52 protein-coding genes, 2 tRNA genes and 2 pseudogenes (1 of these 56 running past the window's edge) are annotated in these 57,671 nt (G+C 31.0%); 32 read left to right on the forward strand and 24 right to left on the reverse strand.

The window, feature by feature from the left end; genetic code table 11:
* Positions 1-449: 449 nt before the first annotated feature.
* Together ES044_RS09575 and rocD are read right to left on the reverse strand one after the other, a co-directional pair.
* On the reverse strand, positions 450-899 hold the full coding sequence (locus tag ES044_RS09575) for a DUF5362 family protein (protein ID WP_147120590.1): 450 nt from the start codon (positions 897-899) through the stop codon (positions 450-452).
* Between the two features lie 101 nt (positions 900-1,000).
* Positions 1,001-2,281 carry an ornithine--oxo-acid transaminase gene (rocD, locus tag ES044_RS09580; protein ID WP_147120591.1) on the reverse strand — a complete coding sequence of 427 codons (1,281 nt, stop codon included), beginning with the start codon at positions 2,279-2,281 and terminating at the stop codon, positions 1,001-1,003.
* Between the two features lie 745 nt (positions 2,282-3,026).
* Between rocD and ES044_RS09585 the strand changes: the two genes are divergently transcribed.
* From ES044_RS09585 to rlmD, 3 genes are all read left to right on the forward strand, one after another.
* Positions 3,027-3,503, forward strand: a complete 477-nt coding sequence (locus tag ES044_RS09585; protein WP_147120592.1) for a lipocalin family protein — start codon at positions 3,027-3,029, stop codon at positions 3,501-3,503.
* Positions 3,504-3,520: 17 nt separating this feature from the next.
* A complete protein-coding gene (locus ES044_RS09590) occupies positions 3,521-4,216 on the forward strand; it encodes an OmpA family protein (RefSeq protein ID WP_147120593.1) in 696 nt (231 codons plus the stop codon).
* A gap of 303 nt (positions 4,217-4,519) precedes the next feature.
* Positions 4,520-5,974 carry a 23S rRNA (uracil(1939)-C(5))-methyltransferase RlmD gene (gene rlmD / locus ES044_RS09595; RefSeq protein ID WP_147120594.1) on the forward strand — a complete coding sequence of 485 codons (1,455 nt, stop codon included), beginning with the start codon at positions 4,520-4,522 and terminating at the stop codon, positions 5,972-5,974.
* A gap of 88 nt (positions 5,975-6,062) precedes the next feature.
* On the opposite strand, the gene ES044_RS09600 is transcribed toward rlmD, so the two are convergent.
* Both ES044_RS09600 and ES044_RS09605 read right to left on the reverse strand, forming a co-directional pair.
* Positions 6,063-6,494, reverse strand: coding sequence for a type II toxin-antitoxin system VapC family toxin (locus ES044_RS09600; protein WP_147120595.1), 432 nt, complete (start codon positions 6,492-6,494; stop codon positions 6,063-6,065).
* On the reverse strand, positions 6,484-6,738 hold the full coding sequence (locus ES044_RS09605) for a DUF6364 family protein (protein ID WP_147120596.1): 255 nt from the start codon (positions 6,736-6,738) through the stop codon (positions 6,484-6,486). The genes ES044_RS09600 and ES044_RS09605 overlap by 11 nt, the downstream gene beginning before the upstream one ends.
* Before the next feature lie 48 nt (positions 6,739-6,786).
* Between ES044_RS09605 and ES044_RS09610 the strand changes: the two are divergent.
* Positions 6,787-6,960 (forward strand): annotated as a pseudogene (locus ES044_RS09610) (23S rRNA (uracil(1939)-C(5))-methyltransferase RlmD); the annotation flags it as partial.
* 53 nt (positions 6,961-7,013) lie between these two features.
* Here ES044_RS09610 and ES044_RS09615 read toward each other — a convergent pair.
* The gene (locus ES044_RS09615; RefSeq protein ID WP_147187063.1) at positions 7,014-10,514 is read right to left on the reverse strand and encodes a VWA domain-containing protein; all 3,501 of its coding nucleotides are present in this window, start codon (positions 10,512-10,514) and stop codon (positions 7,014-7,016) included.
* Between the two features lie 157 nt (positions 10,515-10,671).
* Here ES044_RS09615 and ES044_RS09620 point away from each other — a divergent pair, with 157 nt between their 5' ends.
* The 10 genes from ES044_RS09620 to ES044_RS18535 all read left to right on the forward strand — a co-directional run bounded on the left by ES044_RS09620 (position 10,672) and on the right by ES044_RS18535 (position 17,110).
* Positions 10,672-10,968 carry a 4a-hydroxytetrahydrobiopterin dehydratase gene (locus ES044_RS09620; RefSeq protein ID WP_147119411.1) on the forward strand — a complete coding sequence of 99 codons (297 nt, stop codon included), beginning with the start codon at positions 10,672-10,674 and terminating at the stop codon, positions 10,966-10,968.
* Between the two features lie 4 nt (positions 10,969-10,972).
* The gene (locus ES044_RS09625; RefSeq protein WP_147119410.1) at positions 10,973-11,428 is read left to right on the forward strand and encodes a DUF6452 family protein; all 456 of its coding nucleotides are present in this window, start codon (positions 10,973-10,975) and stop codon (positions 11,426-11,428) included.
* Positions 11,409-12,110, forward strand: coding sequence for a DUF6048 family protein (locus ES044_RS09630; RefSeq protein ID WP_147119409.1), 702 nt, complete (start codon positions 11,409-11,411; stop codon positions 12,108-12,110). The genes ES044_RS09625 and ES044_RS09630 overlap by 20 nt, the downstream gene beginning before the upstream one ends.
* Positions 12,111-12,237: 127 nt before the next feature.
* A complete protein-coding gene (locus ES044_RS09635) occupies positions 12,238-13,188 on the forward strand; it encodes an isopenicillin N synthase family dioxygenase (protein ID WP_147119408.1) in 951 nt (316 codons plus the stop codon).
* 117 nt (positions 13,189-13,305) lie between these two features.
* Complete coding sequence (locus ES044_RS09640) at positions 13,306-13,629, forward strand: translation initiation factor (protein ID WP_147119407.1); 324 nt, start codon at positions 13,306-13,308, stop codon at positions 13,627-13,629.
* A 49-nt stretch (positions 13,630-13,678) separates the two neighbouring features.
* Entirely contained in the window at positions 13,679-14,623 is a 945-nt protein-coding gene (locus ES044_RS09645; RefSeq protein ID WP_147119406.1) for a DUF1835 domain-containing protein, read from the forward strand.
* Positions 14,624-15,493: a nucleoside phosphorylase gene (locus ES044_RS09650; RefSeq protein ID WP_147187065.1), complete on the forward strand. Its 870-nt coding sequence runs from the start codon at positions 14,624-14,626 to the stop codon at positions 15,491-15,493.
* A complete protein-coding gene (locus ES044_RS09655) occupies positions 15,494-16,354 on the forward strand; it encodes a substrate-binding domain-containing protein (RefSeq protein WP_147187068.1) in 861 nt (286 codons plus the stop codon).
* Positions 16,355-16,374: 20 nt separating this feature from the next.
* Positions 16,375-16,857, forward strand: a complete 483-nt coding sequence (locus tag ES044_RS09660) for a DUF2147 domain-containing protein (protein WP_147119403.1) — start codon at positions 16,375-16,377, stop codon at positions 16,855-16,857.
* 115 nt (positions 16,858-16,972) lie between these two features.
* A complete protein-coding gene (locus ES044_RS18535; protein WP_189663274.1) occupies positions 16,973-17,110 on the forward strand; it encodes a hypothetical protein in 138 nt (45 codons plus the stop codon).
* Between the two features lie 132 nt (positions 17,111-17,242).
* On the opposite strand, the gene ES044_RS09665 is transcribed toward ES044_RS18535, so the two are convergent.
* Both ES044_RS09665 and ES044_RS09670 read right to left on the reverse strand, forming a co-directional pair.
* A complete protein-coding gene (locus ES044_RS09665; RefSeq protein WP_147187070.1) occupies positions 17,243-18,133 on the reverse strand; it encodes a carboxypeptidase-like regulatory domain-containing protein in 891 nt (296 codons plus the stop codon).
* A 93-nt stretch (positions 18,134-18,226) separates the two neighbouring features.
* Positions 18,227-18,892 (reverse strand): uracil-DNA glycosylase, encoded by a 666-nt coding sequence (locus ES044_RS09670; RefSeq protein WP_147187072.1) that lies wholly within the window; start codon positions 18,890-18,892, stop codon positions 18,227-18,229.
* A 37-nt stretch (positions 18,893-18,929) separates the two neighbouring features.
* On the opposite strand from ES044_RS09670, the gene ES044_RS09675 reads away from it, so the two are divergent.
* Positions 18,930-21,137 (forward strand): endonuclease MutS2, encoded by a 2,208-nt coding sequence (locus ES044_RS09675; RefSeq protein ID WP_147119400.1) that lies wholly within the window; start codon positions 18,930-18,932, stop codon positions 21,135-21,137.
* Between the two features lie 445 nt (positions 21,138-21,582).
* Here ES044_RS09675 and ES044_RS09680 read toward each other — a convergent pair whose 3' ends face one another.
* The 11 genes and pseudogenes from ES044_RS09680 to ES044_RS09730 form a co-directional block, all read right to left on the reverse strand.
* Positions 21,583-21,774: a cold-shock protein gene (locus tag ES044_RS09680; RefSeq protein ID WP_018943662.1), complete on the reverse strand. Its 192-nt coding sequence runs from the start codon at positions 21,772-21,774 to the stop codon at positions 21,583-21,585.
* Positions 21,775-22,421: 647 nt separating this feature from the next.
* Positions 22,422-22,562 (reverse strand): annotated as a pseudogene (locus ES044_RS09685) (cold-shock protein); the annotation flags it as partial.
* Between the two features lie 143 nt (positions 22,563-22,705).
* The gene (locus ES044_RS09690; protein WP_147187075.1) at positions 22,706-23,641 is read right to left on the reverse strand and encodes an NAD(P)H-dependent flavin oxidoreductase; all 936 of its coding nucleotides are present in this window, start codon (positions 23,639-23,641) and stop codon (positions 22,706-22,708) included.
* Positions 23,642-23,643: 2 nt separating this feature from the next.
* Positions 23,644-25,266: a S8 family serine peptidase gene (locus ES044_RS09695; protein WP_147187078.1), complete on the reverse strand. Its 1,623-nt coding sequence runs from the start codon at positions 25,264-25,266 to the stop codon at positions 23,644-23,646.
* A 237-nt stretch (positions 25,267-25,503) separates the two neighbouring features.
* Entirely contained in the window at positions 25,504-26,691 is a 1,188-nt protein-coding gene (gene mnmA / locus ES044_RS09700) for a tRNA 2-thiouridine(34) synthase MnmA (RefSeq protein WP_410524696.1), read from the reverse strand.
* Between the two features lie 291 nt (positions 26,692-26,982).
* Positions 26,983-27,690: a toxin-antitoxin system YwqK family antitoxin gene (locus ES044_RS09705; RefSeq protein WP_147119397.1), complete on the reverse strand. Its 708-nt coding sequence runs from the start codon at positions 27,688-27,690 to the stop codon at positions 26,983-26,985.
* Between the two features lie 478 nt (positions 27,691-28,168).
* On the reverse strand, positions 28,169-31,246 hold the full coding sequence (locus ES044_RS09710; RefSeq protein ID WP_147119396.1) for an efflux RND transporter permease subunit: 3,078 nt from the start codon (positions 31,244-31,246) through the stop codon (positions 28,169-28,171).
* 12 nt (positions 31,247-31,258) lie between these two features.
* Entirely contained in the window at positions 31,259-32,707 is a 1,449-nt protein-coding gene (locus ES044_RS09715) for an efflux RND transporter periplasmic adaptor subunit (protein WP_223269188.1), read from the reverse strand.
* A gap of 45 nt (positions 32,708-32,752) precedes the next feature.
* The gene (locus ES044_RS09720; protein WP_147119394.1) at positions 32,753-33,280 is read right to left on the reverse strand and encodes a hypothetical protein; all 528 of its coding nucleotides are present in this window, start codon (positions 33,278-33,280) and stop codon (positions 32,753-32,755) included.
* A gap of 17 nt (positions 33,281-33,297) precedes the next feature.
* The gene (locus ES044_RS09725; RefSeq protein ID WP_147119393.1) at positions 33,298-34,482 is read right to left on the reverse strand and encodes a TolC family protein; all 1,185 of its coding nucleotides are present in this window, start codon (positions 34,480-34,482) and stop codon (positions 33,298-33,300) included.
* A 73-nt stretch (positions 34,483-34,555) separates the two neighbouring features.
* The gene (locus ES044_RS09730; protein WP_147187081.1) at positions 34,556-34,993 is read right to left on the reverse strand and encodes a hypothetical protein; all 438 of its coding nucleotides are present in this window, start codon (positions 34,991-34,993) and stop codon (positions 34,556-34,558) included.
* A 488-nt stretch (positions 34,994-35,481) separates the two neighbouring features.
* Here ES044_RS09730 and purB point away from each other — a divergent pair, with 488 nt between their 5' ends.
* The 7 genes from purB (at position 35,482) to ES044_RS09765 (ending at position 42,419) form a co-directional block, all read left to right on the forward strand.
* Entirely contained in the window at positions 35,482-36,825 is a 1,344-nt protein-coding gene (gene purB, locus ES044_RS09735) for an adenylosuccinate lyase (RefSeq protein WP_147119415.1), read from the forward strand.
* A gap of 39 nt (positions 36,826-36,864) precedes the next feature.
* Positions 36,865-37,275, forward strand: coding sequence for a hypothetical protein (locus tag ES044_RS09740; RefSeq protein ID WP_223269187.1), 411 nt, complete (start codon positions 36,865-36,867; stop codon positions 37,273-37,275).
* A 1-nt stretch (position 37,276) separates the two neighbouring features.
* Entirely contained in the window at positions 37,277-38,044 is a 768-nt protein-coding gene (locus ES044_RS09745; protein WP_147119391.1) for a TerC family protein, read from the forward strand.
* Positions 38,045-38,117: 73 nt separating this feature from the next.
* A complete protein-coding gene (locus ES044_RS09750) occupies positions 38,118-38,360 on the forward strand; it encodes a hypothetical protein (RefSeq protein ID WP_147119390.1) in 243 nt (80 codons plus the stop codon).
* A gap of 33 nt (positions 38,361-38,393) precedes the next feature.
* Positions 38,394-40,823 carry a TonB-dependent receptor gene (locus ES044_RS09755; protein WP_147187083.1) on the forward strand — a complete coding sequence of 810 codons (2,430 nt, stop codon included), beginning with the start codon at positions 38,394-38,396 and terminating at the stop codon, positions 40,821-40,823.
* Between the two features lie 11 nt (positions 40,824-40,834).
* Positions 40,835-41,392, forward strand: a complete 558-nt coding sequence (locus ES044_RS09760; RefSeq protein WP_147187085.1) for a type 1 periplasmic binding fold superfamily protein — start codon at positions 40,835-40,837, stop codon at positions 41,390-41,392.
* A 292-nt stretch (positions 41,393-41,684) separates the two neighbouring features.
* Positions 41,685-42,419 (forward strand): hypothetical protein, encoded by a 735-nt coding sequence (locus ES044_RS09765; RefSeq protein ID WP_147119387.1) that lies wholly within the window; start codon positions 41,685-41,687, stop codon positions 42,417-42,419.
* 1 nt (position 42,420) lies between these two features.
* Here ES044_RS09765 and ES044_RS09770 read toward each other — a convergent pair whose 3' ends face one another.
* Both ES044_RS09770 and ES044_RS09775 read right to left on the reverse strand, forming a co-directional pair.
* On the reverse strand, positions 42,421-43,728 hold the full coding sequence (locus tag ES044_RS09770; protein WP_147119386.1) for an MFS transporter: 1,308 nt from the start codon (positions 43,726-43,728) through the stop codon (positions 42,421-42,423).
* A gap of 180 nt (positions 43,729-43,908) precedes the next feature.
* Positions 43,909-44,733 carry a M48 family metallopeptidase gene (locus ES044_RS09775; RefSeq protein ID WP_147119385.1) on the reverse strand — a complete coding sequence of 275 codons (825 nt, stop codon included), beginning with the start codon at positions 44,731-44,733 and terminating at the stop codon, positions 43,909-43,911.
* 112 nt (positions 44,734-44,845) lie between these two features.
* On the opposite strand from ES044_RS09775, the gene ES044_RS09780 reads away from it, so the two are divergent.
* From ES044_RS09780 to ES044_RS09805, 6 genes are all read left to right on the forward strand, one after another.
* Positions 44,846-45,721: an alpha/beta hydrolase family protein gene (locus tag ES044_RS09780; protein WP_147187087.1), complete on the forward strand. Its 876-nt coding sequence runs from the start codon at positions 44,846-44,848 to the stop codon at positions 45,719-45,721.
* Entirely contained in the window at positions 45,718-46,194 is a 477-nt protein-coding gene (gene msrB / locus ES044_RS09785) for a peptide-methionine (R)-S-oxide reductase MsrB (RefSeq protein ID WP_147119383.1), read from the forward strand. Before ES044_RS09780 ends, msrB begins: the two co-directional genes overlap by 4 nt.
* Before the next feature lie 58 nt (positions 46,195-46,252).
* Complete coding sequence (locus tag ES044_RS09790; protein WP_147187088.1) at positions 46,253-47,749, forward strand: YfcC family protein; 1,497 nt, start codon at positions 46,253-46,255, stop codon at positions 47,747-47,749.
* Between the two features lie 1,105 nt (positions 47,750-48,854).
* Positions 48,855-50,183, forward strand: a complete 1,329-nt coding sequence (gene ffh, locus ES044_RS09795; protein ID WP_147119381.1) for a signal recognition particle protein — start codon at positions 48,855-48,857, stop codon at positions 50,181-50,183.
* Between the two features lie 130 nt (positions 50,184-50,313).
* Entirely contained in the window at positions 50,314-51,210 is an 897-nt protein-coding gene (folD, locus tag ES044_RS19495) for a bifunctional methylenetetrahydrofolate dehydrogenase/methenyltetrahydrofolate cyclohydrolase FolD (protein WP_147119380.1), read from the forward strand.
* Positions 51,191-52,114 carry a YitT family protein gene (locus tag ES044_RS09805; protein ID WP_147119379.1) on the forward strand — a complete coding sequence of 308 codons (924 nt, stop codon included), beginning with the start codon at positions 51,191-51,193 and terminating at the stop codon, positions 52,112-52,114. The genes folD and ES044_RS09805 overlap by 20 nt, the downstream gene beginning before the upstream one ends.
* An 80-nt stretch (positions 52,115-52,194) precedes the next feature.
* Here the strand turns inward: ES044_RS09805 and ES044_RS09810 are convergent, their stop codons facing one another.
* On the reverse strand, positions 52,195-53,115 hold the full coding sequence (locus tag ES044_RS09810; protein ID WP_147119378.1) for an FKBP-type peptidyl-prolyl cis-trans isomerase: 921 nt from the start codon (positions 53,113-53,115) through the stop codon (positions 52,195-52,197).
* Between the two features lie 79 nt (positions 53,116-53,194).
* Between ES044_RS09810 and ES044_RS09815 the strand changes: the two genes are divergently transcribed.
* On the forward strand, positions 53,195-53,575 hold the full coding sequence (locus ES044_RS09815) for an RNA-binding S4 domain-containing protein (protein WP_147119377.1): 381 nt from the start codon (positions 53,195-53,197) through the stop codon (positions 53,573-53,575).
* Positions 53,572-54,075 carry a phosphoribosyltransferase family protein gene (locus ES044_RS09820; protein WP_147119376.1) on the forward strand — a complete coding sequence of 168 codons (504 nt, stop codon included), beginning with the start codon at positions 53,572-53,574 and terminating at the stop codon, positions 54,073-54,075. The genes ES044_RS09815 and ES044_RS09820 overlap by 4 nt, the downstream gene beginning before the upstream one ends.
* A gap of 113 nt (positions 54,076-54,188) precedes the next feature.
* Here ES044_RS09820 and ES044_RS09825 read toward each other — a convergent pair whose 3' ends face one another.
* A complete protein-coding gene (locus ES044_RS09825) occupies positions 54,189-54,704 on the reverse strand; it encodes a shikimate kinase (protein WP_147187090.1) in 516 nt (171 codons plus the stop codon).
* 94 nt (positions 54,705-54,798) lie between these two features.
* On the opposite strand from ES044_RS09825, the gene ES044_RS09830 reads away from it, so the two are divergent.
* Both ES044_RS09830 and ES044_RS09835 read left to right on the forward strand, forming a co-directional pair.
* Positions 54,799-54,871, forward strand: a tRNA-Lys gene (locus ES044_RS09830).
* Positions 54,872-54,922: 51 nt separating this feature from the next.
* Positions 54,923-55,006, forward strand: a tRNA-Leu gene (locus ES044_RS09835).
* Between the two features lie 132 nt (positions 55,007-55,138).
* Here the strand turns inward: ES044_RS09835 and ES044_RS09840 are convergent.
* Together ES044_RS09840 and ES044_RS09845 are read right to left on the reverse strand one after the other, a co-directional pair.
* A complete protein-coding gene (locus ES044_RS09840; protein WP_147119374.1) occupies positions 55,139-55,555 on the reverse strand; it encodes a hypothetical protein in 417 nt (138 codons plus the stop codon).
* Between the two features lie 258 nt (positions 55,556-55,813).
* On the reverse strand, positions 55,814-57,671 hold the 3' portion of the coding sequence (locus ES044_RS09845) for a hypothetical protein (RefSeq protein WP_147119373.1). It continues 74 nt past the right edge of the window; 1,858 of the gene's 1,932 nt are visible here — the last part of the coding sequence; its start codon lies beyond the right edge, outside the window; it ends in the stop codon at positions 55,814-55,816.

Consider the following 57,671-nt stretch of genomic DNA (forward strand, 5'->3'; position numbering starts at 1 on the left):
CGATAAATACATCTATAACTTTATTCTTGGGTTGAGTCTTAATATCCATTAAAACCCAGGGGTTACTAATTCCTAATAAGTCTGATAAACCGTTTAATTCCATCCTGAAATGTAATCATTTTTAACAAATCCATTGTTTTTAGCGAAGAGCCATTTTAAAGTACTTTATGAACTATTACTATTTTTAATCGGACACTAATGATTTTTAAACAAAAAAAACTTACCTACTAGTATACACATCCATTTGACTCATTCAAAAAATTAAAGTCCACGCAATTAGTAATTCCCCAAAAATCTCATGAATGTTCAGAGTGTACAATTTCTATAGTTTCCTTGCTGTCTATTCTGATACAAAAACAAACTATTTAAAACTTTTATATGCGTAATACTTGCCAGGTAGCTAACAATAGACAGCTTATTTTTTTTATAATTTCATACAATTATTCACTCTAAATCAAAGAACCGGCAACCAAAGAAAAAACAATTAATAGAAGGTATAAAGAAATTAAAATAATAGTCAAAACCCCTATAAATTTAAAGTGAGATTTTAGCATTTCAAAAGCCTCTGTTAAAGTTTCATCATTTTTTGTTGCCAACGCCAGTTTCATTTTTCTAGAAAATTTAAATAAATACCAAACTGGAAAAACATAAAGAAGTGCCGACATAAAATAAATAATTGCTAATGATAAACCTATAGAAGGTAAACCTTGTTGACCCGCAAACATATTTATCATTGGCGCATAAAGTGTTCCGATTAAAATGGCCCCGATCAATAAAAAAGCAATACTAATAAAACCTAAAATAGCAAAGAAAAAAGTCCATCTAGAAATTTCTTTTAAAAAGCTTTTTGATTTTGTGTTTAAAGTAATCTGCTCTAATTGTGTTATCGGATTTCCCATAATTGTGTACAATTTTTAACTTCAAAAATAATAAAAAAAAAGCCACAAACTTACTAATAACAAGCAAGTTTGTGGCTACATCATTTTTAAGTAAAATAACGTTATTTACTAAATTCAGTAATTGTATTGGTAATAATAGCAATACACTCTCTTAATTGCTCTTCGGTCATTACCAAAGGTGGTGCAAAACGAATAATGTTACCATGAGTAGGCTTCGCTAGTAAACCATTGTCGCGTAACTTCATACAAATATCCCAAGCCGTAGAACTGTCTTCAGAATCGTTAATTAAAATAGCATTTAATAAACCTTTACCTCTAACCGACTCAACTAAATGATTGTTTTTACAAAATTCCGATAATTCCTCTCTAAAGATAACACCTAATTTATCAGCATTAATTGCTAATTTTTCATCTGCAACAACCTCTAAAGCAGCAATGGCAACCGCCGCCGCAATAGGATTTCCGCCAAATGTAGAACCATGATTTCCAGGGCCAATTACATTCATGATAGCGTCATTGGCTAAAACTGCAGAAACAGGATATGCGCCCCCACTTAAAGCTTTTCCTAAAATTAAAATATCTGCTTTTACTTCTGGCGTACCAGAACAATTTTTTTCTGGACACGTACAGTTTCCACAAGTTGCTAATAGACGACCTGTTCTTGCAATTCCGGTTTGTACTTCATCTGCAATAAACAATACGTTATGATCTGCACACATTTTTTTAGCCGCAGCTAAATATCCTTCAGAAGGTACAAAAACACCCGCTTCACCCTGAATAGGTTCTACCAAGAATGCAGCAATATTATTGCTACTTTCTAATGTTTCTTGCAATGCTTGCAGGTTATCATATTCTATTTTAATAAATCCTTTTGTATACGGACCAAAGTTTTTTCTAGCAACAGCATCATTAGAAAACGAGATAATAGTGGTTGTTCTTCCGTGAAAGTTATTTTCACAAACAATTATGTCTGCTTTATTTTCAGGAATCCCTTTAACCTCATAAGCCCATTTTCTTGCAATTTTTAAAGCCGTCTCTACAGCTTCTGCACCCGTATTCATTGGTAATAACTTATCGAAACCAAAAAGTTCAGTTGCAAATTTCTCGTATTTACCCAGCATATCGTTATGAAATGCTCTTGAAGTTAAGCTTAATGTTTTTGCTTGATGCGTCATAGCATCTACAATTTTAGGATGGCAATGTCCTTGATTTACAGCAGAATACGCCGATAAAAAATCATAATATTGTTTTCCTTCTGCATCCCAAACATGCACGCCTTCTCCTCTACTCAACACCACAGGAAGTGGGTGGTAGTTGTGTGCACCGTGTTTATCTTCTAATGCAATAGCTTCTTTCGAAGTAAGTTTGTCTAAAACAGTCATTTTTTTTCGTTTTAAATGTTTATAATGAAATAACCATTCCTGTTCTACCTTTATCCTTTCGAAAGTTTCGAAAATTCAGCGTAGGAAAGAAATCATCCCCGAAGTTACACAAAAGTACTAAAATAATAACATGAAATAAAATAATTATGGCGTTCCTTTATACTGAAAGCATTCAGCATAAAGGCGCGCTTTCACTACTCGCTTTTTTTCGTTGATAAATCTTGTCTTAAAGCGCAAAAAAGCGCAACCTAAACGTATTCAACTAAAAAAGAGCTCAAACAGGCCGTTCAATCGCTAACGCAAATCGCGAAGCTAAAAACAATTATTAGTAAAACAAATTTAGTGCATTTTTAAAATAGTTGTTTTTATCACACTTTTAAAGATAAACGGAAAGCGGTTAAATTAAGCATCTAAAAAATATTTCTAAACTTTTAACCCAAATAGAAACGCTGTTCTACTTTTTTATCAATTAAAAAATAGTATTTGACATGATAATTCAAAATTAGAAGAAGTAAGACTCCAATTAAGCCTAACTAAAAATTAAAATTGATTAAATGAATGTAAAACTGAAAGTAAAGCGCTGTTCTTGGTAGTTTACACATCGTTAAAGAGCTGTATTACTGGAAATTAATTCTAAAAAAGTATCTCAAACAAAATAAGTGACTTTTTATAAAATAATGTGTCTTTATTTTATAATTAATCAAAAAATTAGTATCTTAAATCTCTAAAATTAAATAACTTCATTATGAAAAGAACTTTATGTGTTCTCCTTTTTTTTACTTTAATCGTTGGGTGTAAATCTAAAGCGATTGTTAATACTAAATTAGACAATAAAACCGAGCGAATGCTCAAAGGAAACTGGACACTTACTGCTGTAAACTTTGCTGGCTCTGACTATTTAAAAGTAAATTCTTTTAATTTAGAAGATTCTAAATGCTTTATTGGCAGTGATTGGAGCTTTGTCTCTAACAACAATCAAGGTGAAATAAAACTGAATAGCATGAGCAATAGCTGTAAAGAATTTAGTTCGCCCATTACTTGGTACATCAACAAAGACGGTAATTTTATTTTAAAAATAATAAACGATTACAAAGCTAAAAATGTAAACAATGGTTTTGTTTTAGCGGTTCAAAATGAAACGGCAACTAGTTTCGATTTAGTAGATACTATTAATGTTGCAGGCAGTACCAAAGATATTACTTATTCATTTCAAAGAAAATAACCAAAAAAAAATACACAATGAAAAAAACAATTATATATAGTTTAGCTGCTTTATTTTTATCAGTAAGCACACTTACCTCTTGTAAGGCAATTCAGAATGCAAATAATACTCAAAAAGGTGCTGCAATTGGCACAACCGCTGGCGCAATTATAGGCGGTATTATTGGAAATAATACAGGAAACAAAAAAAATTCTGAATTAGGTGCCATATTAGGTGGTGTTATTGGTGGTGTTACTGGTGGTGTTATTGGTAACAAAATGGACAAGCAAGCTCGAGAAATTAAAGAGGCTTTACCAGGAGCAGAAGTAGAGCGCGTTGGTGAAGGTATTATGTTAACGTTAGGTGAAGATGCCATTAGATTTGATACGAATAAAGCAACCTTATCAGAAACATCAAAAACCAACTTAAAAAAGCTGGTTCCTGTTTTTAACACCTATGAAAATACCAATATTGTAATCTACGGATATACAGATAGCACAGGTAGGGTTGAATACAACCAAACACTTTCAGCAAAAAGAGCAAATTCAGTAAGAGATTATTTAGCTGCAAACGGAGTTGATAATGCTAGATTTGAAACAAAAGGTTTAGGGATTAATGACCCTATTGCTTCTAATGAAACAGCAGAAGGAAGAAGTAAAAACAGACGTGTAGAATTTGCTATTGTAGCCAATGAAGAAATGGTAAAAGAAGCAGAAAAAGAAGTAAAACAATAAAACAAATCATTTTTGTTTGATAAAAGAACTAAATTAACTTCTTGCTACATGAACCAAGAACTAAAACTTGTTCTAACAGGCTTAAATTAGATGAAAAAAGGATGCATTTTTCATTTTAAGATGAATCTTAAGAAATCTTTGAAATTCGTTTAATCAAAACCATAGATGCATTTAAACTAGGTTTAATCTTACGGTATTTAAATAAAATATTTCTTTCACAAAAGAGGCTACTCAAATGAGTAGCCTTTTTTGTTTCTTACCGCCATATTTTCCTTAATTTTACCAGCATATAAATAACAGACAATGCCACGTAGAGAACGAAATAAATTTGTGAAAAAAAATCAAGTTTTAGAGTTAAAAATTGAGGATTATGCTTTTGGAGGAAAAGGAATTGCAAGAATAAAATCTGAAGAAGGTAGTTTCGTTATTTTTGTTCCGAATACATTACCCGGTCAATTGGTAAAAGCGCAGATAAACAAAACAAGTAAAAACTACGCCGAAGCTAAATTGATCGATGTTTTAGAGCCTTCTAAAGATGAAGTTGAAGTGCCTTTTCAAGATATTCCTGGTGCACCTTATATTCAATTGCCCATACATTTACAACATCAATATAAAAAAGAAAGCACTTTATCTCTATTTAAAAGAATTGGTAAAGTTGAAAATATCGAAGATTTATTTGATGAATTTATAACATCGCCTAACGTATTTCATTACAGAAATAAAATGGAATATGGTTTTTCTGCTATTGGTTATGACAGAGTTACAAAAAGAGATAAAGATGAGTTTACGCTTGGCTTTAAAAGACGTGGCGTTTGGTGGATGGGAGATAACCTAGACAAAGATTCTGGTTTGTTTGATAAGCAAATGGAAGATAATTTGATAAATATTAGAAAATATTGCCAAGAAACAGGTTTAGAACCTTGGCACGGACCACAAAAAACAGGTTTCTTTCGGTATTTTGTAGTGCGTAAGTCTTTTAAAACAGACGAATTGTTATGTAATTTGGTTACCACTTCAGGTGATTTAGATAAATTTGATTTACAGAAATTTGCTTCTTTTCTAAAAGATATTTTCGGAGTGCGTTTGGCAGGTTTGTTGCACACTATTAACGATGAAACTGGCGATAGAACTATTGCAACGTCTGGTAGTTTAGAACTTGTTTATGGTAAAGATAAAATTGTTGAAGAATTGTTAGGTTTAAATTTTGAAATCAGCATGAAAAGCTTTTTTCAAACCAATCCTAAATGTGCAGAAAAACTATACAACAAAGTGGTCGAATATGTTTTAGAAGATAAAACAAAGGTTGACAATACAGTGGTAATGGATTTGTTCTGCGGTACAGGAACTATCGGTCAAATTGTTGCTTCAAAAAGTGATAACGCAAAAATTGTTGGGGTAGATATTGTGGCTTCTGCCATTAACGATGCTAAAAAAAATGCCAAAAGAAATAAGATTGAAGGGTTAGAATTTTATGCTACCGATGTTGGTAAGTTCTTAACGGCACACCCAGAATATAAAGACAAAATAAAAACAATTATTTTAGATCCTGCTAGAGCAGGTATTGCGCCTAAAACACTGCAAAAAATTATCGCTTTAAATGCAGACAGAATGGTGTACGTTTCTTGCAACCCGGCAACGCAAGCAAGAGATACAGAATTGTTAAGAGAAGCTGGTTATCTAATTAAAAAAATAAGTTTAGTAGATCAGTTTCCACACACATCGCATATTGAGACAGTAGTTTTGTTTGAGAAAGGTTAGTTGTTATTTGCCAAATGTCAGTTCGAGTAATTTCGATTTTTCATCAAAATTGTATCGAGAACTCATTCAAAATATAAAATGAAGTTCATTAAATTTCACTTTTACCTTTCATTTTCAAAAAGTTAAGAGGTGTCATTACTGCAATTTTTGAATTTTTATAATCTTTAATATTTCTTGTAATTATAGCATCTAAATCTTTAATTGTTAATGCTGATGAATACTGAATAGAATCTTCAAAATCTTTAAAATTATTTTTTAACGCTTGTACTATTTCTTTTTTTGTAGTTCCTGTAATTTCAGTCATTTCTGCTAAAGTTTCTAAAACTTCAAGTGTTTTAGTATGTCCTAGATATCTTCTAACAATGTAATAAATATTATTAATACTAACTGCTGATATATATAGGACAACATTTCCTTTTTCATTCAATTCAAAAAGTTCACTAGCAGGATTTACGTGGGGTTCTCTATCCGTAAAAAAGTCGATAACAACATCTGAATCTATAAATAATTTATATACCATATTTTTTAGATAATTCTTCAGTTAAAACTTTTTTGTAATCAAAATCGGTCTCGGTCTTTATAATTCCTCTTAATTTTTTTACTTTATAAGAAAGTTCTTCTTCACTCACTTTGTCTCTATTATCAGTAACTAATTTAAAATAATTTTCAACCATTTTAGACAGACTTTGCCCTTTCTCTTTGGCATACTTTTTTGCTATTTCAATTACTTCTTTTTCAATGGTTAATGTTAATTTAGTATTCATCTTTTTTTACAAATATACGTGTTTATATTTAATAATTTAACACGTATTAAAATTATCGATTTAAATGCAGATAGAATGGTTTATGTTTCCTGTAATCCAGCAACACAAGCGAGAGATACAGAAATTCTAAATCCAGAGGGTTATCAATTGAAAAAGATTAGTTTGGTAGATCAATTTCAACATACTAGCCATATTGAAATTGTGGTTTTGTTTGAGAAATAAAAAAAAGCCATTAAAATTAAATTAATGGACTTTTAGTGGATTTACTTTATTAATTATTCGCTACAATTACCATCAATTATATCTTGTTTATCAGGATTAAACTTATTACTATAAATAGTTAAACTAAGGTGATCTTTTCTAGCAGTTATTTCTTTTTTTAATGCGCATAAATTAGAAAGTTTTTCATTATTTATGATTTTTAATTTATAATTATTAGCACTCCCAAAAGTAAAGTTTTCTAAGCCCTCTAAATTTTCTAATAATTTATTGTTGTAAATATCAATAGTTAAACTTGAGGTTAATCTATTTAGAGCGTTTATATTCTTTAAATTAGTAAAAGAATTTAAGTTTATTAAAGAGGTATTAATTATTTTTATAGCAGAATTTAAAGAGCCTGTATTACCACCATCTTGGTTATCGTAATCTCTTTCAATTGTTTCAAGAGAAGGTAAATTTAAAGAAGCTATTTTTTCTCCTTCAATAGATAAATTATTTACTTTTTTTAGATTTGGTAGACTAAGTGAAGTAATATTGTTTTCGCTAATACTTAATAAACCTAAATTCGTTAAATTTTCAATATTATTTATATCACCGAGTAGAGAGTTATCTCTCAAATATAAATCAATCAAATTATTTGTAACTATAAAGTTGGGTATTCTATTTAATTTTGGGTTTTGACGTATGTTAATAGAACCATCTTCAAGAACTCTTATTTTTTTCTTAAAAATCAAATTTTTTAACTCTGGGTTTCCCATGATACCAAATCTCTTAACTTCATTTAAACTATCAAATTCTATCTTAGTAAGAGAGTTCATATCTCTAATTAGAAAAAGTCCTCCTACGCTTTGAAGATTACTAAATTCGTTAATATTTATTATTAAATCACATTTTGTAATTATTAAGCTATTTCCAACCTTTTCAAGATTTGAAAGGGCATTGAAATTTTCTATATCGTTTAAGCCACCATTAATATTTAATTGACCTGTAATTTCTTTAATAGTCTTATATTTTTCTATATCTGATTGTTTTATTATTGAAACATTTCCATTATAAACTGCTTGAATAGTCTTAAAACTTTGTTGTCCACCATAAGAAATACCAAATTCATTTTTAGCATAAGCTTTTACGTAATACGTTGTATTTTCTTCTAAATTTTTAATCTCGGAATTAAATTTTCCAACTCCATTGCCATCTTCTGAGAAGTTGTCATTAACGGTTGGATTCTGTTTCTTACTAAAACAAACACCTCTTACAGTTACTTCTGAGCCTCCGTCATGTAAAACATTATTACCAACAAGCCTAACTGAAGTATACGTAACATCAACAATATTGCTATAACCTGTTGTATTTACATAAGGCAAACCGTTATCAGTTGTAAACCTTTTATCAGATAAACGAATATTAAAAGAGCTTCCCAAACTATTTACTCCATAAGAACTAATACTATACTCTGTGTTACTTATCAAATTATTTATTGTTCTAGTATGCGACCCTAATGTGTTAAAACTACCAAGATCTATTCTAGTTCTATAGTCATAATTACTATTATATATTAGATTTACAGAGGTTTTAGTATCATCTCCAAAAGAAGTAATTTCAAATTCAACTTTTGCTGAAGTTGGTGTTAATTCTAAAATGTTCAAAATGTTTACTTGGGGCAAACCTGTTGTTGTTTTTATAAAAATTTCTTTTTCATAATCGTTTTCTACATCTTTTAATATCAATTTAGTTTTTGCTTCAAATAAAGATTTTGGTAATAATGATATAGAGTTAAAATTATTATTTTCAACTATTTCTATAATTGAATCATGTTCAATACTCCATTTATAGTTTGGAGTTATCTCCGCCCAATAAGTTTGAGCCTTTACAATAATGGTATCTAATCCATTACTTTTACCTGTAAATATTAAGTTTCTTTTATCTTGACTTAAATCTCCCGTGCCAACATAATGAACTTTCAATGTATCAACTCCATATCTTAAACCTGCTTCTACATTTGCATAAACACCAGATAAAACAGAGACAAAACCTTGTGCAGAAAAATTACCTGTAATTTCTTTGTTACTTTCAGTATTTGTATTTTCTAATGCCTTTACGGTTAAAGAATGTGATCCATCTCGTTTAGGTGATAAATAATTTAAGAAATAAAAACTGTTTGAAAAACGGAGAATATCTAGTCTAATTTGAGTAAATCTTTCTTCTAAATCATTTACACTAGAAGCATTAATATAATTACCAGGAAAAGCAATTTGATTTAAACTATCTTCATTTAAATCGCTACCCAAACCAACTACAAAAACTTTTTTATTTCCTCTTGCTGTTATTACTTGCTCGAGCGTACTTGATGCTTGTGTATCGTCACCATCTGTTAATACTACTAAATAGCCCTCCTCTACACTATCTAAAGTATATTTATTTTCAATTTTACTTAAACCAGTGATAATAGAACCATATAAATTAGTAGAAGGAAAACCTACATCAATAGAATTAATTGCAGCTTCTAAAGTATTTTTATTAGAAGTAAAATCTGTTAATAGTTCTGTATTATCAGAGAAAGCAAAAATTGCAATTTCTTGATTGTCTGCCAAAGCATTTACCAATTGTATGGCAGAATATTTAATTTTATCTAAATTGTCTTTAACACTTAAACTATTATCTAACATAATAACAGTTGTTTGTTTACTTGGTACTTGATTTAATTTTTTAACATATCTAAAAGATTCACTTGGAGAAATTTTATTTCCGTTTTCTAAAACTTCAAAATCATTATTTTCTAAATAATCTACTCCTTTGTTATTTTTATCTGTTACAGAAAAAAGAATATTAACGAAACTTGGAAATTCTGATTCTACCAAATAAGAATCAAATTTATAAAACTCTTCTGTAAAATTAAAAGTGTAGGTTTTACTTTCTTTCGGAGAATCATAAATAGATGCTTTTAAAGTCCCCGAAGTTGCTGTATATCTTAAAACATCTCCTTCTGTAAAAAAATTATTTGCTGCTTTTTCTGCAACTTTACTTTTTACTGTTTTGTTTGATAAACCAACATATTCAAAAGATGCAACATTAGCTTCTGATTTTGTAGATAATATTTTAGAAAAATAGGTTTTGTTATTATCAATATATTTTACAAAATAAACCCCTTTTGCTTTCGGAGTTAATTTAATAGAATTTATGCCTTCCGTAAATTTTCTTGAAAATTTTACAATTTCAGAACATTTAATGTCATACATAATAAAATGACTTTTAGATTTACCTTCACTGTAAAAATCAATTGTAGCACTTAAAGAAATAGGATTTGGATAAATAGCACGAATCCCTTTGTTAGTGTCTGTAACTTGTGATCCAAAAACAAATAAAGCTGTATTAATATCAATAGAAAAATTGTCTTTTATTGTTATTGATTTCCCTGTAGTTAAATTATCTACAATAACTTCACTTAAAGTTATTTGATTAGATTGTTCATCTTTTGCCTCAAAAGTTAGTACTGAATTTTGAGCGAATATTCCGCAACTTCCGAAAAAGAACAGAATGTAAAGTAGTTTTAATTTCATGATATTTTTTTAATGATTAATTTTTATAAAAGTAATTGCAATGTTCATTAAAAACAATACCTACCATTAGGTATATTTCCATCTTAAAAAGTTCATTTCATAAGTACATTATTTGAAATTAAAATCCTTATTTTTGAAGATTAAAACAATACTAAACATGAAAAAACTAACAGAATTCGAAATACGTAAAAAACTAGAAACACTTATCGATTGGGATTATGAAGACAATGCTTTACACACAGATTTTGAGTTTGATAACTTTAAAGATTGTATGTCTGCTATGAATAGAATTGCTTTTGAATGCGAGGCTTTAAATCATCATCCAGAATGGACCAATGTTTACAACACGTTAGATATTACCCTAACAACCCACGACGCAAATGGTGTTACAGATTTAGATTTTAAATTAGCACAAGCAATTAACAAAATTGTGGAAGTTGAAGAGGAAGATTAATTTTATGAAAAAAATAATTGTATTTATTTTACTTTCTATGGTTATTTTTTCTGCTTGCGAAAAAGACGATTTTTGTATTCAAAACCCAGTTACACCTAAATTAATTTTACGTTTTTACGACACAAATAACAGAGAAACCTTAAAAGATGTAGCCTCTTTTTATGTTTGGGCAGAAGGAAAAGACAGTATTTTTAAAAACGTAAGTACAGATTCTTTAGTCATCCCTTTAAATCGCTTTGCAGAAGAAACCATTTATAATTTTTCTAAAAACAAGGTGGTAAACCAGTTTACCATACAATATACAACGCAAGATGAGTATGTTTCTCGTTCTTGCGGCTTTAGAGTACTTTTTAATGATGTAAATTTTATTTCTAACAATACTTGGATAAGTGATTTTACACCAAATACAGTAACAGTTATAGACAATCAAATTAAAGCTCATGTGCAAATATTTCATTAGTATTTTCTTGCTTTTTATGGTTGTTGATGCCTTTAGTCAAGATCAGAAAAAAGATACTTTACAACTTTCTAAAGATTCTATAGTGTACAAATCTCCTTACGGCATACGTTTAGGAATCGATATTAGTAAACCCATACTAGCAAGCGGCAACGATTCTTATAGTGGCTTTGAAATTGTGGGTGATTATAGAGTTTCTGATAAATTTTATATAGCAGGAGAGTTCGGTTATGAAGAAAAAACATCTGTTGAAGATTATACAAATTCAACAGCAAAAGGAAATTATATTCGTTTAGGATTTAATTATAATGCTTACGAAAATTGGTTAGATATGAATAACGAAATTTTTACGGGTTACCGATACGGGTTTAGTCTTTTTGATCAAACTTTAAATAATTACACACCAAATGTAAATACTTCTTATTTTCCTGCAACGGCAATTACAACACCAACAACAGCCAATTTAAATGCGCATTGGTCAGAGTTTATGGTAGGTCTTAAAGTAGAGACTTTAAATAATTTATTTGTGAGTTTTAGCGTTTCTTATAAAATTTTAATGAGCGCAAAAGAGCCCGAAGACTTTAAAACATTGTACTCACCTGGCTTTAATAGAATTTTTGAAAGCGGCACAGGCTTTGGCTTTAATTACACGATAAGCTATTTAATTCCGTTTACAAAAAAGTAATTGTTTAAAAATTTTAGTACTTCTTTAGTAGAAGAATCTAACAAAAAATAGGAATCTAATTTTTATAAATTTCAAAAGCCTTTTTTTTGTAACTTTATAAATTCAATCTAGAAAAATTTATACCAGAATGAACAAAATACCCAGCGTTAATTTGGCTGACTTTTTATCTGACGATAAAAGCAGAAAACAAAAATTTATAGATGAAATTGGCCAGGCTTATGAAACCATCGGATTTGTTGCCTTAAAAGGTCATTTTTTAAATAAAGAACTAGTAGATAGTTTATATTCAGAAATCAAGAGCTTTTTTGATTTACCAACTGAAATAAAAGAAAAATATGAAATTCCGGGCATTGGAGGTCAAAGAGGCTATGTTTCTTTTGGCAAAGAATCTGCAAAAGGAAAAAAAGAGGCCGATTTAAAAGAATTTTGGCATTTTGGTCAATATGTAGAAGCTGCTTCTAAATATGCAGAAGAATATCCTGACAATGTGCAGGTAGCAGAATTGGCTAAATTTAATGCGGTCGGTAAAGAAACTTATCAAATGTTAGAGAAAACGGCAAAGTTTGTGCTGCGTTCTTTAGCCTTACATTTAGGTTTAGAAGAAACTTATTTTGATCATTATATTAAAAACGGGAATAGTATTTTACGTCCTATTCATTATCCGCCTATAAAAACAGAACCAAAAGGAGCCGAAAGAGCTGCTGCTCACGGAGACATTAATTTAATTACTTTATTAATGGGTGCTCAAGGAAAAGGCTTGCAAGTTCAAAACCTCGATGGAGATTGGATAGATGCCATGGCTGAACCAGACGAACTAATGATTAATGTGGGCGATATGCTATCAAGACATAGTAATAACAAATTAAAATCTACAATTCATAGAGTTGTAAATCCGCCAAAAGAAATGTGGGGAACATCTCGATACTCCATTCCGTTTTTTTTACATCCAATTTCTGAAATGAAACTAGATGTTTTAGAAAATTGTATCGATGAAAAAAACCCAAAACAGTTTGATGCTATTACTGCTGGTGATTTTTTAGAAGAGCGCTTAAAAGAATTAGGATTACGCCCATCCTAACCTTCCCAAAAGGAAGGAATTAACAGGTTTAAGATAAACAAAGAAGGAATGCTCATTTAAGTATGGGTGAATATAAAGTATGAGTTTTCCCCCCAATAGGGAAATTAAAAGGATCTTATGGATTTTAAAGACCAATTAAAAAATTTATTTCCAGAACATAAAGAAACAGAAGAACCAAAGGTAGAGAAATCAACTATTTGGCTGCAAGACGATCCTATACTCTGTAAATATGAAAAACGGAAAGGAAAACCTATTACCATTTTAGAGGGCTATACAGGCGCAACCTCTGACTTTAAAATGTTGGCAAAGGAAATTAAAACAAGGCTTTCTGTAGGAGGAAGTTTTAAAGACGATAAAATTATTATTCAAGGTGATTTTAGAAATCAAATAATGACGATGCTAAAAGAAAAAGGGTTTAAAGTTAAACGTGTTGGTGGCTGATTATCAGTAGTACACAATAAAATAATGGTGAAATCGTTATATTAAGATTATGGGGGAACCAATTTTACACATTACAAATGGAGATAGTACTACGAATTATCTTCAAAAATTAAAATTTTCGGGAGAATTTATTACCTGGAGAGAGATGCTTTGCGAAGGTAAAACAACAGCAGATGTTGGTAGCGAAGCTTTTTGGAAAAATAGATTTGATTTTTTTAAAACTACCTATAAGGTTAGTAAGCGAAAATTTATAAATTATACTTTAAAAGAGTATAGAAATCTTTGTAAAAATAAAAATCAAAAAGAAATTGTATTGTGGTTTGAGCATGATTTGTTCTGTCAGATAAATATGCTAGCAGTAATTAGCTGGCTAAAACGCTATCGAAAAGGATACCATATTTCTTTAGTGTGCAGCGGTAAACTAGGGAACTCTAAAAAAATGTTTAGTTTACCTGAATTGAACGAAAAGCAACTAAATAGCCATTTTAAAAATAGAGTTGAACTTACCCAAGACGATATTGAATACGCAGATTATATTTGGCAATTATACTGTTCAGATTCTCCTTTGCGTTTAGAAACGATTTATAAATTTAACCCAATGTCGCCCTTTCAATATTTGGCAACAGCAATAGAGGCGCATTTACAACGTTTTCCGTCTATCAATAATGGACTAAATACTTTAGAAAACACCATTTTAAAAACTGCAAATACTCAAAAGATTACTTCAAAAAAACAATTAATCTCTATTTTAACAAAAAAAGAAGATATTTATGGTTTTGGTGATCTGCAGTATGAAAATAATATTAACACTTTAGGCAACCTCTTTTCTTCATTTAATCCTGTAAAGCTGTCAAAAAAAGGAAAAGAAGTTTTAGCAAATCAACTTAACTTTTATGGGCAAATAAGAAATGATATTTCATATCTTGGGGGTTCAAAAAAATACAGTTTTCTTTATCAAAATGATACTAAAAAGCTGCTACAAATTACAACCTAAATGTCCATAAAACAATCTGAATTAATTCTAAATCCTGATGGAAGTATTTATCATTTAAATATAAAACCAGAACATATTGCAACCACTATTATTTTTGTTGGTGATCAAGATCGAGTAGATAAAATTACACAATATTTTGACTCTGTTGAGTTTACAACGCAAAAAAGAGAATTTAAAACTTCTACAGGTATTTATAAAGGAAAAAGACTTTCTGTAATTTCTACAGGTATTGGTCCAGATAATATTGATATTGTTTTAAATGAATTAGATGCTTTGGTAAATATTAATCTAAAAACTAGAGAGGTTAAAGAAAAGCATACAAAATTAAATATTGTTAGAATCGGCACTTCTGGTTCGCTACAAAAAGATATTCCTGTAGATTCTTTTTTATTAAGTTCTCATGCTTTAGATTTAAATGGGATGCTTCACTCCTATCAAGTTGATGAAATTTCTCACCCAGAAATTGAAAATGCCTTTGTAAAACATACCAATTGGTGTGCTAAAAAATCATATCCTTTAGTAATTTCAAATTCGAAGGAATTAGCTACTAAAATTACTTCTGAAAAAGTAATTCAAGGAATTACAGCAACTGCAGGAGGATTTTATGGTCCGCAAGGAAGAATTTTACGATTAAATTTACAAGATGCAGATTTAAATACTAAAATTGATAGCTTTAATTTTAATGGAACAAGAATTACAAATTTAGAAATGGAAACTTCTGCGATTTATGGCTTGTCTAAATTATTAGGCCACAATGCAGTTTCCATGAATGCTATTATCGCTAATAGAGCAAATGGTACTTTTAGTGAAAATCCGAATAAAATTGTAGCTGATTTAATAGCATATACATTAAAAAAATTAGTGGAGTAGATGACTGACTTAAAAGTTGGCGGTGTACCAGAACATTTTAACTATCCGTGGTACATCACTTTGAAAAATAAAGAATATAACGAACACAATATCAACCTTCGTTGGAAAGATTATCCTGGCGGAACAGGGCAAATGTGTAAGGCTTTAAGAGACGGTTCTGTAGATATTGCCATTGTTTTAACCGAAGGAATTATCAAAGATATTGCAGATGGTAATCCTTCTAAAATTGTTCAAACGTTTGTAGAAACTCCGTTAATTTGGGGAATTCATGTAGGAGCAAAATCATCTTTTAATAAAATTGAAGATTTAGAACACGCCACCATTGCCATTAGCCGATTTGGCTCTGGCTCTCATTTAATGGCGATTGTAAATGCATACAATCAGGGTTGGAATGTACAAAAACTAAAATTTAAAGTAATCGGTAACCTGCAAGGCGGCATTGATGCCTTAACCACTGGCGAAGCCGATTATTTTATGTGGGAACATTTTACAACAAAACCTTTAGTTGATCATGGCACTTTTAGAAGAATTAATGACTGCCCTACACCTTGGCCCTGTTTTGTAATCGCTGTTAGAAATGAAGTTCTAGAAAATAATTTTGATGCCGTAAAAAAAGTATTAGCCATCATAAATGCCGAAACAAAAGACTTTAAGAAAATTGATAAAATTGACCAAACTTTAGCAAAAAGGTACGAACAACAATTAGAAGACATTCAAGAATGGTTAAAAATAACGGAATGGAATGATGGACAACCCATCACCAAAAATTTAATTACACGTATTCAAAATGAAATGATTCAGTTTAATGTGATTCAAGAATTGAAAAATTCTGAAGATTTTATTAAAAACATGAACATTTAAAAGATAAACTTCAATTTATAATGAAAATAAAAACTTTATCATTCAGTGGCTTACTTATAATCTGTTTTTTTATAACCACCGCTTTATCTGCTCAAACTTCTATAAACGGAAAAGATACGGTTGGTGTTTGGAAAACAATTGATGATGAAACTGGGGTCACTAAATCTCTTGTTGAAATCTACAAAAAAGGATCTAAATATAATGCCAAAATAGTAAAGCTTTTAGATAAGCAAACCTTAATCAATATGGGCGAAGAGCGTTTTGAAGATATTTTATGTAAAGAATGTCCTGAAAATCATGGTAAAAATGAAAAATTAGAGGGTCTAGAAATAATTTGGAATATGGAAAAAACATCTAAAAAATATAAAGGTGGTAAAATTATGGATCCAGCAGATGGTAAAACATATTCTTGTACCATGTGGATGGAAGACGAAAACACCATAAAAGTTCGAGGCTGGCTAACTATATTGTATCGCACGCAAACTTGGTATAGAGTTCAATAAAAATTTAATTGTACGTATTTAAAATAAAATACTACAGTTTAACGTTCTTGAAGAGAAGAGAAAACTCAAGTACTTTCATAAAAAATAAGTATCTTTAGATCGAAAATAAAATAGAATGAAAAAATCAGTATTTATTATAGTTTGTGTTTTAGGAATTATTTGTTTTTCATCTTGCAGAAGCACATCACAGTCTTGTGGTTTAGCAGATAACACCTCTAATCACGCAACATTACAACAGATAGATTTAACATAATTTATCTTTTCTCTTTATTTTTAAATTCCCTTTACTCCGTTATTTAACACCCTTTTTTTGGTTATTTAGTACACCTAGATTTTCTGTTGCACTTAAAAATAATAATTATACAAGATATTATGGACAGTATCTTTAATTTGTGAGTGTTAATTCTACAGCTATGAGATTATATTTATCCTCATATTTTTTACCCAATCCATTGTTTTGCCAAACCTTTCTCCATTTTCCTTGATTAAATATCCAACTATTTTCATCCGTTTGAGCAAGGATTGTTCCGATTGCAGGCTCATAAGATAGTCCTTTCAATTTTTTTATTGAACCTTCCATGTTGTATTTATATTCATATCTATTATTTTCGATTATTAGCCACTCAACAGCAATAAAAAAACCTTCTTTAGGGAATTCAATATTTAATTTAGAAAGATCAATTTCAGTTGTTTTCTTTCCTTTTTTTGCAACACCGATTATGTTTTTATCATACATATATTTCTCTGGTTCTCCATTTTTACTAACACTATAAAGTCGGATATTAAACTTCGAGTTTTTTACATCACTTTTTGTTAAAAGTCTAATTTTTTTCAGGTAAGGTGTTTTCTCGAAATTATCGCTATAATTAAAAAATCTTGCAGTAATCCAAGGTTTTAATCCACAACCATAATAATGGTTTATTTTAGATTTTTTAAATTTTCCGATTATTAGTTCTTGTGTTAATTTTTTATACCTAATAATGACTTCATCTAATGCAGTTGTTAGCGGTTTTAATTCAAGGATATTTTTTATGGAATCAGAATATATTTTTTTTGTTTCAAATCCTATGGCCGAAAAAAGTATAAATTTCGGGCTCTTAATTTCTAATTCAAATTCACCTTTTTCACTTGATGTTGTTCCAATACTTTCATTTTCTACCCAAATATTTACATACGGTATTTTATCTTTTGTTTTGCTGTCAATTATAACTGCTTTTAATTGACTAAAACAAATATTTGAAATTAGTACAAATATTAATACAAGTAGTTTTTTCATATGGTAAGCATCAGAAAACAAGGCTAAATCATGTCAGTATCAAATCCATAATTTATAGCTTTGCTGTTTTTAAGGAGCTAAATTCGATATTAATTACCAGTCAATTTCAGGTTTATTGATGGACTTTAAAAATAAATTAGTTTTAGAAAAATGTTCATTTCCAAACCAGTATCCTCTATTTGCACTTAATGGTGATGGATGCCCAGATTCTAAAATATGATGTTTATTTTTATCAATCAACTTTACTTTTTTTCTAGCAAAACCGCCCCAGAGTAAAAAAACAATTTGTTCTTTTTTATCCGAAATTTGTCTAATAATAGCATCTGTAAAAGTTTCCCAACCCTGTTTTTGGTGGCTTGCAGCCTCATGCGCTCTTACGGTTAAGGTTGCGTTCAATAGCAGAACTCCTTGTTTTGCCCATTTTTCTAAATTACCACTTTGTGGATATTCTTTCTTTACATCTGTAGAAATTTCTTTGAAGATATTTTTTAAAGAAGGTGGATGACCTATGCCGTCTTCAACAGAAAAACACAAACCATTTGCCTGATTTTCTCCATGATACGGATCTTGACCAATAATCACTACTTTTAAATTATCAAAAGAACAAAAATCAAAAGCTGCGAAAATATCCTTTTCTTTAGGAAAACAAATATGATGCTGATATTCTAATTCTACATAATCTGACAACTCTTTAAAGTAGGATGTATCCAATTCATTTTGTAAAATATTTTTCCAACTATCAGCTATTTTTACTTGCATTGTTCCTTATTTTTGCAGTCATAACAAAGATAGCATTTTGAACAAAAACATATCAGAAAAAACATTACAAGATTTAGAGTTTTCCACGGTTTTGCAGCACGTTTCAGAGTTCTGTATTTCTGGTTTAGGAAAAGAAAAAGTTTTTGAAATTGAACCTATTCAAAACAAAAGAGAATTATTTAAAGAACTTAATTTAGTAGATGAATACCTGTCTTCTTTTCAAAGTGAAAATAGAGTTCCTAATCATGGTTTTGATAATATTATAGCAAGCGTAAAACGTTTAGCTATAGAAAATAGCTTCATAGAAACAGACGCTTTTTTAAAAATTGCCAGCACATCACTAACGGTAAATGAACAAATTAAATTTTTTAAGAAATTTAAAATTCAGTTTCCTGCTTTTTTTGAACTTTCTCAAAAAATTGAATTTATTACCTATGTTGATGATGAAATTAAGAAGATAATTGATATTTCTGGCGAGGTAAAAAACAATGCTTCTTCTGCCTTAAAACAAATTAGAAGAGATATTAATAATATTCGCGGTAAAATCGGAGCGAGTTTTTCAAGTGCTTTGTCAAAAGCAATCGCTGCTGGTCATCTAGATGACATTAAAGAAACTGTAGTCGATAATCAGCGTGTTTTAGCCGTATCTGCAATGCACAGAAGAAAAATTACGGGAAGTTTGTTAGGGTCTTCAAAATCTGGAAATATCGTATATATTGCACCACAAGCAACGCTTGCTTATAGCAGAGAATATCAAAATTTAGTGTACGAAGAAAAACAAGAAGTTGTTAAAATTTTAAGAAATTTAGCAACTACAATACGCCCTTTAGTTTCTTTGCTAGAGGATTATATTACGTTCTTAATTCATATGGATGCTATTGGCGCAAAGGCAAAATATGCAAAAGAAATTAATGCTGTTTTGCCAAAAATATCCAAAGAAAAAAGAATCTTTTTTAAGGATGCCTATCATCCTGTTTTATGGAGAAAAAATAACAAACAAGATATACACACGGTTGCACAGTCTATTGAACTGAATGAAAAACAACAAATAATTGTTATTTCTGGTCCGAATGCTGGCGGAAAAAGTATCACTTTAAAAACGATTGGTTTGCTTCAAGTCATGTTGCAAAGCGGTATTTTAATTCCGGTTGATGAACGCAGTGAAACCCATATTTTTGATACTATTTTAACGGATATAGGTGATAACCAATCTATTGAAAATCAATTAAGTACTTACAGCTACCGTTTAAAAAATATGCGTTATTTTTTACGCAAATGCGATGAAAATACATTGTTTTTAATTGATGAATTTGGTACGGGTTCAGATCCTGAATTAGGAGGTGCTTTAGCCGAAATTTTCTTGGAAGAGTTTTATCATAAAAAATCTTTCGGAATTATTACGACTCACTACTCTAACTTAAAGGTATTGGCAAACGAATTAGACAATGTTACCAATGCCAACATGCAATTTGATGAGCGTACTTTAGAACCTTTGTACAGATTGTTTGTAGGTCAAGCAGGAAGCTCTTTTACTTTTGAAGTAGCACAAAAAAACGGAATTCCGTACAGCATTATCAACCAAGCTAAAAAACGTGTAGAAACTGAAAAAGTTCGATTGGATAAAACAATTTCGAAACTTCAGAAAGAAAGAAATAGACTTCAAAAAAATTCTGATAATTTAGAAAAGCAGAAAGTTCAAGGTCAAGAACATTTAGATAGTTTACAAGAAAAGGAGCAACGTATTCAAGATAAATTATCTGGTTTTCAAGAATTGTACGATAAAAATCAAAAAATGCTTTCTTTAGGAAGGAAAACCAATGAATTATTAAATAAATACTTTCAGACAAATAACAAGAAAGAGCTAAATACCAATTTTAACAAATGGGTATCTGATGAAAAAGTAAAGCATTTAAAGAAAACTCCGATAGAACCCACAACAAAATCACAAAAACAAAAAGCAAAAGTTGTTGAAAAGCAAATACAAGAAGTAATTAAAGAAGTTGAAAAAGAGGTTTTAGAAAAAGTTGTTGAAGTTAGAAAAGAGAAAAAAATAGAAGCTGCAAAAGTTGCTAAAGAAAAGTCTTTATACGTGTATGGCATTAATGATAAAGTTAGAATTATAGATTCTAATTCTGTGGGCACTATTGACAAGATTGATAAAAAGAGTGTAACGATTAACTACGGTTTTTTTACAACCAAAACAACTGCCGAAAAATTAGAGTTGGTAGAAAAAGCAAGAAAATAAATTATGTCAAGTTCAAAGTATCTTGACATTAGAATAAAATATAATTTTAGTAGTTTAAAGCAAATTGTAAAACAAGACAATTCCGCTATAAATGCGGAATTGTCTTATTTTAGAAGTTCCAACAAGCAATTGTAAGCTACTTTTACTATTTTAAACATTAAGAGCAATAGACAACTTGTAGAAACACCAATACGATAACTACTCTTAAGAGATTTAAAAAAAAATCTTCGCTATATTTCAACGCAAAATCTGTGTAGTATTCAAACCGATATGCTGGGCTTCATAAATACCTTCAATTCAAAAATAGATTTCGTTTAAATTAAAATTTGTAGCCTTGCCATTTAACAAAGTTAAATTTCATTAATTAAATAATGTAAGCACTAAAAAAGCCTATCAAATAAATGATAGGCTTCTAAATAAAAAATTAACTAGTAATAGATATATATTATAATACTCTTACGTTTACTGCGTTTAATCCTTTTTTTCCATCTTGTAAGTCAAATTCAACTTCATCGTTCTCACGAATTTCATCGATTAATCCTGACACATGCACAAAATGTTCTTTGTTTGATCCTTCTTCAGTGATAAATCCAAATCCTTTAGATTCATTGAAAAATTTTACGGTACCTTTATTCATTATAAAAAATTATTGTGTTGCTAATTTAATTATTAACAACGTTTATTGAGCTGCAAATATAATAACATTAATTGAATTTTAAAACAAATTATATGTTTTAATTTATATTTTTTTTTAATTTTAACTTTTTATTTTGAAAAAGGACCTATCAGCAATGCCACCCATACATTTTGCTGGTTTAATCTTCCGTAAAGTTGATAATAAACTTTAAAATGCTTGTCAAAACACAAGAATAAATAGTTTAAATTATTCTTGTTCATGAAAACAACAATGCTGCTTTGCTGTTAGAATCAAACCTTGACTAAAGTCAAACAGAAAAAAGATTAATTTTTTGTTTTAAAATTAATTAGAAAGAACAAAATATCATTTTAAAAAACAGATGAAATCTATTTACAAGAAAATAAATTTACGAATCCAAAAAACTTTTAATCACCCACTTCTATTTTTAAACATCTAAACTAATACAGCTAAACCTACCTTTAACAGAAATGGCAAATTCTGAAAAATCTAGTAAAAAACCGTAAAGAGTTATTTTCCATTAAAAAAGCCTATCAAAATTTGATAGACTTTTAAAGAAGAAATTAACTAGTGATCGCTCTCTATAATAATACGCTTACGTTTACTGCGTTTAATCCTTTTCTTTTATTTTACATATCGAATTTAATTTCATCGTTTTCAACAACTGCGTCAATTAATCCTGACGCATATACAAAATGTTCTGTGTTGTTTCCTTCTTATGTAATAAATCCAAATCCTTTAGATTCATCGAAAAATTTTACACTCCCTTTTTCTTCTAAAAATTAGGGTGTTGCCCATTTATTAGGGTGTTGCCCAATTATTTAGGAACAACGTTTCATTAAAATGCAAGGAGAGTGCCCCTAAAATTATTTACTTAAAAATTAGGGCTTTTTTACTTATCAACTCTTTTAAGCTAATGAATACTAACTTTAACTGTATTAAACTCTTCTATAATCTCTTCTAAAACCTCTTTGGCAGGTTTTATTTGGTGAATTAAACCCGCAATTTGCCCAATTTCTAACTCACCATCCTCTAAATCTCCTTCAAACATTCCTTTTTTAGCCCTTGCTCTTCCTAATAATTCTTTTAATTTTTCTTTTGTTGGGTTTTGTGAATATAATTCTTGAATTTGATGATAAAACTTATTTTTAACCAAACGCACAGGTGCTAATTCTTTTAAAGTTAAATGAGTGTCACCGTCTTTTACATCAACAATAGTTTCTTTAAAATTTTGATGTGCAGAAGATTCTTGAGTAGCTGCAAATCTACTCCCTATTTGAACGCCGTCTGCTCCCAAAACCATCGCTGCCAGCATTCCTCTGCCAGAACCAATACCGCCTGCAGCAATCACAGGGATTTTAACTTGCTCCTTTACCATCGGTATTAAAGTAAATGTTGTAGTTTCTTCGCGACCATTATGGCCACCAGCCTCAAAACCTTCACAAACAACAGCATCTACACCTGCTGCTTCTGCTTTTAGAGCAAATTTTACAGAACTCACTACATGAACCACTGTAATACCTTTTTCTTTTAAGAAAGAAGTCCAGGTTTTAGGATTACCTGCGGATGTAAAAACAATCTTTACGCCTTCTTCTATAATGATATCGATAATTTTTTCAATATCAGGATACAACATCGGCACATTTACGCCGAAAGGTTTGTCGGTTGCTTTTTTACATTTCTGAATGTGTTCTCGCAAAATATCTGGATACATAGAACCTGCACCAATTAAACCTAAACCACCTGCATTAGAAACTGCCGATGCCAATTTATAGCCAGAAACCCAAATCATTCCTCCTTGAATAACTGGATATTTTATACCGAATAATTCTGTAATTTTATGTGTCATGATTATTTGATCAACTTTATACTTATTTGCTGATTTCCTTTTTGAATTTTTAAGATATACATCCCTTTTTTCAGATTAGAAACATCAACTTTATGAGCACTTAATTCCTTTTTATCAAGCACTTTTTTTCCTAAAACAGTGAATATCTCTATTGAAACTTCTTTTAAATCGTTCTCTAGATTTAAAATTGTAAAAAAATCATTTACAGGATTTGGATACACTTTAAAATACAGTACATCCAACTTATTTAGAGACAAAACCGCGTTATATGCCGTCTCAAAATTAGGAACTCCATACCCTTCTTGATCCGTTGGATTCAAGAATAGATTTGATGCACCTCTAATTAAATCCATAATTTCAAAATTCGTTTTATTGGGAAAAGCTTGCCAAAGACAGGCAATTACGCCCGCCATCACAGGCGATGAAAAAGAGGTTCCGTTGGAAGTACTCGAGTTTCCAGAAGAAAAATCAATAATTGCCGTGCCTTGTCCTTGCGCTAAAACATCAGGTTTTATTCTACTATCTGCCGTAGGACCAAAAGAACTAAAAGAAGCAATTTTTTGAGCAGCATTTACTGCTCCGATAGAAAATACAGATTGAGCATCTGCGGGTGCTCCGATATATCTCCAAGAATCATTACCGCTGTTTCCTGCGGCATTTACCAAAATCATTCCTCTTGAAGCACCAATTTCTGCTCCTCTAGAAATAAAAGTAGTTTTACCGTCCATATCTGCATATGAATAACTGTGATTTGGATTGTCGAAAGTAGTATATCCTAAAGAAGTATTGATAATATCGACGCCCAAACTATCTGCTCTTTCTGCCGCCTCTACCCAAAGCGTTTCTTCTAAAACCGTTTCTGTTTCAGCAATTTCAGAAATGAATAAATAAAATTTTGCATTGGGTGCTGTACCTACAAATTCGGAATCAATATTGCCAGCAATGGTAGATAAAACATGGGTTCCGTGACTATTTCTTGCATAATAATTTGTATTTCTGTCAGCAAAATTATACCCCCCTAAAATCTGGTTGTTATCTCTTATTTTTTGAAAAGCTGCCAAGGTATTTACATTCGGAAAGCCAGCATCAATAATTGCAATGTGCATTTCATCGCCTGTAAAACCTTCTTGATGCAAAAAGTCTGCTTTTAACATTTTTACCTGATTTTCTGTATTTCCATAGATAATAGCTGTGCTTGACCCTGAAAATTTATGTTTATGATTTTGTTTTATTTTCTTTTTGGTTGATTTTACGGCTGAATTTAAACTCTTATTCGCATACTCTACTCTTTCGATAAAAAAATAATTTTGCAAAACATCATCAATTACAATTTTAGTTGCCTGAATATGTACCGCATTTAACCATTTAGATTTTCCTAAGACAATTAAATTAGGAATTGATTTTATATCCTTCAGATAGTCAGTATCTACAGGAACATCTTTCTCATCTAAAGAAATCTGTTGTCTAGTTCTTCTATCTAAAGATCTTTGCGAAAGCATCGAAGCAGGATTTACCAGAAAAAAAGCAGCCTTTGGTTTATCCTTTAGAAAAAACCAAGCATCTTCTGTTTGTGAAAAAGAGCTAAAAGTAAGCGTAATCAAAAAGAAAATCAGTGTTTTTTTCATGAGCCTAAAATACTAATTTTTTACCAAAAAAACCTCTAACCAATGGATAGCGGTTTTTATGCCAATCATAATTTATACTAATTTATGATTAAACAATTTTCTTAATAAAAATCTGAAAGTAAAAATTTAGTCTTTTAAGCCGTCTTAAATACGCAATAAAACATCAGACGTCTTCTATAACGCTACTTTAAAAATAATTAATTAGCTAACTTACTGTGTTTTATGTTTTTATTCGGATTAAGAAATTACTCCAGAGCCTAACAATTCTTCATTTTGATACCAAGCCACAAATTGCCCTTCTTGAATAGCCGATTGCTTATTTTCAAAGGCAACATACAAACCAGTTTCTACTTTATGTAAAGTAGCTTTTTCTAGCGCTTGTCGGTATCTTATTCTTGCTTCAACTTGCATCGTTTCGCCACTGTTTAAGATTAAATCTTCACGAATCCAATGAATTTCTTCATTAGAAACAAACAATACCTTTTTATATAAACCCGTATGATTTTTTCCTTCTCCGGTATAAATTACATTTTCTTCAACGTCGGTTTCAATTACATATAAAGCTTCTTTTGTACCACCAACATTTAAACCTTTTCGCTGTCCTTTGGTAAAATAATGTGCTCCTTGGTGCTTGCCAAGTATTTTTCCGTCTTCTTTTTGATACGAGAATTTAGTTGCAAAAAACTTGAGTTCTGCTTCTTTATTTTCAAATTCTGGAACTGCTTTTATATATTCAGCAAAATCCGCAGGAATATTTATAATAACACCTTCTTTTGGTTCTAATTTTTGTTGTAAAAATTCTGGTAATCGCACTTTACCAATAAAACATAAACCTTGAGAGTCTTTTTTTTCTGCCGTAATTAAATCTGCTTTTTTAGCAATTTCTCTAACTTCTGGTTTTGTTAATTCGCCTATAGGAAACAACGCTTTTACCAATTGTTCTTGAGATAATTGGCATAAAAAATACGATTGATCTTTGTTAATATCCTTTCCTGCTAGTAATTTATAAACTGATTTTCCGTTGATAATTTCTTCCTCTTTTCTGCAATAATGACCAGTTGCCACATAATCCGCACCTAATTTTAAAGCGATGTCCATAAAAACATCAAACTTAATTTCTCGGTTGCATAAAATATCAGGATTTGGTGTTCTCCCTTTTGAATATTCATCAAACATATAATCTACAATACGTTCTTTATATTGAGCGCTTAAATCTACTACTTGAAACGGAATGCCTAATTTTTCAGCAACAATCATGGCGTCATTACTATCTTCTAACCAAGGACATTCGTTAGAAATTGTTACAGAATCGTCATGCCAATTTTTCATAAAAAGACCGATAACTTCATATCCTTGTTCTTTTAATAAATGTGCTGTAACACTAGAATCTACTCCGCCAGAAAGACCTACAACTACTCTTTTCATTTTTATATTTTGAGCTTGCAAAGTTAAGGTTTTGTATGGGAAAAACAGGTTTGAGTTTGCAGGATTATTGATTGTTATTGCTCGGAGTTTCACAGAGGGAATTGTTAAAAAAATAGATTTCGTGAATTTTATAGAATACTGCTTATTTGTATGAAATTGTTACACAGAGATTCTTGGAGATAAACGCGGAATTTAACAGAGGACCTTGTTCAAGAAAAACAGGTTTTACAAATTTTAAAGATTAAAAAGCAAACAGGTTAAATTTCTCCTTCGAGGAGTCAAAGGAGACTTCTAATTCTCTTTTGTAAAAATCTTTTTCTTTCTAAAATCTTCTTCAGGTGCTTTTTCCCCATCCATATAATATTCCCACTTCCCTACTCTTTTTCCGTTTTTATAAACCCCGGTTTCTTTTAAATTACCGTTCAATTCAAAATATTTTGCAATACCATTTGGTGTTCCGTTTTTAAAGGTAATTTCTTCAATTAAGATTCCTTTGCTCGAGTATTTTTGTGATATTCCGTTTTTTAAACCGTTTTTATACATCGATATTTCTGTGGCTTTTCCGTTCGGGTAATAGTTGATGAGTTTTCCGTCTAATTTTCCGTCTTTATAAAATTCTTCAGACATGATTTTTCCATCAAGAAAAAAATAGTTCCATTGACCAACTCTCTTTCTATCTGCAAAAAAACCTTTGCTTTGCAAAACACCATTTATCGAATAAAAAGCAACAGAAACTCGATTGCTTGTCTTCGAATACGTTCTAATTGTTGTTGGGTTTGTAGAATCTGTAATATCGTAAAACTTAAAAACACCTACTTCTTTTCCGTCTTTAAATTGTCCTTGATAGCGTGTTTTCTTGTTAGGATAATACTTCTTCCAAAGGCCAGTTCTTTTTTTATTACTATCAAATTGATTGATTTCTTGAGCCTTAAAATCACTGCTTAAAAAAAAACACATAAAAAAAACAAAAATTAAAGCCGGTCTTTTTATATTTATCATTGCAAAAAATCTTTGGCGTAAATATACAATAAAGATTTTTTTAACTATTTATTTAGATTCTCGTCTTTAGTATTGCTCTAGTATATAAACCGCAGCGTGCAAATAAACACTCACTTTTTGGATTAAAACAGAAACGATTCTTTAATTTTATTTACTAAATATAAAATTAAAAATTTGGCAAACTTTACCAAAACGCAAAATCTTTGGTAAAACCTATCTTAGCTATATTTCATAACCGCTGTTAGCCGCTAGTTTCAGGTTATAATTGGTTATTCGTTCAGATTGAGCGCTTGCGATACATACTCTTTTGCATTTTTTTGCAGTGTTGGCTTTCTGCGTTTACTTTAACTTACGAACTTACTGTGTAAATAGTTTATTTAAGTTGAATTGTTAGATTATTATAAAAGCGAAAACAAAAAAAAGACTGTTGTAACAATTTCATTAGTCTTTTTTAAATTTAAATGTGCAGTAGAAACTACTATTTTCTAGTAACCAATTGATACACACAAGGAATTACCACCAAATTTAAAATAGTAGCTGATAATAAACCACCTAAAATAACTACAGCCATTGGGCTTTGTATTTCACTTCCTGGTTCTCCGCCTTTTAATGCTAATGGGATTAATGCCAATCCTGTTGTAAAAGCTGTCATTAAGATAGGATTTAATCTATCTAATGCTCCTGTTTTGATTAGCTGAAATCCTTTCATTCCTTCTTTTCTCAAGTCTTCATAACGAGAAACTAGTAATATTCCGTTACGTGTGGCTATTCCAAACAAACTGATAAAACCAATAGTTGCTGCGATGCTGATGATTCCTGATGTAAAATACACAATCAAGATACCACCGATTAATGCTAATGGCAAATTTATCAACACCACAAAAGCTAGTTTCACATCCTTAAACTCATAGTAGAGTAACAGAAAAATAATAGCAATGGCAGCAATTGCGGTTATAGATAATAATTGTGATGCTTTAGCTTCACTTTCAAACTGACCGCCGTATTGAATTCGATAACCTTCGGGCATATTTACATTGTTGGCAACAACTTCCTTTATTTCGTTTACTGCTCCACGCAAATCCCTACCTTGAACATTGGCAGCGACCACTATTTTACGTTGTACATCTTCTCGATTAATGGTATTTGGACTGCTTACTGAAGCAACCGTTGCCAATTCACCCAAAGTAGTTTGACCTCCATTTGGTAAACTGATTAAAGCGTTACCAATGTTTTCAATAGTATCTCGAAATGGCTTTTCATAGCGAACTACCACATCAAAATATTGCTGTCCTTCATAAATCTCGCCTGCTTCTTCACCTGCAAAGGCAATATCTACTTGCTCCATTAAATTACCAATCGTCATTCCATAAGCTGAAAGAATTTGGCGTTTTGGTTTGATACGAATTTGTGGTACTTCAATTTGTTGGTCAACTGCCACATCTACTAATCCATCAATTTCTTTGATGTTTTGTTCCACGTTTTTCCCTACTTCAAACAATTGATGCAAATCTGAACCAAATATTTTGATCGCAATATTAGCCCGAGTACCCGAAAGCATATGGTCAATTCGGTGAGCAATAGGTTGTCCTAAAGTAATATTGACACCTGGTGCAATACTCAATTTGTTTCTCACTTCCTCGAAAAATTCTTCTTTGGTTTTATCTTTTAAAATAAAAGGCACATCAATTTCGGAAGCATTTACACCTTGAGCGTGTTCGTCCAATTCGGCACGACCTTGTCTTCTGGTAACGACTTCCACTTCGGGTAAATCCAATAATATGGTCTCTATTAATCTCCCTGTTTTGTTACTTTCTTCTAAAGACATTGCTGGTGGACCAACGACACTAATTACCATAGAACCTTCGTTAAATTCTGGTAGAAAACTTCTTCCTAATTGGGTTAAGACTAAAAGACTTATGATAAAGGCAATAACAGTTGTTCCGATAATGGTTTTCGGAATTTTAGTGGCACGTTCCAAGAGGTTTCCATAATGTTTTTGTAACCAACGTTCCACACGTGTACCTTTTGCTTGTTTATTCAATAACTTTTCGTTTTTTAATAAATAAGAACACAAAACAGGTGTTACTGTTACCGCAACAATCAACGATGTTAAAACAGATGTAACGAATGCAATACCTAACGGTTGCAACAATCGACCTTCCATTCCGCTTAAAAAGAATAACGGAATAAAGGAAACTATAATAATTAAGGTTGCAATGATGATAGAGCTTCGTATTTCTACGGAAGCGTCACGAACAACCGTAAGTGTTGATTCCCGTTCTGCTTTTGGTTTTCTAATATTTTCACGCAAGCGTTTATAGACATTTTCCACATCAATAATCGCATCATCTACCAAAGCACCAATGGCAATTGCCATACCTCCTAGACTCATTGTATTAATAGTATAACCTAACCATTTTAGAATGATGATAGATACCAATAATGAAATAGGAATTGCTAATAAAGATATTAAGGTTGTTCTCCAATTCATCAAAAAGATGAAAAGAATTATCATTACAAAGAATGCACCTTCCAACAAGGTTTGATTTAAATTACTGATAGACGCATCAATAAAATCGGATTGTCTAAAAATGTGATTTTTGATATTTACACCTTTTGGTAGGGTTTTTTCTAAATCGGCAATCGCTTCATCCAAGCGGTCTGTCAATTCCAATGTATTTACATCTGGTTGTTTTGAAATGGTTAAAATAACTGCTGGTTTTGCATTTAAAGAACCATCGCCAATTTTATCGGCAGCACCAATTTGTACGGTTGCTACATCCTTGATTTTTATGGTTTGCCCATTGACTTGTTTTAAAACTGCTTCCTGCAAATCTTCTAAAGCATAAGCTCTACCGCTACCTTTAATGATGTATTGATTACCATATTGATTAATCACACCACCAGGTGCATTTTTGTTGGCTTCTTTTACTTGTTCTACCAATTCTGAAAGACTTACATTGTAATGCTTCATCTTTTCTGGGTTGGCAAACACTTGGTATTGTTTGTAATCGCCACCAATAACCACAACATTTGCGATACCGCCAATCGCTTTTATACGTTGTCTGATTGTCCAATCGGAAAGGGTTCTTAACTCCATTGGCGAAACACTATCCGAGGTTACACCTAACAGCATTATTTCTCCCATAATAGATGAAATAGGTGCCATTGTTGGTGCTCCAATTCCTTCGGGTAAATTCTCACGAACCATTGGAATACGTTCACTAACAATTTGACGTGCTCGATAAATATCGGTTCCCCATTCAAATTCTATCCAAACAATGGAAATTCCAGCTGCGGATGAAGAACGGATTCGTCTCACATTTGGCGAACCATTTAAGGCGGTTTCCAATTGATAAGTTACTAATTTTTCTACTTCTTCAGATTCCATTCCGTGCGCTTCGGTAAGAATTGTTACCGTTGGCGCTGTAAGGTCTGGGAATACATCTACGTTCATTGTTCGTGCATAATACACGCCCAATACACTCAGTGCAACCGCTCCCAATAGAATGAGCAATCTATTTTGAAGTGAAATTAATAATATTTTGTTTAACATTTCTCTTCGTTTTTAATGTTCGTGACCATGAGCAGGTGTTGAACCTGACATTGAAGCCATTTTAACTTGGTAAGCTCCTTTTGTGACAACCACTTCGCCTATCTCCAAACCTTGTAGAATTTCCACATTCTCTCCATTTCGTTTTCCAATTTTCACAGGTCTTCTTTCAAAACCCTCGCCCGAAAGCTGCACGATAACGGAATAACTTCCATAGTCTTCTAATAATGCATTAACAGGAATCATAGTATTTTGGGTTGCGTCTCCCATCGCTATTTGAACTGGTGTCAAACTTCCCTCTAGCATATCGACTTCTGCATTTACTTGAGCAAAAACAGAAATAAGTGGGTTTTCTCGTTCTACATCCTTACCGATAGAAAGAATTTCCCCTTCAGCATCAGATACGTTTTGCCATTCTCCGTCTTTGGTTTGAAAATATATTCCTTGTACATTCTCCATTGTTAGTCCGTAATTAGGCGCTAATTGAGTTTTTAATACTTTGGATTGATGTGTACCAATCGACACCAAAGCCACACCTTGCGCTACATAGTCACCATTAGAAACTGTAATAGATTTAATGAAACCATCAAATGGCGCACGAATTTGTTTGCTTCCACCTGAAACTCCTGATGTTAGGGATTGGTAGTTGGATTTTGCTATTGAAAAATTGTTTTCTACTTTTTCAAATTCTGCTTTAGGAATTATTTTAGAATTGTACAATTTCTTTTTGCGTTCGTATTCAGATTTTGCCTGTTCAAAATTGGAACGTGAATTGGCTATTTCCGTACTCAAATTGTTAGATGCCAAGCCTTGACTGTTTAAACTCATCAATAACTGACCTTGTTTTACCGCTGTACCTTCTGTAAGATTGTTCACTTTAAAATCAACCACACCATTAGATTTTGCTGCCAACGATTTTACCGAACCTGGTGATGGCATCCAAACGCCAGAGGTGTTGATTACATCATAAATTTTACCTGAAACTACAGGTGCTGTTTGAAAGTCGATTTTCCAAGCTTGCTCTTTTAAGAACGAAATTCCAGCATCTTCACTTGCTGCACCTAACGCATTAATAGCATCTTCTTTTGAGGCATAAACAATAATGTCGTGAACAATTAGTGTATCGCTAAATGTGGGCGTTTTAATCTCAAATATCAACTTGAAATTACCTGCTTCTTTAGGTTGTAGTGATGGTGAAAAAATGCCAGGTGATGATGGTGATTCCGAAGTATTACGAATACCATTATCTCCTTTAATTAAGCTTACTGTAACCTCGCCCTCACGAACAGGCTTATGATTATCTAACACAGTAAAATGTGCAGCAAAACGACTATTTTCTCCAACAATTAAGGCAGGAAACTCAACAAATAATTCTGTTTTACCTGTCCACAATGTTAGACTTTTTACAGGAATAGATGCTACTTCGGCAGCAGTATTACCCTCTTTTTGATTTCCGCAGGACATTAAAAGCATTGCGGATACTAAAATTATATATTTCATAATATGAGATTATTGAATTACACCTATAATGTTGTAATTTCCTTTAGTAGTTAAGGTTATAGTGATGTCTTTTGTACTTGTGTTTTTCCAATACCAACCGTGAGAACCATTATAAGGAATCGTTATTTTACCCTTTGCAGCATATGAAGTACCATTAGCATAGCTTTCAAAATAGCCTTTTGGATAACTGTCTTTATCTTCTGGGTCTCCGTGAAAGTCGTAACGTAGAGGTGCATTAGCAGTCCACTCATATTCTAACTTTTCATATTGGTTTATCTTAAACTTATACTCTAAAGCTTTATTAGCCTTCACAACGATTGTTGCAGTATTACTTTGGTCATTACCTGCGCTATTTTCTACTTTATTTTCTGATGTTCCATTGACATTAAATTCTTCTTGATTACCAACTTCTTTTTTCTGATTTCCATCTACTACTTGTTCTTGTGTAGTTTTTGTTTTTGTATTAGTGTCTTTACAAGAGGTTACGGTTACCATTGAACCTATTGCTATTGCTACTACTATTTTTGAAATTTTCATTTTTTATGTTTTGAATGTTATAATTGATGTTTTAATAATTGCGTTTGTAGCAATTGTAGCTCCTTTTCCATTTGCAGCATTCTATCTTTTGCTGTTCGGTAAAACTGAAGTTCCAGATAATAATCCATAAAAGAATACTCGCCCAATTGATACGCCTTAAACAGTAATTTCTCACTATCTAAATTACCCATTGTTGTTTCATACTCATTGAATTTTTCGAGCATCAATTCGTATTGATTATAGGTTTCTTGAAATTGTGCGTAAAGCGAAGTAGTGATTACTTGGGTATTGGATTGCTGATATTCATAATTTGCTTCGGCAGCTTTTACTTTATTCTTGCTACTCCACAACGGAATTGAAATACCACCAAAAAAACCAGAATAATTACTCCCATTAACACCTTGGTAATTATAGCCAAGTGCCAAATTGGGCAACACCTTTTTTTTCTCCAATTTTATTTTTTGAAGCGAAGCTTCTTCATTGGTTTTCAATTTTTGCAATTGAGGATCTTTTGTCAATTTATCTTGCCAAAGATTTTCAATTGCTCCAATTTCAATAGGCAAAACAATTTGTGATGAAATGCCATCAATAGGATTTCCACCGTTCAAAGTTTTGAGTTTGGACATTTTAATCTGAATATCGCTTTCTATCTGTTTAACTACAAATTGCTCTTGAATCCAAGCAATTTTCGCCTTGTTCAAATCTAAAATGCCTACTTGCTCTTTGGCAAAAAGCTCTTCAATTTGGTCGAAAATCTTCTTACTCTGTATTTTCCTTTCGGTTTCAATCGTTTTTTGTTTTTGTAAAAAAACGAGTTCTAAAAGAATGCCCTTTGCTTGCAATAGGACTTCTTGTCTTTTTGTCAAATAGGCTGACGCTAACTGTTGCGATTTAGATTCGTTCCATTTGCCACGTGCATCATAAACCGAAGGAAATTCAAATGACTGTGAAATTTGATATTCGGTATAATCTCCAGTTGCATTATCGCCAAAAGGCAAATAAAAACCAGAGAGCTGTGGGTCAGGCAAATTGTTAGTGCTCTTGTTTTCGAGTAGCTGACTTTCAATAAAGGATTGATAGCCTTTTAACGCTGTATTATTCTGTTCTATTTCGTTTAGCAGTTCCTCTACATTTTTAGTTTGTGAGAAACCATTAACAAGGAACAGGCATCCGCAAATTGCGAACACGATGTGTTTATTCATTGTTTGAAATTTTAGGTTTAATCTGAATTTTTAAGATGGAATATTTACGTGGCAGTAAAGTATTCCTTAAAGATTAACCTAAAGATGGTGGGCCTCGAGTTTTGAGGGAAGAGAGATACCGATTGAAATATGAATTCGTTGGTTGATTCCCCTTAATCTTTTCGACTTCATCATCATAGTTTGTAGAAATACTATGGCGATTTAAAAAAATAGATGTTTTTACATCCTTTTTAACATTGATTTGTTTGACACTGCTTTCGTGAGTTACGAATATTTCATTAACAACTATAGTATGGGTGTGTACTTCCAATAATAAGTCTAAAAAACCTTTTTTAGAACTTTCTTTTTCTGGAACATCATGATTATGGCTATGAGTGTCACTATTTGAAACACCTTTATGTGCGTGTTCAACTTCATGTTGATGATGCAAATGAGGTACAACCTGATGCAGCAACATTAAGCTGAATATGCCTAAAAAGAAAAGTGCTTTTATGTGATTATGTTTTTGCATCCTTTGCAAAAGTAATAATTTATAATTTAGTTTTGTTTTCTCAAGATTAATTATTTCGATGTTCGGTTTTGAGAAACAGCTCTTTTATTTTTTTAGGGTGTTCGCTTTCGGTTAAGGATAAATAAATGGACTGGTTGTCCGATGTCCTTTTTTAGCTTAAGGTTTTTGTGATTGTTCATGTTTCTTCAGCTTTTAGCTAGCTCAAAATAACACGCATGCGCAGATAAACTTTCAACAGAAACTTTATCACGAAATTCAATAAAGATATCTTTAATAAACACTATCAAAATGAACGTCCTTTATTTCACAGAAAACTGCAATTATAAATTAAACCTTATAAAAAACAACTATCAAAAAGCTAAAAATAGTGTACAAGAAAATTAGACTTTATTTATGTTAATTCTTAAAAATCATAACTAAAAACATCAAAAATTTACTTTATAAATCTGCTAAAATGCTTATTTTTGCATTTAACAACAGCACAAATAATGACTTTAACTCAATTAAATGCCATTTCTCCTATAGATGGGCGTTATAGAAATAAAATATCTAAACTTTCAAACTATTTTTCTGAAGAGGCTTTGATAAAATATCGAGTTCGTGTAGAAGTTGAATATTTTATTGCACTTTGTGAAATTCCGCTGCCACAGTTAGCTGATTTTAACACCGATTTGTTCGCAGATTTGCGCAAAATTTATACGACTTTTTCTACGGAAGATGCTCAAAAAATAAAAGATATTGAAAGTATTACAAATCATGATGTAAAGGCTGTTGAGTATTTTATCAAAGAAAAATTTGATGCTTTAGGTTTGCAAAAACATAAGGAATTTATTCACTTCGGATTAACCTCTCAAGACATTAATAACACTGCAATTCCGCTTTCTATTAAAGAAGTAATGAATGAAGTTTTTGTACCTCAATACAAAGAACTTTTAGAAAGGTTACAAGAATTAGTGATTGATTGGAAAGACATTTCTATGTTGGCAAGAACACACGGACAACCTGCATCGCCAACACGATTAGGAAAAGAAATTGATGTTTTTGTGGTTCGATTAAAAGAACAGTTTAAGTTGCTAAATGACATTCCAAGTGCCGCTAAATTTGGTGGTGCAACCGGTAATTTTAATGCCCATAAAGTAGCATATAAAAATATTGATTGGAAAGAATTCGGATCTAAATTTGTGCAAGAAAAATTAGGATTACAACATTCTTTTCCGACAACCCAAATAGAACATTACGACCATTTAGCAGCGTTATTTGATACTTTAAAACGTATCAATACTATTGTTATAGATTTAGATAGAGATTTCTGGACTTATGTTTCTATGGATTATTTTAAACAAAAAATTAAAGCTGGTGAAGTAGGTAGTTCTGCAATGCCGCACAAAGTAAATCCGATTGATTTTGAAAATTCTGAAGGAAATTTAGGCATTGCAAATGCAATTTTCGAGCATTTATCGGCAAAATTACCCATTTCTAGATTGCAACGCGATTTAACAGATAGTACCGTTTTAAGAAATGTTGGTGTTCCTTTTGGACATACTATTATTGGTTTTACGTCTACCTTAAAAGGTCTGAATAAATTGCTTTTAAACAAATCTAAATTCGAGCAAGATTTAGAAAATAATTGGGCGGTTGTTGCAGAAGCAATTCAGACAATTTTAAGACGTGAAGCGTACCCTAATCCTTATGAGGCTTTAAAAGGCTTAACAAGAACCAATGAAAAAATTAATCAAAAATCAATTGCAGATTTTATTGATACGTTAGAAATTTCTACCATAATTAAAGAGGAGTTAAAAGCAATTACTCCGTCAAATTATACAGGAATATAGTTAGTTGTTAGTGTAAAATTTAAAAAAGTAACCACATATATGAACTTATATCAGAAAAACAAAAAAATCATTTCTTCTCTTACTTTGTGCTTATTCGTTTGTGCTTCATCTGTTTTTTTATCTTCTTGCAGTTCAGACATTAAAGACAATTCAGACAAATTTAAACTAGGTGTTTTCGAAATTCCTGCTGGCAAAGGTTTTGTAAAGGAAACTATTATTAGAAAAGATAGTATTCAAATTAGTAAACATGGAAATCAAATAGATACTTTATCTATCAAATGGAAAAATAACTTCTTTTATACTTTAAAGTACATCAACCCTAAAAACGAATTACAGAAAGACGCAATGTATATTCAGATTAATAAAATTGAGGAAGATTCTTATGATTTTACAGTGAAAATTGGTTTCTCAAAATTCTCGAAAAAAGCGACCATTTACAAGGTAGAATAGTATGGAAATATTTTTACAGGCAGATACATGGATCGCCTTGTTAACGCTTACCTTTCTAGAAATTATTTTGGGAATTGATAATGTTATTTTCATATCAATATCTGCAAATAAACTACCAGAAAACCAAGTAAGAAAAGCCACCTTATTGGGCTTGGCTTTGGCGATGATTACTAGAATATTACTGCTGTTTAGTGTTTCTTATTTAATCGCTTTAAAAGACCCATTTTTTACGGTTGATATGGGTTGGTTTAAAACGGGTTTAACGGGTCAGAGCATTATTTTATTTTTAGGAGGTATTTTTTTACTTTATAAAAGCACCAAAGAAATTAGAGAAAAAGTTGAAAACACAAATGAAGCGCAAGTTATAAAATCGCCGAAAGTGATTTCGTTTAACAGCGTTATTTTGCAAATAATTTTAATCGATATCGTTTTTTCTTTTGATAGTATTTTAACCGCCGTTGGTATGACAAATGGCGTTGACGGTGCTTTAATTATTATGGTTATTGCCGTAATTGTTTCCATCATTATTATGATGATTTTTTCTCAGCCTATCAGTAAATATGTTAATAGAAACCCTACAGTTCAGATGTTAGCCCTATCTTTTTTAATCTTAATTGGCTTTATGTTAATTACAGAAGGAGCACATTTATCGCATACTGAATTTTTTAACAAAACAGTTGGCGTTATTCCTAAAGGATATTTGTACTTTGCGATCGCTTTTTCATTGGGTGTAGAAATGTTAAATTTAAGAGTAAGAAAAAAGAAATAATATCAAATTAATAAAAAAACATATCGCCTTTTTATTCCTGATTGTATTCTTTATACCGTCAGCAGCACAAGCTATGCATGCTTTAGAAGACCATACACATCCTGTATGCGTTTCTAAAATAGATCAGCATGTGCATGAAAAACTATTAGATTGTGACTTTCACTATTTTAAAATCAACCAAGGTTACTTAACAAACAATACGTATACCTCAATAATACCTTTTGTAAAAAATAGTATCATTGAGGTTCCTTATCATTTTTTACCAGAATATCAACCCTTATCTTACCAGCTTAGAGGTCCGCCTGCTTTAGAATAATTACTCATTAATTATTCATATTAAAGCATTTAAATGACACTAAAAATCTTTTTGTGCGCATTATTTTGTGGTGTTTTTTTTACGAGTTATACTCAAGAAAAATCGCTCAAAACTGCGCAAGATTGTAATTTTACTTTTAAAGGAAAAATTACAGATTTCCACGACAGCTCACCTATTATTGGTGCATCTTTATATATAGAAAATTTAAATACTTACACTACCTCTAATTTAGAGGGTAATTTTGAATTTAGAAATCTATGTAAAGGTAAATATGTCGTTGAAGTTCAACATATTTCTTGTGATACTAAAAGAATTACCATCAATCTTGATAACAATGTATACAAAGAAATATTTTTAGAACATCATTTAAATGAATTGAACGAAGTTTTTGTAAAGACAACTTCAAAATCTGAAACAACGAGTATTGAGCAATCTATTAAAAAAGCAACTATTGATAATTTTTCTGATAAATCTTTAGGTGATGCTCTCAATACTTTAAGTGGCGTATCTTCCTTAAATACTGGTAATAGTATTGTAAAACCTATGATTCATGGTTTGCATAGTAGCAGATTATTAATCATTAATAATAATGTAAGAATGTTTGACCAAGAGTGGGGAGACGAGCATGCACCAAATATTGATATTAATTCTAGTGAGAGAATTGATGTTATAAAAGGTGCAAATACATTAAAATACGGAAGTGATGCGATTGGTGGTTTAATTTTAATTAGACCAAAAAAATATGCGGTTATCGATAGTATTTTTGGGAGTACTAGTACCTCTTTTAACGCTAATGGTTTGGGTGGCAACATTAATTCTGAAATTGTAAAAACATACAAATCAGGTTTATTTGCTAAAGTGCAAGCAAATTACAAACAATTTGGCGATTTCAATACACCAGATTATATGCTTACCAATAGCGGTTTAAGAAACATAAATACCTCTTTTAGATTTGGTTACAATAGCTATGAAAAAGGTTTTAATGCCTATTATAGCTTTGTGAATAATGAGATCGCTATTTTGCAATCTTCGCACATTGGTAATGTGAACGATTTGGTAAATGCTATCAATAGTAAAGAGCCTAGAGTTATTGAAGATTTTTCTTACCATATCGATTTTCCGAAGCAAACTATTTTACACCATTTAGGTAAAATTGAAGCGTACAAACGTTTTAAAGATCTTGGTAAGTTATCGGTTCAATACGATTTGCAGATCAATAGACGAAGAGAATTTGATTTAAGAAGAGGAGATTTAAAAGATACGCCTGTTATTGATTTGCGTTTATTTACAAACTCAATTCAAACAGATTTAGAAATAGATACTTTTGACAACCTTAAGATTACAAGTGGCCTTTTAGCACGTTACCAGCAAAATAATGCTGTTTCGGGTACAGGTACAAGTCCGTTAATTCCTGACTTTGACAAATATGATGCAGGAATATATTCAATTATAAATTATAATTTGAATGCAACTAGCGAGTTTAGTGCGGGTATTAGGTATGATTTTTCTAAAATAGATGCCAGAAAACGCTACGACATTAATGATTGGGAAGAAACCTATAATTATGATGAGATCTTCCCAGAATTTGAAACGGATGTTGTTGATGGAACTCGAATTTTAACAAATCCTAAATTTACGTTTCATAACATTTCAGCCAGTTTAGGCTATTCTAAACGGTTTACAAATGATGTGACACTTTTAATTAATTATGGGTTGGCAACAAGAGTACCAAATCCGTCAGAATTATTTAGTGACGGTTTGCACCATTCTGCAGCTAGAATTGAAACCGGCTTATTAACGATGAACAAAGAAATTGCCAATAAATTTATTGTTTCTTTAGAACGGAATAATGACAATTTTGGCTTTATAATTAGTCCATATTTTAAACAAATAGACGGTTTTATGCAGCTAATACCTGTTGGTATTACAACGACTATTAGAGGTGCATTTCCCGTTTGGGAATACAATCAAATTAATGCTCAAATTTTTGGAGTTGATGTTGATGTAAACAAGAAGATTACTGATAAATTCGATTATCAAGGTAGTTTAAGTTTGTTGCGAGGCACTAATGTAACAGAAGATATTCCTCTGATACACATGCCTTCTGCAAATTTTAGCAATAATATTACTTACAAAAATAATCGATTAAATCAATTGTCAATTCGTTTACAACACAGAACTGTATTACAACAAAATCAGTTTCCAGATTACAATTTTTACACATTTAACGCGGTACAACAAGAAGATGTTTTTGTAGATATTAGCACAACACCGCCTAGTTATTCTTTATTTAACCTGCATACATCTGCTGTTTTTAAAGCATTTAAAAAAGGAGATTTAAAGGTAGAATTTAATGTCGAAAATTTGTTTAATGTTGCCTACAGAGAAAACTTAAACAGACTTCGATATTTTGCCGATGAACTAGGTAGAAATTTCAATTTAAAAATTAAAATAAATTATTAAAAACACAAATTATGAAAAATTTACAAACAATTAAATTAATCGCAGTACTTTTTATTTCAAGCATTTTACTTTCTAGTTGTTCTGATGATCATCACGAGGATGGGCATGACCATGAGGAAGAATTAATTACAACAGTTACCTACACTTTAAGCAACGGTAGTGATGTTGTTATGTTAAAATTTCAAGATTTAACTGGCGGCAGTATTGATGACGCTACCTATGAGGTTTCTGGCCCCTTAAATGCCAATACTATCTATACTGGTTCTGTTGAGTTATTAAATGAAACTGAATCTCCGGCTGATAATATTACGATGGAAGTGAAAGCAGAAGGCGACGAACATGAGTTTTTCTATTTATCTTCAGTTATTGGTGTACTAATTTCTAAAACTGATACAGATGTGAATGGAAATCCGATAGGAATTGAGACTTCATTAACAACAGGAAATGCAGGTGCTGGAAAGTTAACTATTATCTTAAAACATGAACCTACAAAACCTAATAATGGTGTCTCTGATGCAGCTGGCGGAAGTACAGATGCTGAAGTAACTTTTAACATCACAGTTCAGTAAAAAACATCTTTATTTTACAGAAAAGCAGCTAATTTTTTAGCTGCTTTTTTATTTTCTACAATAAGGTTAAAACTGGGAAATTTAATTATTGTTACTTCAGTTTCGATACACTTTTTGACTATATTGTGCGCCAAATTTAATTCATATTTTTTAGATTTCAAAACAGAATATCACGAAAATTTTGGCGATTTAAAGGCCTTTTAAAATATAGATTTATAAGCAATTGTGGTTTATTTTCATGAATTCAATTATTCTTACTACTTTTAAGGTATTCTAATAACAAATTTTTACGATGTCTAAAGAACTACTTTCAAATGATATAATTCTTGGTTACAGAAATCTAATTGAAGAAAGATATCAATATAAAGATTTAAAGGAAAAATATGATTTTCCAGAAACTATTGATGAAAAGGTCGTAAACGATATAAAAATCTATTTTTTAACGTATATATATCCTGATTTGGAAAAAAGAGCTGAATTAAATGAGGCCTTCAATACGTTAGATGATTTTATAAAATATCCTGAAAAGTTATTAAATTTAGTAGTAGACTCTTTACAATTACTTTTTACACATGGCAGGCATCTACCTAAAATATTTAATGCTGGTTTAAAAGCGATGAAATCTTTTAGAGGAGCTACAAAATTTGAAAAAACGATTGTACTAAAAGCAATTCAAGAAAATAGTAAACCTCCTTTCACGACCTTAAAAATTAATAAACTCATTCAACTTTTACCGTATAAAGAACTTGAAGAGTTTATGAAAAATACCGAAACTTTTTTCAATATTATTTATGATAAAGAATTAGTCGAAAAAATTAAAGAGATTATTAGTTTTATACTAACAAAAATGAAAAATAAACCTAAAATATTCTCCAAAAAAGAAATTATAGGACTCTCTTTAGCGTTAGAAACAATTTCTAAAGGCGAAGAAATGCTTAACAAATTAACTCTAAAAGATCAAGAAATTTTAATAGGCTTTGTTTTACAAATAGAAAAAGATTGTTTGCAAGAAATCTTTTCAAAATAAGCTATTTTACAAATTTAGTTTTGTTGATTGTACTCAATGTTATAAAAGCCCCTAAAAAGAAAACGCCCAACGCCAATACGCTTGTTTGAATTGTAAAATAAGAAGTTAACAATCCGAAAGTTACCATACCAACTACTAACGCTATTTTTTCTGTAACATCAAAAAAGCTAAAATAAGAGGCATGATCTTCTGTTTTGGGTAATAATTTTGAATACGTAGATCTCGCTAACGATTGAATTGCGCCCATTACCAAACCAATTAAAGCCCCTAAAATATAAAAATACATCTCTATATTCGGGGTATCTTTTGTTAAATTAAAACCAATAAAACAAACCAAACCCCATATGGCAATGGCTATTTTTAAAGTTTTAATATTCCCGATCTTGTTAGAAAGCCTTGAAAAAAGAAAAGCACCTAAAATACCAACAAACTGAACTAATAAAATAGTACCAATTAAATTTAAAGTTTCTAAACCTAAAATTGTTCCGAAAATTCCCGCCATTAAAATGATTGTCTGTACACCAATACTTAAAAGAAAAAAAGAAATTAAAAATATTTTAAGCTCTCTATATGCAAATAACTCTTTCGCTACTTTTTTAATTTCTTTGATGCCTTTTATAAAATAATTATCTTTTGGCAGCGCTACTTTTTCTTGGTTTGGTAGTTTAGCATACGTAAGTTGTGCAAAACCAAGCCACCATATACCAACCAAAACAAATGATACTTGAGAGCCAAACTGTTTGTCGTAAAAACCAAACACTTCTGTTTCGATTAAAACCAGACAAATTAATAGCAATAAAATAGAGCCTGAATAGCCCAACATAAATCCTTTTGCACTCACATTATCTTGCTGTTCAGGATGTGCAATTTCTGGTAAATACGCATTGTAGAAAACAATACTTCCCCAAAAACCAATACTCGCTAAAATTGTAAATAAAATACCCACCCATAGTGTTTCTTTGCCTGTAAAAAAGAACAGACACATTACAGAAATAGATCCCAAAAAGCAAAAACCTTTCAAAAATTTCTTTTTATTACCTGCATAATCCGCAATACCAGATAACATTGGCGACATCAAAGCAACTACTAAAAATGAAAATGCTAATGCATAATTATACAAAGAGGTAGCATTCCATAATACACCTAGAAATTCTATTTTACCCTCTGCATTAGCAAAACCATCTGATGCCGTTAAACCTGCATAATAGATAGGAAAAACAGCAGTACTTATGACCAAAGAATATACAGAATTTGCCCAATCATAAAACGCCCAAGCATTTATTAATTTTTTATCTCCAATTTTTAACATGACGCTGTTTTTATTTATAAAATTTCGCTAACACTACAACTTATTCAGCACATGGAAGCGAGAATAATTCTAGATTGTATTTAAAACTTATTGGTTTTCAATATTTTAAAATATTTTTCAATAAAAAACCGTTCAAAACATAATTGTGAACGGTTAAATATATGAAATCTTACGCTTATTCTATTTTTTCATTTGTGCATTGCCCTTCGTATTAAATTCTGCGGCATATTTTCTAGCAGTTGGCAAATAATTTTTTAAATCTTGAATTCTAGATTCATTAGAGGGGTGTGTACTTAAAATTTCTGGTTGCGAACCGCCTTTAGATAACTGGCTCATTCGTACCCAAACTTCTGACGCTTCTGTGCCGTCGTAACCCGCCATAATCATAAAAACCAACCCTAATCTATCTGCTTCTTGTTCATGAACTCTACTAAACTTTAAAACTCCTAAACCAGAAGTTACTCCGAAAGCTGCATTCCAAATTTGTTGCGTTTGTGCAGTTTCTCCAGAAGTACCAAGTGCAACCGCCAAACCACCAATTTGCTGCATTTGCCCTTGAGACATTCTTTCTTGCCCATGCTTTGCAAATGCATGTGCAACTTCATGCCCCATAACTGCAGCAACGCCGTTTTCATTAGCACAAATAGGCATAATACCCGTGTAAAAAACAACTTTACCTCCAGGCATACACCAAGCATTTATGGTCTTATCATCTACTAAATTAAACTCCCACCGATAAGCCTCTGCTTCTGCTTTCATATTATTTGCTCGCATAAAACGATCAACCGCTGCAGCTATATTTTTACCGACTTCCTTTACCTGATTTGTCATTTCTCTATTTGTAGAAAGCTTATTTTCTTCTAAAAAGCCTTTGTATTGCGCAAAACTTGCAGGTAAAACTTGCGCATCACTTACAAAATTAACACGCTTTCTGCCAGTAATAGGTACTGTACTACATTCAGAAAAGAGAAAAACCGCGACTACTAAAATTATAATTTTTTTCATTTTATTTTACTTTTTGATTCTTGTTTTAAGACACTAAACTTGTAATTTAGTCACTTGTTAAGCGACCATAAAATTACATATTCTATTTGTACCAAAAAAATATTTTTTATTGATGCCATTTCCCTCTAAAAGTAATATTCTACTCCCAAGTTTAAGAATTCCGAAAGCCGTTCAGTGGTCTTTTAAAATAATCAACTTTATCTCTACTCGTTTTACTTTATACCTTGCCTCAAAACTACTCACAACTCCTATTACTTTTAAAACTCCTAATAGAGAATTGGGAATGGAAAAAGCTTCTCAAAAAAAAATATTGCATGTTTCGGCTATTGATAAAGATATTCATATTTTATCATACGGCTTTTCTAAAAAAAAAATTTTAGTAGCGCATGGCTGGGCTGGCAGAAGTACGCAGCTTTTTATGATTGCAAATACACTTTTAGAACAAGGCTTTATGGTGATTTCCTTTGATGCACCCGCACACGGAAAATCTACAGGAAAAAGAACTAATTTAATAGAATTTATAGAAACTATTAAAGCGATTCATTACGAATATGGTTCGTTTACCGCCGCTGTTGGGCATTCTTTTGGTGCTGTGGCACTTCTGAATATGCAAGCAAACAAAGCTATTTTTAAATGTTTAATAACTATTGGTTCTGCTGATAAAGTTGATGATATTTTTCTTAATTTTGTAACCAATTTAGGGTTGGATTCTAATTTTGGGGAAAAATTCGTTGATTATTTTGAGCATAAAAAAAAGCTTAACCTTTCTGATTATGATGCAAGCAATGCGGCTAAAAAGGTTAAAATACCCGTTTTAGTAATTCATGATAGAATTGATGGTGATGTTTATGTAAGTTGTGCCATAAATATTCGTCTGAACTTAAAGAAAGGAACTCTTTTTATTAGCAATGAATTAGGACACACAAAAATTCTTCGTGATAAAAATACAACCCATAGAATTGTAAATTTCATAACACAAAACACATGAAAAAAGTAGCAAGTATTTTAATTTTAACATTGATGTTTAGCTGCGTAGGAAACGCACAAGATACATCCAAAGAAAAAAACACCTATAAAGTTGTAAAAACAGCCTCTGAATGGAAAGAATTACTTTCTCCGATTGCCTACAATGTTTTAAGAGAAGCTGGAACAGAAAAACCTTATACCCACGAATTTAAAGAGATTACAGGCAACGGAATTTTTGTTTGTGCTGCGTGTAAAACTGAATTGTATAAAGCTGAACATAAATTTGATTCAGGAACCGGATGGCCTTCTTTTGACAGAGCTGTAAAAGGGAATGTTGAGTTAGATGTTGATTATAAAATTGGCTATGCAAGAACAGAACTTAAGTGTAATACGTGCGGTGGTCATTTAGGGCACTCTTTTGATGATGGGCCGAAAACTACAGGAAAACGTCATTGTATTAATGGAGCAGCTTTAGAATTTATTGCAGAAAAATAAATTTATTTTTAAGTTCTCTTTAAAATAGTATCTTTAAAGCCTTGTTGAGACTTTAAAGATGAAAAAAATAAAATTTCCAAGCGCACAAACAGTACTATTAAGCATAGCCGCTTTTGTTGCGCTTTTAACTTGGTGCATACCTTCTGGTCAATATGATCGATTAGCCTACAATAAAGAAGATAATTCTTTTGTAAAAACGAGTAAAGAAAATTCAATAGCTTTAGAAGCTACTCAAAAAACATTAGATGATTTACAGGTTAAGATTCCGATAGAAAAATTTACATCAGGAGCTATTTACAAACCTATTAGCATTCCAGAAACGTATCAAAAATTAGAAGCAAGGCCCCAAGGTATTATTGCCTTTATTTTATCGCCATTAAAAGGAATTATAGCGGTTGCAGATATTATTATTTTAGTACTTTTTATTGGCGGATTAGTGGCCATTGTAAATTTTACAGGTGCTTTTGAAGCCGGAATTACTAGACTTTCTAAACTGTTAGAAGGCAAAGAGTTTATTTTGATTATTGCCGTAACTTGTTTAATTGCTTTAGGAGGAACCACTTTTGGCCTAGCAGAAGAAACAATTGCCTTCTACCCTATTTTAGCTCCTATTTTTATAGCGGCTAAATACGATGCTTTAGTTGCTTTAGCTTCTATTTACGTGGGTACAAGTATTGGCACCATGGTTTCTACCACAAATCCATTTAGTACTATAATTGCATCAAATTCTGCCGGAATTAATTGGACTACCGGAATTGAAGGAAGAATTATAATGCTTACCATAAGTTTAATTATTTGCATTTTGTACATTTTAAGATATGCAGAAAAAGTAAAAAAAGATCCTACAAAATCGATTATTTATGATCAGAAAGAAAGTATCGAAAAAATGTTTTCTTTTCAAAAATCGACCAAAACCATCAATTTTAATTTTCGTTTAAAATTAGTACTTTTTATTTTTGCGATGTGTTTTGTAATTATGGTTTATGGCGTTATTAGTTTAGATTGGTGGTTTTTAGAAATGACAGGAGTTTTCTTTGTTGGCGCACTTTTAATAGGATTTTTATGTAGAATAAATGAAACCGTTTTTGTAAACACTTTTATAACAGGTGCTAGCGAATTGTTAAGCGTCGCTTTTATAATCGGTTTGGCAAGAGGTGTTACCGTTTTAATGGAAGATGGTTTAATTAGCGATACGTTATTATTTTACGCGAGTTCATTTACAGAAGGTATGAATAAAGGATTATTTATAAATTCTATTATGTTTGTTTATAGCGGATTAGCCTTTTTTATTCCGTCTACATCAGGAATGGCCGTTTTAACAATGCCGATTATGTCTCCTTTAGCAGATACAGTTGCTTTGGGCAGAGAACATATTGTAAATGCTTATTTGTTAGGCGTTGGGTTATTTAACTTTATAAACCCTACAGGTTTGGTTTTAGCATCTCTTGCCATGATAAAAGTTGGGTATGATAAGTGGTTAAAATTTGTATTGCCTTTGGTGCTTATTTTGATGCTAGTATCGATGGCGTTTTTAACGGTTTCTGTTTACATATAATAAAGGTTTTTCGAGCGTCAACTCAAGCTTTCATTAAAGTACTTTGAGTTGTTATATTCGCACTAAAAGGTCATCCAGCACTCTCTCTATGCGCTAGATCTATAATGGTTTTCAAAGAACTTCAAACGTTATTAACTCGATTATATATTTGATATCAGCCAGCCATTTTTCTCCTAATTTTTGACTATATAAATTTCTATTGAATTCATTTTTTACAATTAAATAGGAATGATTAAAATCTATTGTAACCACAAATTTTCGTTTTAAAAAACTTCTTAATTCTACTTCTTTTATCAGTAATCCTATGGAAGAACGGGAGTACATCAAACTTTAACATTCACACTTTTTTTTGAATCCTACGCATACCACAAGTTTCTCGACGTTGCTTAAAAATAACTTTAATCTTTTCTTTTAAAAATGTTCTTGGTCTTTTTAAAAAAAAATAGGTTTATTTATAAATCGATTATAGTATGTGTTTTTGCTAACCTTCATGGAAATACGCATTTTTTTAACTGGACCTATCCAAAATATTATCTAAAATAAATTGATCTCTTATAGTTCGCTTTTGAAGATTTGAGATTAAAAGGAGAAAACATCGTTTTCGGGTAGTTTGCTCACCGCCTTTTTTAAGATATCACTTTATATTCTTTAATTCTTTTTTAAGTGCTTGGAGTTCTTGCGCTTCCAGCTGTATTTTTTTTTAAAAAATCTCCAGAATTTAACGTGTATTCACGTTTCCGACGTCTAAACATGGTAAAGCTTAAACCATAATCTTCATTAACATGCTTGATCTTAATACAGTAATTTAGTCGTTCTACGATCAAAACTTTAAATTCATAATCATATTTTTTTACCATAAGTCAAATATAAATTTATCAGCTCATAAAAACCGCCATATTTAAGGGAGTCACTCCACTTTCGTAATCTAACGAAAATCATCAAGACGAAAGAAAAGACTGTGCTAAAGGTTTTTTATGCTTGTTTATCAAAGTTCTCACAAATTTTTCTTAACTACTTTAGTTGTATATTTTTAAATAGGAATTAAATCTTTTATAAGCGAACTCTAATATTTATATTTGTAACTCCAAAATAAAGAACACCAATTATGTTTAATAATTTAAGCGACAAATTAGATAAAGCCTTACACACTCTAAAAGGGCACGGTAAAATTACAGAAGTAAACGTTGCCGAAACTTTAAAAGAAGTTAGAAGAGCACTTTTAGATGCCGATGTTAACTTTAAAATTGCAAAAGATTTTACCAAAAAGGTACAAACTGCAGCTTTAGGACAAGATGTTTTAACAACATTAAATCCTGGTCAGTTAATGGTAAAGTTGGTTAAAGATGAACTAACTACTTTAATGGGCGGCGAAACCGTTGGTATTAATTTAGGTGGCTCACCAACCGTAATTTTAATGTCGGGTTTGCAAGGTTCTGGTAAAACTACTTTTTCAGGAAAATTAGCAAACTATCTTAAAAACAAAAAAGCAAAGCAAGTTTTATTAGTAGGGTGTGATGTGTATAGACCTGCTGCCATAAATCAATTGCAGGTTGTCGGAGAACAAATTGGGGTTGAAGTCTATGCAGAGGTTGGCAACAACAATCCTGTAGAAATTTCTCAAAACGCCCTTAAACATGCCAAAGCAACAGGTAAAAATGTTGTAATTATTGATACAGCTGGTCGTTTGGCTGTTGATACAGAGATGATGAATGAAATTTCTAACATTCATAAAGCTGTTCAACCACAAGAAACTTTATTCGTTGTAGATTCTATGACTGGTCAAGATGCTGTAAATACGGCAAAAGCATTTAATGATATTTTAAATTTTGATGGTGTTGTATTAACAAAATTAGATGGTGATACTCGTGGTGGAGCTGCTTTATCTATTAAATCTGTAGTTGATAAACCAATTAAGTTTATTGGTACTGGAGAAAAAATGGATGCTCTTGATGTTTTCTATCCAGATAGAATGGCAGACAGAATTTTGGGAATGGGAGATGTTATTTCTCTTGTAGAAAGAGCTCAAGATCAATATGACGAAGAAGAAGCTAGAAAATTACAAAAGAAAATTGCTAAAAATCAGTTTGGTTTCGACGACTTTTTAAGTCAGATTCAACAAATTAAAAAGATGGGAAGCATGAAAGATTTAATGGGTATGATTCCTGGAGCCGGTAAAGCGATGAAAGATGTAGATATCGATGATGATGCTTTTCAAGGAATCGAAGCAATTATTCATTCAATGACACCTTCAGAAAGAAGCACACCAACATCTATAAATGCAAGTAGAAAAAAGAGAATTGCAAAAGGATCTGGAACTACCATTCAAGAAGTAAACCAATTGATGAAGCAATTTAATCAAATGAGTAAAATGATGAAGATGATGCAAGGCGGTGGTGGCAAAAAAATGATGCAAATGATGAAAGGGATGCAATAGTTGGTCTTTAGCTTTTAGCTTTTAGCTTTTAGCTTTTAGCAAAAATAAAAACTCTATGGAACGACCAAACATCAATTTATAAAAAAAAAAAATTATTAAGATTCTTAAATTAGACATTCAATAAAAAAAAATGATTTTACTAGACGGAAAGAAAACTGCAGCAGATATTAAAGAAGAAATTGCTTTAGAAGTTAGAAACTTAAAAGATAACGGAGACGATACGCCACATCTTGCAGCAATTATTATGGGAAATAATGGTGCAAGTATTACGTATGTAAACGCAAAAGTAAAAGCATGTGAAAGGGTTGGTTTTCAATCTACCTTAATCAGGTTACCCGAAGAAACTACTGAAGACGAATTATTGAATGAAATTGCTGTTTTAAATGTTGACAAGGATATTGATGGATTTATAGTTCAATTGCCGTTGCCAAAACATATCGATGAACAAAAAGTACTTATGGCTATCGATCCTGAAAAGGATGTAGATGGGTTTCACCCAACAAACGTTGGTAAAATGGCATTAAACCTCCCTACTTTTATTTCTGCTACTCCTTTCGGAATTTTAGAATTGTTAGAAAGGTACGCTATTGAAACCTCTGGAAAACATGTTGTTATTTTAGGAAGAAGTCATATTGTTGGCAGCCCAATGAGTATTTTACTATCACAAAAAAGAAAAGTTGGCAATGCAACTGTTACCATGTGTCATAGTAGAACAAAAAACTTAAAAGAAATTACTTTACAAGCAGATATTATAGTTGCTGCCATTGGTATTCCAGAATTCTTAAAAGCAGATATGGTTAAAGATCATGTAACCGTAATTGATGTGGGAATTACACGTTTAGCAGATTCTACCAAGAAGAGTGGATATCGATTGGTTGGCGATGTTGCTTTTGCTGAAGTTGCCAAAAAGGCTGACTTTATAACCCCAGTTCCAGGAGGTGTTGGACCAATGACAATTGCCATGCTCTTAAAAAACACATTGCTTGCTTGCAAAAGAAAAAACGTAAATGAAAATAACAAAAACTAGTACTTATTTTTCTGAATATTTTCAAATTTTTATCGGGATTGTATTGACTAGTCTTGGCCTAAAGGCCTTTTTATTACCCAATGGTTTTTTAGATGGTGGTGTTACCGGTATTGCCTTATTGGTAAAAACGCAAGTAGATATTAACATGTCTTACTTACTCGTTATTTTTAGTATTCCGTTTTTAATTTTAGGATACTATACAGTTTCTAAAGCAATTGTAATCAAATCTATTGTTAGTATACTTGGAGTAGCTTTATTTATCCATTTTGAAAATTTTCAAACCATTACAAGTGATAAATTATTAATTTCAATTTTTGGTGGATTATTAGTTGGTTCTGGTATTGGCATTGCTATCAGAAATGGTTCTGTTTTAGATGGTTCAGAAATTCTTGGGGTTTTTATAAATGATAAATTTGGAGTAAGTATTGGTAAGGTAATTATGTTATTCAATATTGTATTATTTGCTGTTACTGCCGCCGTAATTTCTGTAGAAGTTGCCCTGTACTCTATTCTAACCTATATTATTGCTGCAAAAGTAACAGATACCGTAATAGAGGGTTTTGAAGATTTTATAGGGGTTACCATTGTTTCTAAAAAATACGATTTAATTAAAATAGCTATTTTAGAAGATTTAGGTGTTGGTCTAACCGTTTATAAAGGTAGTTCTGGTTTCGGTAGTAAGGGGCACACAGAAGATTTTGATATTATACATACTATTATTAATAGAATTGATATAAAAAAAATGTATGGAATTATAAATACTATTGACACCGAAGCTTTTATTGTTGAATTTGATGTTAACAATGTAAAAGGTGGTGTTTTAAGACATTATTTAAATAAGAAGAAGAATGCAAAATTCTTAAGTTTAAAGGCTTCTGTTTTAAATAAAAAAAAGAATAAATAGGTTTGTAAGTTGGTCAGTTAAGAACAAAAAAAAACTCTTTCTAATAGAAAGAGTTTTTTTTTGTTCTGTATAAAATAGATTTACCTAATATCAGGATTTAAATAATCTGGCAATGTAGTATTGTTCGGATCACTAAAATCATTTGTTGGATCTCCGTCATTATTAGCATCTTCGTCTTTTGTAAAAACGCCATCGCCATCATCGTCTACATCAAAATAATTAGGAAAACCATCTCCATCTGTATCATCATTAAAAATATTTCCATCTCTATCAATATCTTCATCGATAGAAGCGACTCCGTCGTTATCATGATCTGTATTCGGAACTAAATCTAATAAATCAACAAAAAACATTAAATTTGTGTCAACTAAATTATTAGAATAATTTTGTGCATTAGAAGACGGATATGCTAATCCAGAAGGTATAAACAAGACCCCTTTTCCTCCGTTTAAATACGTTATAGGACCATTAAAAACGCCTCCTGTATTGGGATCCTTTTTGAGTTCACCTCCATGCAACTTTGTAAAGCCATAAGACCAACCTTTTATCACTGATAATAAGTTGAACCAAATACCGTTTATATTACTATCAAAGTTTGTATTACTAAAACTTGTACCACCCATCGTTCTGCCAGAGTATTTTACAAATACCGAATCTAATTTTGTTGGCGATCCTTTATCTGGATCAGAACCAGAATTACCTTCTTTAGCAACATAGACATACAGCTTATAATCTATTGTGTTTTCGGTTATATCTATAATTTTTAGCTTCGGAGAATCATCCATCAAAGCAATTTTACCTGCCACTAATTGCTTCACCGAATCTACTTCGGCATCGTAATAATGATTCTTTAAAAATTTAACGATAGAATCGTTATCAGAGGCTGCTAATGAGATATGATCTATATTTGCAAACGGATTCACTCTTAAATTATCGTCGCCACAGGCATAGATTAGTGATGCGAAAAGTACAGCAACAAGTATATTTTTTATTTTTGTCATTTAGTGTAAAAATTTGTCGGTGCAATTTACCATTTTTATACCTTTGTAAAAAGACAATTTATACATTTTAACTTTTTTTATGAGAATTGATAAATACTTATGGTGCATTCGCGTTTTTAAAACAAGAAGCATAGCAACGACGGCTTGCAAAAAAGGGCAAGTAAAAATTGACACCAAAAATGTTAAACCTTCTAAAGATATTTTTGGAGATGAATTAATCGTTGTCAGAAAAAATCAAATTAATTACCAAATAAAAGTTTTAGATTTACCCGTAAGCAGAGTTGGTGCAAAATTGGTAGATCTTTACAGAAAAGATACTACCCCGAAAGAGGAGTTTGAAAAAAATGAGCTTTTAAAGTATTCTAAAGATTACTATCGTAAAAAAGGAACAGGAAGACCTACAAAAAAAGATAGAAGAGATATAGAAGGATATACAGAAGATAGCGAAGAAAACCTATGATAGCAGAAAGCAACATGATCTTGAATACTGTTCAAATTAATCAAAAGATTAAAAGAATTGGATATCAAATTTACGAGAGCAATAGCACCGAAAAAGAAGTTATTATTGCCGGTATTGTTGGTAACGGATATATTTTTGCTCAAAGAATCGTAAAAGTTTTGCAAGAAATTTCTGAATTAAAAGTTACCATTTGCGAAGTACACATCAATAAGAAAAAACCGTTAGCTCTTATTACTACATCTTTAGAAATTGACGTTTACAAAAATAAATCTTTAGTTTTAGTAGATGACGTTCTTAATTCAGGTACTACTTTAATTTACGGAGTCAAGTTTTTTTTAGATGTACCTTTAAAAAGATTTAAGACAGCGGTATTAGTGAATAGAAATCATAAAAAATATCCTGTAAAAGCAGATTTTAAGGGCATTTCTTTATCCACCTCAATAAAAGAACATGTACAAGTAGATTTCTCTAAAAACGAATCTAAAGCATATTTAATTTAGTTTATTGTTCTTAAAATAAAGTTAAAAAAAAATTAAAATAAAGCATAAATAAAATGCCGCACAAATACGGTGCAAATTTATTTTATTTATGCCTGTTTTTTTGCCGTTATCTACTATTTCAACAATTTTTCTAATTCAATGGCAATCTCGCTTTTCTTTTTATCATCAATTTTAATGGTCATTTTAGCTTTCTCGTAAAAAAAACGTCTTTCAAAAAGATGTTTGGCTACAAATTCAGGAATTTGATCATCACTCAAAGAAGCAATTAAAGGTCTTTTTGCTTTCTTTTTAATCAATCTTTTTATCATCGTAGAAGTACTTCCGTTTAAATACACAGAAATAGTGTCTCCTTTATTCACTTCTTCCATGTTATTCGCGTAACATGGCGTTCCTCCGCCTAAAGAAAGTATGAAATTATGGTCTTTAGCAAGTATTTCTTTCAAATATTGGTGTTCTTTTAGTCTAAAATAGACTTCTCCTTTTGTTTTAAAAATAGTTGTGATAGACATTTTCTCGTGGTCAATAATGTAAGCATCTAAGTCTATGAAATTCATTGCCAAACTTTTAGCCATTTTCTTACCAACACTAGATTTTCCGGAAGCCATATACCCTAACAAGACAATTTTCATTTCTATTTATTTTTTACAAATATCGCTAAAATTTCTTCAATTTTATATTCCATTTTCAAATGATAGATAGTATATTTGCACCTCAATTGAAAAAGACCTGGTAGCTCAGTTGGTAGAGCATCTCCCTTTTAAGGAGAGGGTCCTGGGTTCGAGCCCCAGCCCGGTCACAAAAAAAAGTTAAGCATTTGCTTAACTTTTTTTCTTAAAACTATTTAAAAGCGCACGTGGCGAAATTGGTAGACGCGCAGCCTTGAGGGGGCTGTGAACGCAAGTTTGTGGAAGTTCGACTCTTCTCGTGCGCACTTTTACTTGTTTTAAGCAAACAGATTACAAGCACTTAAATTAATTTGAACTACGAAACAATCGGCTTTATTTATCAAACTATTTTAATCAAGTTTTCTTAAACAATTCCTATTTAATTATTAAAATCTAGATTATTCATTTTTTAAAGCCAACATATCATAAGTTTCATTTAAATAAATCTCATTCAAACAACCTTGCTTACCGCTATACCATAGCTTATAATAACCAGCATAATATTCAGAAACTTGAACTCTTTGCTCTTTAGAAATAAGTAAAAAAACCGCAGAAAATACAGACGGCTCCTTTCTTAATTTTCCTTCTATTTTTAATGTTGTAATAATAATCTTACTCGCCTTTTTACCAAGGAATTTTTGTTTTTCTCCTAAAACAATTATATCAATTATTTTAGGATCATTTTCTAGATAACTAACATAATCATCCCACACCATTTCATCATTTAAATAAATACCCTCAGCCTTTATCTTCCCATTTTGATAATATTCAGTAAACTTACCGTTTAGCACGCCTTTGTTATAAGTCTTTTTCATCTTGTTTATTTCCGTTTTTATAAAACCATGTATTTTATACCATCAATTATATAAAATATTGAATCGAACCTACTTAAATAGCATTCTCTCCCATTGTAATTCTCCAGTTATATAATAATCTTTTACTTTACCTACTGACGCTTCCTTGTCACCCAAAGTAATAAGCCTATAATAAGAAGCATCATATTAGGAAGATACTCCCTAGGCTATATCATAAAATAATTTATTTATGATTGTTTCTTTTTTTTGAGAACCTATTTAGTCTAATCCATAAGTCTCCCAAATTTTTTTATCAATACCAAAAACATATCTTACAACACTAGTTGTGGATATGGTTTTCTTTTTATTTAAGTGATAATACTCATATTTAGTGTAAAGGTCATAAGTGTTTGCTGATATTTTCTCTATTCTTTGCACATAATTTTTTGAATTTTTAGTAAAGCCCCAGATATATTTATACCTGTTTTTTAACTGACTATAAGTAGGATTATACATATCCCAATATCTAAACATATTAGGAGAAAAATGAGAATTAATTTTTTCAAAATCTCTATTTTCTTCTGCTAATAGCAAATCTTTAATAAATTTAGAATTCCTCTGTAACAACAAATCTTTTGGCTTTTGTACTTGTTGAGCATTATTTATGTATCCTTCAAAAAAACTTACTGAAAACCCTAGGATGGCAACAAAAAATGCACCTATCATAAAGTAATAGATAGAACGGTTTGACTTCTTTTTCGCCTTCTTTAGCTGAAAAACTAATTTATCAGCTTCATCTTGCTTTTTTTTATTTTCTAACTTTAAAATATCTGCATTTCCATCTTTTTGCTTTTTTATTTGCTCTCTTAACTTTCTTTCATTTTCAAATCTTTTATTATCTCCGATTTTAATGCTTTCTAAATCAGCCGTTTCTTCTTCTTTTTCTTTAGTTTCCTTTTGTATTTCATTATCACGTTTATTGTTTTTAAATTTTATGTCCTTATTTAATCCTACGTTAAACTCAACTTCTATTATTCCTCGACTGGTATTTAATAGAACTTGTTTAATATCTAATCCATTTGAAATAATAATTGTCTTTCCATTATATTTTTTTTTATCTAACTTTAATGGTGTGTTGCCGATCTTTTCAAAAGAACTCGTTAAAACTGTTGCTTCTCCGTGAATGGAAATTATTTTGTAATAATCATTTAATGAACTTTCATCTAATTTGTTATCAGCTAAATTTGGTTTTATTGCTACTTTTGAGCTTAAAGTAAAGTCTTTTTCTAAAGTTTCACTTTCTAATTTAGGGCAAGTAACAAGAGAAATTTCGTTTTTACAGAACCACTTTAGTTTATCTAAATAGAAGTTTAAAGTTGAAGAATTAATTTCATAAAGTCGGTTAAATAACTTTGATTGGTTTGGATTTAAAAAATCATGAACTGTAAATAAAAAATTATCCAATGTATTAAAACCTCCTTGCATAACTTCTAACCAAAGAGACTTGTCGTGTTTTAGCGCCTCTAAAGCAGTAAGTATAACCCAAAAAGAAAATCTATCTATTTTACTGTTATAATAGTTCTTATCTCTCTTTGGATGTTGAAATTCACTTCTCCCATTTTCAATTGATTTTTTATTAATCAATTCAGGAACATACATTCCATCATAATCGATTAGCCGTAATTGAAAATTACTAGAGTCACCTGTGATAATTATATTCCCACATTGCAAATCACCATGTCCTATATCATGTTTTTCTAAATCATTAGATATATTAACTAATTGCTCTTGTATTTCAGAGATTAATTTATTGTTATTTAGATGCTTTGTTAAAAAATTATTTATTAAATCACCTTCAACCCATTCCATTTTTAATATAGGATAAGATTTTCCATTAACATTAATTTCATTTTCAATAAATTCACAATCTGTTTTCCAGCTTGAATTTATTTTTTTAATATTATTACATATAATTTTATTCCGTTTAATTGTATTTTTTTCTGCTGTCAGGAAGCAGCGGATAGCATAAATTTGACCATTATAACTGCCTTTGAAAACAGCAGCATATGCTCCTGATCCAAAAAGAAAAACCCTGATAGGTGTCTTTCTCACAGGAATGAAAAAAATGCCCTTGAGA

Source organism: Polaribacter sp. IC066 (genome assembly GCF_007997085.1).
Classification (GTDB): Bacteria; Bacteroidota; Bacteroidia; order Flavobacteriales; family Flavobacteriaceae; genus Polaribacter.

Bases quoted from the DNA above. Each gene is read 5' to 3' on its own strand.
- ES044_RS18535 (WP_189663274.1), top strand. From the start codon at position 16,973: ATGAAAAAATCAGTATTTATTATAGTTTGTGTTTTAGGAATTATTTGT.
- rocD (WP_147120591.1), bottom strand. From the start codon at position 2,281: ATGACTGTTTTAGACAAACTTACTTCGAAAGAAGCTATTGCATTAGAA.
- ES044_RS09615 (WP_147187063.1), bottom strand. From the start codon at position 10,514: ATGAAATTAAAACTACTTTACATTCTGTTCTTTTTCGGAAGTTGCGGA.
- ES044_RS09780 (WP_147187087.1), top strand. From the start codon at position 44,846: ATGCCATTTCCCTCTAAAAGTAATATTCTACTCCCAAGTTTAAGAATT.
- ES044_RS09810 (WP_147119378.1), bottom strand. From the start codon at position 53,115: ATGACAAAAATAAAAAATATACTTGTTGCTGTACTTTTCGCATCACTA.
- ES044_RS09815 (WP_147119377.1), top strand. From the start codon at position 53,195: ATGAGAATTGATAAATACTTATGGTGCATTCGCGTTTTTAAAACAAGA.
- ES044_RS09840 (WP_147119374.1), bottom strand. From the start codon at position 55,555: ATGAAAAAGACTTATAACAAAGGCGTGCTAAACGGTAAGTTTACTGAA.
- ES044_RS09625 (WP_147119410.1), top strand. From the start codon at position 10,973: ATGAAAAAAATAATTGTATTTATTTTACTTTCTATGGTTATTTTTTCT.
- ES044_RS09640 (WP_147119407.1), top strand. From the start codon at position 13,306: ATGGATTTTAAAGACCAATTAAAAAATTTATTTCCAGAACATAAAGAA.
- ES044_RS09720 (WP_147119394.1), bottom strand. From the start codon at position 33,280: ATGAAAATTTCAAAAATAGTAGTAGCAATAGCAATAGGTTCAATGGTA.
- ES044_RS09730 (WP_147187081.1), bottom strand. From the start codon at position 34,993: ATGCAAAAACATAATCACATAAAAGCACTTTTCTTTTTAGGCATATTC.
- ES044_RS09740 (WP_223269187.1), top strand. From the start codon at position 36,865: ATGAACTTATATCAGAAAAACAAAAAAATCATTTCTTCTCTTACTTTG.
- ES044_RS09690 (WP_147187075.1), bottom strand. From the start codon at position 23,641: ATGACACATAAAATTACAGAATTATTCGGTATAAAATATCCAGTTATT.
- ES044_RS09710 (WP_147119396.1), bottom strand. From the start codon at position 31,246: ATGTTAAACAAAATATTATTAATTTCACTTCAAAATAGATTGCTCATT.
- ffh (WP_147119381.1), top strand. From the start codon at position 48,855: ATGTTTAATAATTTAAGCGACAAATTAGATAAAGCCTTACACACTCTA.
- ES044_RS09630 (WP_147119409.1), top strand. From the start codon at position 11,409: ATGTGCAAATATTTCATTAGTATTTTCTTGCTTTTTATGGTTGTTGAT.
- ES044_RS09725 (WP_147119393.1), bottom strand. From the start codon at position 34,482: ATGAATAAACACATCGTGTTCGCAATTTGCGGATGCCTGTTCCTTGTT.
- ES044_RS09600 (WP_147120595.1), bottom strand. From the start codon at position 6,494: ATGGTATATAAATTATTTATAGATTCAGATGTTGTTATCGACTTTTTT.
- ES044_RS09635 (WP_147119408.1), top strand. From the start codon at position 12,238: ATGAACAAAATACCCAGCGTTAATTTGGCTGACTTTTTATCTGACGAT.
- purB (WP_147119415.1), top strand. From the start codon at position 35,482: ATGACTTTAACTCAATTAAATGCCATTTCTCCTATAGATGGGCGTTAT.
- ES044_RS09760 (WP_147187085.1), top strand. From the start codon at position 40,835: ATGAAAAATTTACAAACAATTAAATTAATCGCAGTACTTTTTATTTCA.
- ES044_RS09825 (WP_147187090.1), bottom strand. From the start codon at position 54,704: ATGAAAATTGTCTTGTTAGGGTATATGGCTTCCGGAAAATCTAGTGTT.
- ES044_RS09775 (WP_147119385.1), bottom strand. From the start codon at position 44,733: ATGAAAAAAATTATAATTTTAGTAGTCGCGGTTTTTCTCTTTTCTGAA.
- ES044_RS09670 (WP_147187072.1), bottom strand. From the start codon at position 18,892: ATGCAAGTAAAAATAGCTGATAGTTGGAAAAATATTTTACAAAATGAA.
- ES044_RS09590 (WP_147120593.1), top strand. From the start codon at position 3,521: ATGAAAAAAACAATTATATATAGTTTAGCTGCTTTATTTTTATCAGTA.
- ES044_RS09745 (WP_147119391.1), top strand. From the start codon at position 37,277: ATGGAAATATTTTTACAGGCAGATACATGGATCGCCTTGTTAACGCTT.
- ES044_RS09585 (WP_147120592.1), top strand. From the start codon at position 3,027: ATGAAAAGAACTTTATGTGTTCTCCTTTTTTTTACTTTAATCGTTGGG.
- ES044_RS09750 (WP_147119390.1), top strand. From the start codon at position 38,118: ATGCATGCTTTAGAAGACCATACACATCCTGTATGCGTTTCTAAAATA.
- ES044_RS09770 (WP_147119386.1), bottom strand. From the start codon at position 43,728: ATGTTAAAAATTGGAGATAAAAAATTAATAAATGCTTGGGCGTTTTAT.
- ES044_RS09695 (WP_147187078.1), bottom strand. From the start codon at position 25,266: ATGAAAAAAACACTGATTTTCTTTTTGATTACGCTTACTTTTAGCTCT.
- ES044_RS09765 (WP_147119387.1), top strand. From the start codon at position 41,685: ATGTCTAAAGAACTACTTTCAAATGATATAATTCTTGGTTACAGAAAT.
- ES044_RS09805 (WP_147119379.1), top strand. From the start codon at position 51,191: ATGAAAATAACAAAAACTAGTACTTATTTTTCTGAATATTTTCAAATT.
- ES044_RS09620 (WP_147119411.1), top strand. From the start codon at position 10,672: ATGAAAAAACTAACAGAATTCGAAATACGTAAAAAACTAGAAACACTT.
- ES044_RS09755 (WP_147187083.1), top strand. From the start codon at position 38,394: ATGACACTAAAAATCTTTTTGTGCGCATTATTTTGTGGTGTTTTTTTT.
- folD (WP_147119380.1), top strand. From the start codon at position 50,314: ATGATTTTACTAGACGGAAAGAAAACTGCAGCAGATATTAAAGAAGAA.
- mnmA (WP_410524696.1), bottom strand. From the start codon at position 26,691: ATGAAAAGAGTAGTTGTAGGTCTTTCTGGCGGAGTAGATTCTAGTGTT.
- ES044_RS09680 (WP_018943662.1), bottom strand. From the start codon at position 21,774: ATGAATAAAGGTACCGTAAAATTTTTCAATGAATCTAAAGGATTTGGA.
- ES044_RS09790 (WP_147187088.1), top strand. From the start codon at position 46,253: ATGAAAAAAATAAAATTTCCAAGCGCACAAACAGTACTATTAAGCATA.
- msrB (WP_147119383.1), top strand. From the start codon at position 45,718: ATGAAAAAAGTAGCAAGTATTTTAATTTTAACATTGATGTTTAGCTGC.
- ES044_RS09715 (WP_223269188.1), bottom strand. From the start codon at position 32,707: ATGTCCTGCGGAAATCAAAAAGAGGGTAATACTGCTGCCGAAGTAGCA.
- ES044_RS09665 (WP_147187070.1), bottom strand. From the start codon at position 18,133: ATGAAAAAACTACTTGTATTAATATTTGTACTAATTTCAAATATTTGT.
- rlmD (WP_147120594.1), top strand. From the start codon at position 4,520: ATGCCACGTAGAGAACGAAATAAATTTGTGAAAAAAAATCAAGTTTTA.
- ES044_RS09820 (WP_147119376.1), top strand. From the start codon at position 53,572: ATGATAGCAGAAAGCAACATGATCTTGAATACTGTTCAAATTAATCAA.
- ES044_RS09660 (WP_147119403.1), top strand. From the start codon at position 16,375: ATGAAAATAAAAACTTTATCATTCAGTGGCTTACTTATAATCTGTTTT.
- ES044_RS09650 (WP_147187065.1), top strand. From the start codon at position 14,624: ATGTCCATAAAACAATCTGAATTAATTCTAAATCCTGATGGAAGTATT.
- ES044_RS09605 (WP_147120596.1), bottom strand. From the start codon at position 6,738: ATGAATACTAAATTAACATTAACCATTGAAAAAGAAGTAATTGAAATA.
- ES044_RS09645 (WP_147119406.1), top strand. From the start codon at position 13,679: ATGGGGGAACCAATTTTACACATTACAAATGGAGATAGTACTACGAAT.
- ES044_RS09575 (WP_147120590.1), bottom strand. From the start codon at position 899: ATGGGAAATCCGATAACACAATTAGAGCAGATTACTTTAAACACAAAA.
- ES044_RS09655 (WP_147187068.1), top strand. From the start codon at position 15,494: ATGACTGACTTAAAAGTTGGCGGTGTACCAGAACATTTTAACTATCCG.
- ES044_RS09705 (WP_147119397.1), bottom strand. From the start codon at position 27,690: ATGATAAATATAAAAAGACCGGCTTTAATTTTTGTTTTTTTTATGTGT.